The organism is Burkholderia sp. PR2 (assembly GCF_052372875.1).
GTDB classification, from domain to species: Bacteria; Pseudomonadota; Gammaproteobacteria; order Burkholderiales; family Burkholderiaceae; genus Burkholderia; species Burkholderia diffusa.
The window spans coordinates 2,436,560-2,494,040 of sequence record NZ_JBQRWH010000004.1; the positions used below are offsets into that span (position 1 = coordinate 2,436,560).

47 protein-coding genes and 1 pseudogene (2 of these 48 cut by a window edge) are annotated in these 57,481 nt (G+C 67.3%); 24 read left to right on the plus strand and 24 right to left on the minus strand.

Annotation, left to right across the window (positions count from 1 at the left end; genetic code table 11):
• Nucleotides 1–772, minus strand: the 5' portion of a protein-coding gene (locus ACT2FV_RS28475) for a glycosyltransferase family 9 protein (protein WP_444505215.1). Its footprint begins 317 nt before the window's first position; the window shows 772 of its 1,089 coding nt (coding positions 1–772); it begins with the start codon at nt 770–772; the stop codon falls past the left edge of the window.
• Nucleotides 773–1,096: 324 nt separating this feature from the next.
• Complete coding sequence (gene dnaE / locus ACT2FV_RS28480) at nt 1,097–4,630, minus strand: DNA polymerase III subunit alpha (protein ID WP_174906350.1); 3,534 nt, start codon at nt 4,628–4,630, stop codon at nt 1,097–1,099.
• 222 nt (nt 4,631–4,852) lie between these two features.
• Between dnaE and ACT2FV_RS28485 the strand changes: the two genes are divergently transcribed.
• Both ACT2FV_RS28485 and gluQRS read left to right on the plus strand, forming a co-directional pair.
• Nucleotides 4,853–5,707, plus strand: a complete 855-nt coding sequence (locus tag ACT2FV_RS28485) for a sulfurtransferase (protein WP_059527299.1) — start codon at nt 4,853–4,855, stop codon at nt 5,705–5,707.
• A gap of 22 nt (nt 5,708–5,729) precedes the next feature.
• The gene (gluQRS, locus tag ACT2FV_RS28490; RefSeq protein WP_151051619.1) at nt 5,730–6,623 is read left to right on the plus strand and encodes a tRNA glutamyl-Q(34) synthetase GluQRS; all 894 of its coding nucleotides are present in this window, start codon (nt 5,730–5,732) and stop codon (nt 6,621–6,623) included.
• A gap of 246 nt (nt 6,624–6,869) precedes the next feature.
• Here the strand turns inward: gluQRS and ACT2FV_RS28495 are convergent, their stop codons facing one another.
• The 4 genes from ACT2FV_RS28495 to purT form a co-directional block, all read right to left on the minus strand.
• Nucleotides 6,870–8,429: a DEAD/DEAH box helicase gene (locus tag ACT2FV_RS28495; protein ID WP_059600454.1), complete on the minus strand. Its 1,560-nt coding sequence runs from the start codon at nt 8,427–8,429 to the stop codon at nt 6,870–6,872.
• 431 nt (nt 8,430–8,860) lie between these two features.
• A complete protein-coding gene (locus tag ACT2FV_RS28500) occupies nt 8,861–9,244 on the minus strand; it encodes an MliC family protein (protein WP_124903341.1) in 384 nt (127 codons plus the stop codon).
• 82 nt (nt 9,245–9,326) lie between these two features.
• A complete protein-coding gene (locus ACT2FV_RS28505; protein ID WP_151051617.1) occupies nt 9,327–9,521 on the minus strand; it encodes a DUF6726 family protein in 195 nt (64 codons plus the stop codon).
• Between the two features lie 18 nt (nt 9,522–9,539).
• A complete protein-coding gene (purT, locus tag ACT2FV_RS28510) occupies nt 9,540–10,754 on the minus strand; it encodes a formate-dependent phosphoribosylglycinamide formyltransferase (protein ID WP_059600376.1) in 1,215 nt (404 codons plus the stop codon).
• Between the two features lie 216 nt (nt 10,755–10,970).
• On the opposite strand from purT, the gene ACT2FV_RS28515 reads away from it, so the two are divergent.
• Nucleotides 10,971–11,516, plus strand: coding sequence for an META domain-containing protein (locus ACT2FV_RS28515; protein ID WP_444505216.1), 546 nt, complete (start codon nt 10,971–10,973; stop codon nt 11,514–11,516).
• Between the two features lie 180 nt (nt 11,517–11,696).
• Complete coding sequence (locus ACT2FV_RS28520) at nt 11,697–16,571, plus strand: DNA translocase FtsK (RefSeq protein ID WP_444505217.1); 4,875 nt, start codon at nt 11,697–11,699, stop codon at nt 16,569–16,571.
• Between the two features lie 100 nt (nt 16,572–16,671).
• Here the strand turns inward: ACT2FV_RS28520 and ACT2FV_RS28525 are convergent, their stop codons facing one another.
• Nucleotides 16,672–17,919 carry a lactonase family protein gene (locus ACT2FV_RS28525; protein WP_108064692.1) on the minus strand — a complete coding sequence of 416 codons (1,248 nt, stop codon included), beginning with the start codon at nt 17,917–17,919 and terminating at the stop codon, nt 16,672–16,674.
• A 165-nt stretch (nt 17,920–18,084) separates the two neighbouring features.
• On the opposite strand from ACT2FV_RS28525, the gene ACT2FV_RS28530 reads away from it, so the two are divergent.
• Both ACT2FV_RS28530 and ACT2FV_RS28535 read left to right on the plus strand, forming a co-directional pair.
• The gene (locus ACT2FV_RS28530) at nt 18,085–19,914 is read left to right on the plus strand and encodes a glycoside hydrolase family 15 protein (protein ID WP_059600372.1); all 1,830 of its coding nucleotides are present in this window, start codon (nt 18,085–18,087) and stop codon (nt 19,912–19,914) included.
• Nucleotides 19,915–20,125: 211 nt separating this feature from the next.
• Complete coding sequence (locus ACT2FV_RS28535; RefSeq protein ID WP_444505218.1) at nt 20,126–21,613, plus strand: polyhydroxyalkanoate depolymerase; 1,488 nt, start codon at nt 20,126–20,128, stop codon at nt 21,611–21,613.
• A 97-nt stretch (nt 21,614–21,710) separates the two neighbouring features.
• Here the strand turns inward: ACT2FV_RS28535 and ACT2FV_RS28540 are convergent, their stop codons facing one another.
• The gene (locus ACT2FV_RS28540) at nt 21,711–22,343 is read right to left on the minus strand and encodes a TetR family transcriptional regulator (protein ID WP_041490613.1); all 633 of its coding nucleotides are present in this window, start codon (nt 22,341–22,343) and stop codon (nt 21,711–21,713) included.
• 156 nt (nt 22,344–22,499) lie between these two features.
• Between ACT2FV_RS28540 and rsxB the strand changes: the two genes are divergently transcribed.
• Together rsxB and nth are read left to right on the plus strand one after the other, a co-directional pair.
• Nucleotides 22,500–23,495 (plus strand): electron transport complex subunit RsxB, encoded by a 996-nt coding sequence (gene rsxB / locus ACT2FV_RS28545; RefSeq protein ID WP_444505219.1) that lies wholly within the window; start codon nt 22,500–22,502, stop codon nt 23,493–23,495.
• Nucleotides 23,492–24,136: an endonuclease III gene (nth, locus tag ACT2FV_RS28550; RefSeq protein ID WP_124626789.1), complete on the plus strand. Its 645-nt coding sequence runs from the start codon at nt 23,492–23,494 to the stop codon at nt 24,134–24,136. The genes rsxB and nth overlap by 4 nt, the downstream gene beginning before the upstream one ends.
• A gap of 109 nt (nt 24,137–24,245) precedes the next feature.
• On the opposite strand, the gene ACT2FV_RS28555 is transcribed toward nth, so the two are convergent.
• Entirely contained in the window at nt 24,246–25,175 is a 930-nt protein-coding gene (locus tag ACT2FV_RS28555; RefSeq protein WP_444505220.1) for a DMT family transporter, read from the minus strand.
• 235 nt (nt 25,176–25,410) lie between these two features.
• Between ACT2FV_RS28555 and ACT2FV_RS28560 the strand changes: the two genes are divergently transcribed.
• The gene (locus ACT2FV_RS28560) at nt 25,411–25,878 is read left to right on the plus strand and encodes a DUF1841 family protein (RefSeq protein WP_409360402.1); all 468 of its coding nucleotides are present in this window, start codon (nt 25,411–25,413) and stop codon (nt 25,876–25,878) included.
• Between the two features lie 72 nt (nt 25,879–25,950).
• On the opposite strand, the gene ACT2FV_RS28565 is transcribed toward ACT2FV_RS28560, so the two are convergent.
• Together ACT2FV_RS28565 and ACT2FV_RS28570 are read right to left on the minus strand one after the other, a co-directional pair.
• The gene (locus tag ACT2FV_RS28565) at nt 25,951–26,310 is read right to left on the minus strand and encodes a c-type cytochrome (RefSeq protein ID WP_011885615.1); all 360 of its coding nucleotides are present in this window, start codon (nt 26,308–26,310) and stop codon (nt 25,951–25,953) included.
• A 40-nt stretch (nt 26,311–26,350) separates the two neighbouring features.
• A complete protein-coding gene (locus ACT2FV_RS28570) occupies nt 26,351–26,710 on the minus strand; it encodes a c-type cytochrome (protein ID WP_011885616.1) in 360 nt (119 codons plus the stop codon).
• Nucleotides 26,711–26,956: 246 nt separating this feature from the next.
• On the opposite strand from ACT2FV_RS28570, the gene ACT2FV_RS28575 reads away from it, so the two are divergent.
• The 5 genes from ACT2FV_RS28575 to ACT2FV_RS28595 all read left to right on the plus strand — a co-directional run bounded on the left by ACT2FV_RS28575 (nt 26,957) and on the right by ACT2FV_RS28595 (nt 32,087).
• Nucleotides 26,957–27,799, plus strand: coding sequence for an AAA family ATPase (locus tag ACT2FV_RS28575; protein WP_151049678.1), 843 nt, complete (start codon nt 26,957–26,959; stop codon nt 27,797–27,799).
• A 21-nt stretch (nt 27,800–27,820) separates the two neighbouring features.
• On the plus strand, nt 27,821–28,996 hold the full coding sequence (locus tag ACT2FV_RS28580; RefSeq protein ID WP_124626783.1) for a vWA domain-containing protein: 1,176 nt from the start codon (nt 27,821–27,823) through the stop codon (nt 28,994–28,996).
• 57 nt (nt 28,997–29,053) lie between these two features.
• A complete protein-coding gene (locus ACT2FV_RS28585) occupies nt 29,054–30,265 on the plus strand; it encodes a benzoate/H(+) symporter BenE family transporter (RefSeq protein WP_059600364.1) in 1,212 nt (403 codons plus the stop codon).
• A 169-nt stretch (nt 30,266–30,434) separates the two neighbouring features.
• On the plus strand, nt 30,435–31,388 hold the full coding sequence (gene tal / locus ACT2FV_RS28590; protein ID WP_124903321.1) for a transaldolase: 954 nt from the start codon (nt 30,435–30,437) through the stop codon (nt 31,386–31,388).
• A gap of 246 nt (nt 31,389–31,634) precedes the next feature.
• A complete protein-coding gene (locus ACT2FV_RS28595) occupies nt 31,635–32,087 on the plus strand; it encodes a VOC family protein (RefSeq protein ID WP_059527353.1) in 453 nt (150 codons plus the stop codon).
• A 53-nt stretch (nt 32,088–32,140) separates the two neighbouring features.
• Here the strand turns inward: ACT2FV_RS28595 and ACT2FV_RS28600 are convergent, their stop codons facing one another.
• The 4 genes from ACT2FV_RS28600 to ACT2FV_RS28615 all read right to left on the minus strand — a co-directional run bounded on the left by ACT2FV_RS28600 (nt 32,141) and on the right by ACT2FV_RS28615 (nt 35,989).
• Nucleotides 32,141–32,653: a hypothetical protein gene (locus ACT2FV_RS28600; RefSeq protein ID WP_444505221.1), complete on the minus strand. Its 513-nt coding sequence runs from the start codon at nt 32,651–32,653 to the stop codon at nt 32,141–32,143.
• A 429-nt stretch (nt 32,654–33,082) separates the two neighbouring features.
• A complete protein-coding gene (gene mctP / locus ACT2FV_RS28605) occupies nt 33,083–34,633 on the minus strand; it encodes a monocarboxylate uptake permease MctP (protein ID WP_059680633.1) in 1,551 nt (516 codons plus the stop codon).
• Nucleotides 34,630–34,872 (minus strand): DUF3311 domain-containing protein, encoded by a 243-nt coding sequence (locus tag ACT2FV_RS28610; RefSeq protein WP_059600360.1) that lies wholly within the window; start codon nt 34,870–34,872, stop codon nt 34,630–34,632. The genes mctP and ACT2FV_RS28610 overlap by 4 nt, the downstream gene beginning before the upstream one ends.
• A gap of 199 nt (nt 34,873–35,071) precedes the next feature.
• Nucleotides 35,072–35,989, minus strand: coding sequence for a hypothetical protein (locus ACT2FV_RS28615; RefSeq protein WP_059600359.1), 918 nt, complete (start codon nt 35,987–35,989; stop codon nt 35,072–35,074).
• 198 nt (nt 35,990–36,187) lie between these two features.
• Between ACT2FV_RS28615 and ACT2FV_RS28620 the strand changes: the two are divergent.
• Nucleotides 36,188–36,383 (plus strand): annotated as a pseudogene (locus ACT2FV_RS28620) (hypothetical protein).
• Nucleotides 36,384–36,501: 118 nt separating this feature from the next.
• Nucleotides 36,502–37,317, plus strand: coding sequence for a hypothetical protein (locus tag ACT2FV_RS28625; protein ID WP_151049684.1), 816 nt, complete (start codon nt 36,502–36,504; stop codon nt 37,315–37,317).
• Nucleotides 37,318–37,359: 42 nt separating this feature from the next.
• Here the strand turns inward: ACT2FV_RS28625 and ACT2FV_RS28630 are convergent, their stop codons facing one another.
• The 4 genes from ACT2FV_RS28630 to ACT2FV_RS28645 all read right to left on the minus strand — a co-directional run bounded on the left by ACT2FV_RS28630 (nt 37,360) and on the right by ACT2FV_RS28645 (nt 41,958).
• Nucleotides 37,360–37,836: a DNA-deoxyinosine glycosylase gene (locus ACT2FV_RS28630; RefSeq protein WP_444505222.1), complete on the minus strand. Its 477-nt coding sequence runs from the start codon at nt 37,834–37,836 to the stop codon at nt 37,360–37,362.
• Nucleotides 37,836–38,432, minus strand: a complete 597-nt coding sequence (locus ACT2FV_RS28635; protein ID WP_444505223.1) for a chorismate--pyruvate lyase family protein — start codon at nt 38,430–38,432, stop codon at nt 37,836–37,838. The genes ACT2FV_RS28630 and ACT2FV_RS28635 overlap by 1 nt, the downstream gene beginning before the upstream one ends.
• A gap of 8 nt (nt 38,433–38,440) precedes the next feature.
• The gene (htpG, locus tag ACT2FV_RS28640; RefSeq protein WP_444505224.1) at nt 38,441–40,339 is read right to left on the minus strand and encodes a molecular chaperone HtpG; all 1,899 of its coding nucleotides are present in this window, start codon (nt 40,337–40,339) and stop codon (nt 38,441–38,443) included.
• Between the two features lie 158 nt (nt 40,340–40,497).
• On the minus strand, nt 40,498–41,958 hold the full coding sequence (locus ACT2FV_RS28645) for an aminotransferase-like domain-containing protein (protein ID WP_059600355.1): 1,461 nt from the start codon (nt 41,956–41,958) through the stop codon (nt 40,498–40,500).
• Between the two features lie 233 nt (nt 41,959–42,191).
• Here ACT2FV_RS28645 and ACT2FV_RS28650 point away from each other — a divergent pair, with 233 nt between their 5' ends.
• The 7 genes from ACT2FV_RS28650 to ACT2FV_RS28680 all read left to right on the plus strand — a co-directional run bounded on the left by ACT2FV_RS28650 (nt 42,192) and on the right by ACT2FV_RS28680 (nt 50,563).
• Nucleotides 42,192–42,884 (plus strand): VOC family protein, encoded by a 693-nt coding sequence (locus tag ACT2FV_RS28650; RefSeq protein WP_444505225.1) that lies wholly within the window; start codon nt 42,192–42,194, stop codon nt 42,882–42,884.
• Between the two features lie 58 nt (nt 42,885–42,942).
• On the plus strand, nt 42,943–43,851 hold the full coding sequence (locus tag ACT2FV_RS28655; protein WP_444505226.1) for a DMT family transporter: 909 nt from the start codon (nt 42,943–42,945) through the stop codon (nt 43,849–43,851).
• Between the two features lie 152 nt (nt 43,852–44,003).
• A complete protein-coding gene (locus ACT2FV_RS28660; protein WP_444505227.1) occupies nt 44,004–45,185 on the plus strand; it encodes an aminotransferase-like domain-containing protein in 1,182 nt (393 codons plus the stop codon).
• A gap of 42 nt (nt 45,186–45,227) precedes the next feature.
• A complete protein-coding gene (locus tag ACT2FV_RS28665; protein WP_034208050.1) occupies nt 45,228–45,686 on the plus strand; it encodes a RidA family protein in 459 nt (152 codons plus the stop codon).
• A 13-nt stretch (nt 45,687–45,699) separates the two neighbouring features.
• The gene (locus ACT2FV_RS28670) at nt 45,700–46,581 is read left to right on the plus strand and encodes a PhzF family phenazine biosynthesis protein (protein WP_444505228.1); all 882 of its coding nucleotides are present in this window, start codon (nt 45,700–45,702) and stop codon (nt 46,579–46,581) included.
• Nucleotides 46,582–46,798: 217 nt separating this feature from the next.
• The gene (locus ACT2FV_RS28675; RefSeq protein WP_444505229.1) at nt 46,799–49,138 is read left to right on the plus strand and encodes a bifunctional diguanylate cyclase/phosphodiesterase; all 2,340 of its coding nucleotides are present in this window, start codon (nt 46,799–46,801) and stop codon (nt 49,136–49,138) included.
• A 210-nt stretch (nt 49,139–49,348) separates the two neighbouring features.
• Nucleotides 49,349–50,563 (plus strand): chromate transporter, encoded by a 1,215-nt coding sequence (locus ACT2FV_RS28680; RefSeq protein WP_151049696.1) that lies wholly within the window; start codon nt 49,349–49,351, stop codon nt 50,561–50,563.
• Nucleotides 50,564–50,598: 35 nt separating this feature from the next.
• On the opposite strand, the gene ACT2FV_RS28685 is transcribed toward ACT2FV_RS28680, so the two are convergent.
• A complete protein-coding gene (locus tag ACT2FV_RS28685; protein WP_059527391.1) occupies nt 50,599–51,045 on the minus strand; it encodes a multidrug/biocide efflux PACE transporter in 447 nt (148 codons plus the stop codon).
• 112 nt (nt 51,046–51,157) lie between these two features.
• Here ACT2FV_RS28685 and ACT2FV_RS28690 point away from each other — a divergent pair, with 112 nt between their 5' ends.
• Complete coding sequence (locus ACT2FV_RS28690; protein ID WP_151049698.1) at nt 51,158–52,042, plus strand: LysR family transcriptional regulator; 885 nt, start codon at nt 51,158–51,160, stop codon at nt 52,040–52,042.
• An 83-nt stretch (nt 52,043–52,125) separates the two neighbouring features.
• On the opposite strand, the gene ACT2FV_RS28695 is transcribed toward ACT2FV_RS28690, so the two are convergent.
• The 4 genes from ACT2FV_RS28695 to ACT2FV_RS28710 all read right to left on the minus strand — a co-directional run.
• Nucleotides 52,126–52,584 carry a CopD family protein gene (locus ACT2FV_RS28695; protein ID WP_059600346.1) on the minus strand — a complete coding sequence of 153 codons (459 nt, stop codon included), beginning with the start codon at nt 52,582–52,584 and terminating at the stop codon, nt 52,126–52,128.
• A gap of 248 nt (nt 52,585–52,832) precedes the next feature.
• A complete protein-coding gene (gene parC / locus ACT2FV_RS28700; protein ID WP_444505230.1) occupies nt 52,833–55,154 on the minus strand; it encodes a DNA topoisomerase IV subunit A in 2,322 nt (773 codons plus the stop codon).
• 62 nt (nt 55,155–55,216) lie between these two features.
• Entirely contained in the window at nt 55,217–57,199 is a 1,983-nt protein-coding gene (locus tag ACT2FV_RS28705) for a DNA topoisomerase IV subunit B (protein WP_444505231.1), read from the minus strand.
• Between the two features lie 223 nt (nt 57,200–57,422).
• Nucleotides 57,423–57,481: the 3' end of an ATP-binding cassette domain-containing protein gene (locus ACT2FV_RS28710; RefSeq protein WP_059600343.1), read on the minus strand. The gene runs 1,891 nt beyond the window's last position; the window shows 59 of its 1,950 coding nt (coding positions 1,892–1,950); its start codon lies beyond the right edge, outside the window; it ends in the stop codon at nt 57,423–57,425.

Genomic DNA, 57,481 nt, shown 5'->3' on the forward strand with positions numbered 1-57,481 from the left:
CCAGTTCGGCGACCGACGACGGCGCGACATGCCGGGCGCTCACATCCCGCCACGTGTCGTGATCGGCCGCGGCCGACACGGCGGGATCGCGGAACACGATCACGTCGGCGAGCGGTGCGAGCCGCCGGCCGAGGTCGCGCCATCGATCGGCCGGCCAGCGCCGCTCGGGCGCCTTGTTCGACACGAAGAGCCCGACGCGCGGCTTCGTGCGCGGCCCGAGCAGCCGAGACCACGTTTCCTGCAGCGCGCTGTCCGGGTGGACGGACAGCGCGAGACCCTCGAGCTCGGTGCGGCCGAGCTCGGGCACGAGCCGGAATCCCGACAGCGCCTCATGGCACATCGGCCGCGACGCGACGTGTTCGGGCTTGCGATCGTCGAATTCTGAATCGGCATCGTGCCAGCGGCAATCCTTCACGCCGAGCTGCCGCGCGAACTGGATGCTGCTGCGATGCATGCCGCCGTTCGGCACGACCACGAGGTCGAACCGCAAGCGGCGCAGCCTGCGCACGAGCCGCAGCCTGTCGAAGAACGCGCGCATCCGTCCCGGGCGGTCGTTGCGCTCGCACTGACGGCTGTACACGTAGGTATGGACCGTGTGCACGTCCGGATTGCCGGCCAGCGCGGCCGCGTTGTAGCGGTTCGCGACCACGTGCAGTTCCGCATCGGGCCAGCGCTGTTTCAGCGCGCCGAGAAAAGCGGTCGTGCACAGCATGTCGCCCAGAAAATCAATCCGGATCACGAGGATCCGCCCCGTCGGTTTTCCGTTGGCCATTGTTGTGGTCGTGCTGTCGGTTTTTTTATCGTCGCGTACCGACCGGCATCCTGGCGTACTTCCCCGTGCCGGCATCGTCGCGTGGTCGCTCGCGGCATCGCGCCGCATCGCGTGCTGCGCTGACCCGCCCCCGTCTTCAAGCGCGCGATATCGCCTCCGGCCGGCGGACGTGCCGCAGCCGGCGCCGCATCTGCGTCGCGCGCGAGGGATTGTATAGCGTCCGGATGACGGCCCCAAGCACCCGCCGAAATGAAAACGGCCCGCCGCACCGCACGATGGCGATGCGACGGGCCATGCAGGCGACGGCCGTCCGGCGAGGGGCGTTCAGTACGTGATTTCGACGATGCTGCCGTCGAACGTCGCACGCAACTCCGAGAGCAACGTGTCGCTGGGTTTGACGCGCCACGCGTCGCCGAGACGCATTTCACCCTGCGCGCGCGCGTTGCTGTAGTGAATCTGGACCGCGAGCCCGTTCGGCAGCGGCGCCTGCGGGCGACGGCCGCCATCGCGTCCGCCGCCACGCGGCGCGGGCGCCTCGACCGCCTGCGCGGCCGCCGGATCGTCCTTCGACACGTGCGGCTCGAGCACGCGGCGCAGCGCCGCCGCATCCGCATTGCCGTTCATCGTGAGCCGCACCGCCTGCGCGTAGCGGCTGCGCGCGCGCTCGAGATCCATCACCGTGTCGGCCGTGAAACGGATGCCGCCGGTGAACGCGTCGTTGCGCGCCTGCCCCTGCACGATCAGCAGTTCGTCCTCCTTGAACAGCGCCTTGTTCGCCTCGAACTGCTCGTTGAAGATCGTGATCTCGCACTGGCCCGAACCGTCGTCGAGCAACGCGATCAGCATCTTGCCGCGCTGGGTCATCTGCGTGCGCAGCGATGCGATGATGCCCGCGACGAGCTTGTCGCGCCCTTCCTTCAGGTCGCCGACCTTCTGCCGCACGAACCGGCGCACTTCGTCGCGATACGCATCGAACAGGTGCCCGGACAGATAGAAGCCGAGCGCGCCCTTTTCTTCCTGCAGGCGGCGCTTGTCGTCCCACGCGGGTTCGTCGACGAGCGCATGCGCGTGCGGCGACTCGGCCCCCATGTCGAACAGGCCGGCCTGCATCGCGTTCGCCGCGGCCTGGTCGGCCGCTTCCATCGCGAGCGGCACCGACGCGAGCATCTGCGCGCGATTGGCGTTCAGCGAATCGAACGCGCCGGCACGGATCAGCGCCTCGACCGTGCGGCGGTTGACGACCCGCCGGTCGATCCGCTCGCAGAAATCGAACAGGTCGGTGAACGGCTTTTCCTCGCGCGCGCGCAGGATCTCCTCGATCGCGTTCTGGCCGCTGCCCTTCACCGCGCCGAGACCGTAGCGGATCGTGCGCGAGCGCTTGCCGTCGGCTTCCGCGACGGGCTCGAACCGGTAATGCGACTGGTTGATGTCCGGCGGCAGCACGGTGAGGTTGTTCACGACGCAGTCGTCGAACAGGATCTTCACCTTGTCGGTGTCGTCCATCGCGAGCGTCATGTTGGCCGCCATGAATTCGGCCGGATGGTGCGCCTTCAGCCACGCGGTGTAATACGCGAGCAGCGCGTAGGCCGCCGCGTGCGACTTGTTGAAGCCGTAGCCCGCGAACTTCTCCATCAGGTCGAAGATCTCGTCGGACTTCTCGCGCGTGAGGCCGTTCTTCGCCGCACCCTCGGCGAAGATCTCGCGGTGCTTGGCCATCTCCTCGGGCTTCTTCTTGCCCATCGCGCGACGCAGCAGGTCGGCGCCACCGAGCGAGTAGCCGCCGATGATCTGCGCCATCTGCATCACCTGCTCCTGATAGACCATGATGCCGTAGGTCTCTTTCAGGACGGGTTCGACGCGCGGATCCGGATAGTCGACCTTCTCGCGGCCGTGCTTCCGTGCGCAGAAGCTCGGGATCAGGTCCATCGGGCCCGGACGGTACAACGACACGAGCGCGATGATGTCCTCGAAACGGTCGGGCTGCGCGTCCTTCAGCATGCCCTGCATCCCGCGGCTTTCCAGCTGGAACACGGCGACCGTGTTGGCCTTCTTCAGGATCTGGAATGATGCCGGATCGTCGAGCGGCACCTGCGCGAGCGACCAGTCGGCCTTCGACGCATCGAGACGGCGGATGTAGCGCTCGGCCCAGTCGAGGATCGTCAGCGTCGTGAGGCCCAGAAAGTCGAACTTCACGAGGCCGACGGCTTCGACGTCGTCCTTGTCGTACTGGCTGACGACGCCGCCGTCGTCGCCCTGCGTGTACAGCGGGCAGAAGTCGGTCAGCTTGCCCGGCGCGATCAGCACGCCGCCCGCGTGCATCCCGACGTTACGCGTCAGGCCCTCGACGCGCTGCGCGAGGTCGAGCAGCTGGTGCACTTCGTCCTCGTGGTCGTAGCGCTCCTGCAGTTGCGGCTCTTCCTTCATCGCGTCGGCGATGGTCACGTGCTTGCCCGGCTTGAACGGGATCAGCTTCGCGACGCCGTCGGTGAACATGTAGCCGAGGTCAAGCACGCGGCCGATGTCGCGCACGGCAGCCTTTGCGGCCATCGTGCCGAAGGTGGCGATCTGCGACACGGCGTCCGCGCCGTATTTTTCCTTCACGTACTGGATCACGCGATCGCGGCCGTGCTGGCAGAAGTCGATGTCGAAGTCGGGCATCGACACGCGCTCCGGATTCAGGAATCGCTCGAACAGCAGGTTGTAACGCAGCGGGTCCAGATCGGTGATGCCGAGCGCGTACGCGACCAGCGAACCGGCGCCCGAGCCGCGGCCCGGGCCGACCGGCACACCGTTGTTCTTCGCCCAGTTGATGAAGTCCGCAACGATCAGGAAGTAGCCCGGGAAGCCCATCTTCGTGATGGTCCCGCACTCGAACTCGAGCCGCTTGTAGTACGTCTCGCGCTGCGCTTCGCGCTCCGCCGCATCCGGATACAGCTGTTCGAGGCGCTTCTCGAGCCCTTCCTTCGACAGCTGGACCAGGTAGTCGTCGAGCGACATGCCGTCCGGCGTCGGAAACAGCGGCAGCTTCGGCTTGCCGAGCTCGAGCTTCAGGTTGCAGCGCTTCGCGATCTCGACCGTGTTCGCGACCGCCGACGGCAAGTCAGCGAACAACGCGACCATGTCGTCCTGCGTGCGGAAATACTGATCGGTCGTGAAGCGCTTCTGGCGTCGCGGATTCGCGAGCATGTCGCCTTCCGAGATGCACACGCGCGCTTCGTGCGCGGTGAAGTCGTCATCGGTCATGAACTGCGTCGGATGCGTCGCGACGACCGGCAGCTTCAGCGACGCGGCGAGCGTCGCAGCCTGCTGGATGTACGCCTCGGCGCCCGGCTGGCCGTAACGCTGCAGTTCGATGTAGAAGCCGCCCGGGAACACCTTCGCCCAGCGCTCGGCATGCCGGCGCGCGGCTTCCTCGTTACCGGCCGCGAACGCGAGCCCGATATCGCCCTGCTGCGCACCCGACAGCGCGAGCAGCCCGTGCGAGAGCTCGCCGTCGAGCCAGCTCGCATCAAGCTCCGCGCGGCCGCGATACTGGTTCGTGAGCCACGCCTTCGAGAGCAGTTCGCACAGGTTCAGGTAGCCGACCTTGTCCTTCACCAGCAGCAACAGGCGCGACGGTTTGTCGCGATCGTCCGGATTGGTGATCCAGACGTCGCAGCCGGCGATCGGCTTGATGCCCTTGCCGCGGGCTTCCTGGTAGAAACGGACGAGGCCGAATGCGTTGCCGAGATCGGTGAGGGCGAGCGCGCCCTGACCGTCCGCGGCTGCCGCCTTGACGATGTCGTCGAGACGCACGATGCCGTCGGCAATCGAGAATTCGGAGTGAACGCGAAGATGGACGAAACGGGGATCTGACATGGGCGATATTGTAGCCGCGTCGTCGCGCCGGCTGCCCAAAAAATCCCGACGCCCGGCCGTTCGGCCGATGCGCGCGACGTCGGCCGAATGGTCAGGTGCCGGTGCATGCGCAGTTTGCGGGATAATACGGGTTTTCGAATCATCGCCCCGGCTTCGCACCCTTTTTTGCGGGGCCGCCGTGCGCCCGCCGCACGGCCGCGGCCGTTTTCCCGTCGGACCATCATGACCATCGTCAACCTTGCCGCCTACCACTTCGTGTCGCTCGACGCGACCGAGCAATGGCGCCCGCTCGTCACCGCCCGCTGCAACGAACTCGGCCTGCGCGGTACGATCCTGCTCGCGCCGGAAGGCATCAACCTGTTCATCGCCGGCCCGCGCGAAGCGACCGACGCGTTCATCGACTACATCCGCCACGATCCGCTGTTCGAAGGCAAGTTTGCGACGCTGCAGTTCAAGGAGAGCCTGTCCGACTCGCAGCCGTTCCGCCGGATGCTCGTACGCCTGAAGCGCGAGATCATCACGATGAAGAAGCCCGCGATCAAGCCGGAGCTCGGCCGCGCGCCGTCGGTCGACGCGCGCACGCTGAAGGCGTGGCTCGACCGCGGCCACGACGATGCCGGCCGCCCCGTCGTGATGCTCGACACGCGCAACGCGTTCGAAGTCGACGTCGGCACGTTCGACGACGCGCTCGACTACCGGATCGACAAGTTCAGCGAGTTCCCGGAAGTGATCGACGCGAACCGCGCCGATCTCGAGGGCAAGACGGTCGTGTCGTTCTGCACGGGCGGCATCCGCTGCGAGAAGGCAGCGATCCACATGAAGGAAATCGGCATCGAGAACGTGTACCAGCTCGAGGGCGGGATCCTGAAGTATTTCGAGGAAGTCGGCGGCGCGCACTATCACGGCGACTGCTTCGTGTTCGACTACCGCACTGCGCTGAACCCGCAACTGCAGCCGACCGAAAACGTCACGTGCTTCGCGTGCCGCGCGGTCGTCACGCCGGAAGCCCAGCAATCGCCGAGCTACGTGGCTGGCCAGTCGTGCCCGGCCTGCGCGCAGGCAGCCAGCGCCGCGTAAGCGCGCGTCGCTCCGCGCCCCGATGAACGGCTACCGTGGCCGCTTCGCGCCGTCGCCCACCGGCCCGCTGCATTTCGGCTCGCTGGTCGGTGCGCTCGCGAGCTGGCTCGACGCGCGCGCGCACGGCGGCGCGTGGCTCGTGCGCATCGAGGACATCGACGGCCCGCGCACGGTGCCCGGCGCTGCGGACGACATCCTTGCAACGCTCGCGCATTTCGGCATGACCCCCGACGAGCCGCCCGTGTGGCAAAGCACGCGCGATGCCGATTATGCGGCCGCGCTCGAACGGCTCGTCGCCGCGGGTCTCGTCTATCCGTGCGGCTGCACACGCAAGGAAATCGCCGATTCGCTGCGTGCCGCGCACGAGCGCCACACCACCCTCGCGTACCCAGGCACCTGCCGCACCGGCCTGCACGGCAAGCCCGCGCGTGCATGGCGGCTGCGCGTGCCGGACGGCGACGATGCGATCGTCACGTTCGACGACCGCTGGCAGCACACGCAAGCGCAGAACCTCGCGACCGAAGTCGGCGATTTCGTGCTGAAGCGCGCGGACGGCCAATGGGCGTATCAGCTCGCGGTCGTGGTCGACGATGCCGACGCGGGCATCACCCACGTCGTGCGCGGCGCCGACCTGCTCGATTCGACCGCGCGCCAGATCTACCTGCAGCGCTGTCTCGGCGTGCCGACGCCCGCCTACCTGCACGTCCCCGTCGTCGTCGATGCGAACGGCGAAAAGCTCAGCAAGCAGACGGGCGCGATCGCGCTCGAGCGTGACGATCCGCTGCCGGCGCTGCGGGCCGCCGCCGCGCATCTCGGCCTTGCCGCCGACGGCGATCCGTCGGGCGGCACGATGGATGCGTTCTACGCGGCCGCGACCGATGCGTGGGCGCGTCGCTTCGGGCCACGCGCCGGCTGAGTCGCGCGCGGGATCCCGGTTCGTATCGACCAGGTTCCGGAATTCGTCGGCGCTGAATCGACCGGAGACCGGACGCACGCTGACGATACTGCACCGAAGCCCCGCTGCCCGCGCGACAAGTCACCCCTCCTCTCGACGGCCTCGTCACGAATCGTCTCGCCCAATGAAAAACGGGCACATGCTCATCGCATGCACCCGTTTCCGCGGCAGCGCTCGCGCGCCGCACCGACCGCCTGAACCGCCCGCTTACGCAGACGGCTTGCGCGGCATTCCGAAGCCGCCGAGCAGCGCGGCGACCTGACGCTTCGGCCCCTTCTTCTCGGGCTGCTGCCCGGACTTCGTCTCTTCCGGCTGTGTCGCCGGCGCCGACGGTTCGTACGGCTTCAGGAAGAAATCGTCGATCGGCGCCTCGTGACGACGATGATGGCCGCCACGCTCGGAACCGCCCGAACGACGCCCCGACGCACCGCGATGCTCGTCGCGCTCGCGGCGGCCGCCGCGTTCGCCGCCGCGTTCGCCACTGCGCTCCCCCCCGCGATCGCCGCCACGCTCGTCGTGACGATGGCGCGCCGGCTTGTCGATCGCGAGCGTCTGCACGTCGAGCGGACGCTTGATCAGCTTCTCGATATCGGCGAGCTGCTTGCGCTCGTTCGGGCTGCACAGCGACAGCGCATCGCCCGTCGCGCCCGCGCGGCCAGTGCGGCCGATCCGGTGCACGTAGTCTTCCGCGTTGAACGGCAGGTCGAAGTTGATCACGGCCGGCAGTTCGGCGATGTCGAGACCGCGCGCGGCCACGTCGGTCGCGACCAGCGCCTCGATTTCGCCGCGCTTGAACGCGTCGAGGGCCTGCATCCGCTCGATCTGTGTCTTGTCGCCGTGGATCGCCGACGCAACCACGCCGTCGCGCTCGAGGTTGCGGGCCAGCCGGCTTGCGCCAATCTTGCTGTTGCAGAACACGATCACCTGCTTGAGCCCGCGATCGCGCAGCAGCTGCACGACGGCGGCCTGCTTGTCGCCTTCGGCGACGTCGTAGACGATCTGCGTGACGTTCGCGTTGGTCGAGTTGCTGCGCGCGACCTCGATCGTCTGCGGGTTGCGCAGGTAGGTCGACGCGAGCTTCTTGATTTCCGGCGAGAAAGTGGCCGAGAACAGCAGCGTCTGACGCTCCTTCGGCAGCAGGTTCAGGATGCGCTGCAGATCCGGCAGGAAGCCCATGTCGAGCATCCGGTCGGCCTCGTCGAGCACGAGCATCTGCACCTGCCCGAGGTTTGCCGTCTTCTGCTGCACGTGGTCGAGCAGGCGGCCGGGCGTCGCGATCAGGATCTCGACGCCGCGGCGCAGCTCGGCCATCTGCGGGTTCATGTCGACGCCGCCGAACACGACCGCGCTGCGCAGCGGCGTGTGCTTCCCGTACGCATGCACGTTCGCGGCGACCTGGTCGGCGAGCTCGCGGGTCGGCGTGAGAATCAGCGCGCGCACCGGGTGGCGCGCGGGCGATGCGCTCGTGTTGGCCTGCGGCAGCAGCCGCTGGAGGATCGGCAGCGAGAAACTCGCGGTCTTGCCGGTACCCGTTTGCGCGGCGCCCATGACGTCGCGGCCGGCGAGCACGACCGGGATGGCCTGCGCCTGGATCGGCGTCGGCGTCGTATAACCCTGCTCCGCAATGGCTTTCAGGATATCGGCGGCAAGGCCGAATTGATCGAAGGTTGCGTCGGCTGGCTTAGCGACAGAATCGGACATGGTGGCGTTTCGCTCAAAAGGCGCGGCGGGGACATCGTGCGTCAGGCCGGCCGGGCCTGCGCTCATCACATTTCGGAAGTAGACGGAGCCGCGGCGCGCCGCGCGGCGCCGCTCTGGCGCTTGGGACCGGTTCATTTCGAACATCGGGCGCCACAGGCCGTGCGGACTCCGTTCGGCGCGAATGCCGGCGGAAAGGGCCGTATTGTAGCACTGCGCGGCAATCTGTCCGTGACAACGCCGCGAACGTCCACGGTGGTGGCTCGCGGCGAGTTCCGGCAGGCCGGGCGCGGGCGGATGCGTCAAGCGACCGGGCTATCCTGATCGGCCGATGGGGAAAATAGGGGTCGAATTGCGGGCGTGTGGTTCGGGAAGTCGGCAAGCGGTCGACGAACCCGAGCGCCGCCTGCCCCGCGGTCCGGCTCGCGGTCGAACCCGACTGCCAGCATCGATCGCGGCAATCGGCACGCCCGCACGGCGTATTCGATCGCGTGCGGCGCTCAGCCCTTCTTCTTTTTCTTCTTCTCGACCTGCACGCAGTCGCCCAGCAGCGGTGCCGCATTCTGGTCTGCGATCTCGTCGCGCAGCGTCCCTTCCTTGCCCTTCGTCCACCACGTATAGCGTCCGGCCTGGTAGCGCACGCCAGACGCCGAAACGGTATCGACGAACAGCAGCTGCTGCCCGTTGACCGGCACCAGCGCGAAGCTCTGGCCGTTGCCCGCACGCCAGTACGACACCCGCACCGGCTGCTTCTGGTTCGCGCACTGATAGAACGCCTGCTGGCGCGAATCGGCGTCGATCTCCTCGACGGTCAGTTGCGCGGCATGCGCGACGGAAACGGCGGTGCCGGCGAGCGCGAGCGCGGCGAAGGCTTGGCGAATCATGCAGGTCCTCTCACGAGACGGGTGTAAGCGCGCCCTCACGGGGCGTGCGGCTATCGTTGGTTATGGGTTGAGCGTTCGTCGCTCAGGGATCGATGACGTCGGCGCATGCGTCGGTCGGCGCGGCCGCGACATGGCCGACGACTGGCACGATCTTCAGCCCGGCCGATACGACCCGGCACGGCGCGGCCGCGAGGCCGCACCCCGCGAGGCTCGCGACCAGCGCCAGCGCGACGCCCACCTTGCCGATACGTCCGATCCGCCGCCATGTCGACGCCATCGCGCGCTCCTCGTCTGGTCAGCGCGCCGACACGGGCCGCACGGCCGCCGCGGCGCGCTTCGCGCGTTCACGGGCTTCGTCGACGGTCGCGCCGGTCGCGAGGGCGACGCCCATGCGCCGCTTCGCGAAGCTCTCCGGTTTGCCGAACAGGCGCAGGTCGGCGCCCGGCACGGCCAGCGCGTCGCGCACGCCCTCGAACGCGATGCCGCGCTCGTCGAGCCCGCCGTAGATCACCGCCGACGCGGCCGGCGAGCCGAGCGTCGGATCGACCGGCAGCCCGAGAATCGCGCGCGCGTGCAGTTCGAATTCCGACTGGCGCTGCGACGCGAGCGTCACGAGGCCGGTGTCATGCGGCCGCGGGCTCACCTCGGAAAACCAGACTTGGTCGCCGCGCACGAACAGCTCGACGCCGAACAGCCCTCGCCCGCCGAGCGCCTCGGTCACCTTGTGCGCGATCTCGCGCGACTTTTCCAGTGCGACGGCGCTCATCGGCTGCGGCTGCCACGATTCGACGTAATCGCCCGCCACCTGCACGTGCCCGACCGGCTCGCAAAAGTAGGTGCGCGTCTCGAGCGTCGCCGGATCGATCGCGCGCACGGTCAGCTGCGTGATCTCGTACTCGAAATCGATGAAGCCCTCGACGATCACGCGGCCGTGGTTCACGCGGCCGCCCGCCATCGCGTAATCCCAGGCCGGCTTCACGTCGGCCTCGGTCCGCACGACCGACTGTCCCTTGCCCGACGACGACATCACCGGCTTCACGACGCACGGCATGCCGATCTTCGCGACAGCCGCGCTGAACGCGTCGAACGACTCGGCGAACGCATACGGCGAAGTCGCCAGCCCGAGCTCCTCGGCCGCGAGGCGGCGGATGCCTTCGCGGTTCATCGTGAGCTGCGTCGCGCGCGCGGTCGGGATCACCTCGGCCAGGCCGGCCGCCTCGATCGCCGCGAGCGCATCGGTCGCGATCGCCTCGATCTCCGGCACGATCAGGTGCGGGCGCTCGGCCTCGACGACCGCGCGCAGCGCGGCGGCGTCGGTCATGTCGATCACGTGCGCGCGATGCGCGACCTGGTGGCCAGGCGCGTCCGGATAACGGTCGACCGCGACGACTTCGACGCCGAGACGCTGCAACGCGATGATGACTTCCTTGCCGAGTTCGCCCGCGCCGAGCAGCATGACGCGCGTGGCCGAGGGTGAAAGCGGCGTACCGAGCCGCTGACCGATCTGCATGTGATTTCCCGCTGGTTCTGTTGGAGGACGAAAACGGCTTCGATGTTAACACGCGCACCCGCGCCGGTCCGGCCGGTTTCGTCGTTTCGCCGCCCCGCCGCGCGAGGCCCGCGGGCGGGGTGCGAACGTTTTCGCGCGCGAAGTGTCGGCTCGCCTCGCGCGGGGCGGGTGCGTTACTCTTACGGCTTGATCAGAATCCGATGAGGAACGAGGCTCATGTCCCACCTGTCCGCCGCCGCACGCGCACGCACCGGCCTGCTTCGCCCGTTGCGCGCGCCGCTCTGCGCGTTGACGCTTGCCACGCTTCTCGCCGCCTGCGCGATGCCGACCCACCCCGATTCCGCCGCCCCCGCACCCGACCCGTACAACCCCGCCGCCGTCCAGCTGCTCGACAACACGAGCTGGGAGCTCACGAGCTGGGTGAACGCCGACGGCACGCCGCGCACGATTCCGCACGGCGACAACGGCGAGCCGATCAAGCTCGCGCTGTCCACCGAATCGGGCGTCCGGCGTGCCAGCGGCTTTTCCGGCTGCAACCGCTACATGGGCACCTATGCGCTGAAGAACGGTCTGCTCAGCTTCGGGCCGCTGGCCGGCACGCGCATGGCATGCACGAACACACTCGGCGGCCAGCTCGAACACGCGTACCTCGATGCGCTCGCGCACATCGAGAAGACCGGCGTGCAGATGCGCGAGCCGCAGCAGCTGCAGATCGTGACCGAAGCCGGCGCAACGCTGACCTTCACGCGCCGGAGCCCCTGATGCCGCGCGCGGGCGAAGGCCGACCGGCCGCCTTCGCCGCGCGCGAATCCCGGACGCACGCGTCCCGCGGCCTGGAAGCGCTTCGACGCCTTCATGCTGCCTTAGAGTCCTGTTCGCCGGCCGGTTAAACTCGGCGGGTCGCGCACCGCGCTCCCCACCCTCTTCCTGTTTCATCAAAGCATGCACACGGTTGTCTTCGGCTGGTTCGGCATCTCCGCCGTCTGGTTCCTCCTTCTCATCTGGCGTCTCGTTCAGGCGATGCTGCCCGGCGGCGGACTCGCCGGCCGCGGCTCGATTCGCCTGTGGCTCGGCTTCGCGGCCGTGTTCATCGCGAGCTGCGCGCTGACGAGCCCGCTGTCGGGCCCCGACACGAACGCGCTCGGCCACGCGCTCTCGAACGGCTTCGCGCATGTGCTCGGCCCGATCGGCACGCCGGTCGCGATGGTCGTGCTGTTCTTCGCGGGCCTGCCGTGGCTGACCGGCATCGGCTGGCGGCAGTTCGCCGCGTGGGTCGACACGTCGTTCGGCGTCAAGCTCGCGCGCGACGCCGACGACGACGTGCGCGGCGTCGCCGACCTGCCGCGCAGCGCGCTGCATCGCGACGACGACATCGTGCAGCCGACCACCGCACACACCGTCAACTCGATGGCGCCGCGCCAGAATGGCCGCTATTCGCGCCCAACGTTGTGGAAACCCGATCCGCAAGCCCGGCCGAAGCCGCGCGGCAACGCAGCGCCGCGTCCGCTCACCGAGCCGGTCGCGCCGTCGGGCTGGCTGAAGCCGACATCGGCCCATCGCATGCCCCCGCCGCCCGCACCGGGCACGACGAACGCCATGCCGCCGCCGACGACCGGCAGCACCGCCAGCCTCGCGCGGGCCGCCGCGAACGCACAGGTGCCGCGCCCGAATCCGGCGCCGCTTCCGGCCGGGTTCGAGCCCGTTCGGCCGCAACCGACCACCGCGCGACCAGCCGCGGCCGCATCGAAGCAGCCGGGCGCGCCGCGCACCGTGGTCACGCCGCGCCCGGCCGCCGCGACGCCACCGCGCACGCCCGCACGCCCAGTGGCGGGCGCAGGCGCCGCCGGCCCGTCGCCCGACGCGACACGGCGCCGCCCCGCGGCACCGGTCCCCGCGCGCGCGCCGCTCTACGCATGGGTGCAGCAGCCCGCGGAGCCGATCACGCCGGCGCCGAGCGTTCACGACACGCTGCGCTCGATCGAGGCCAGCACCGCGCAATGGGCGACGCTGGACGATGTGCGGACGCCCGATGCGGCGCCGGCGACGGCCGCCGCGACGACCTTGGCCGGCGCGGTTGCGGCGGCAGGGAGCGTCACGGCGTCGGCATCGACGGTCGTACCCGCCGGGATCGTTGCGGGCGCGCATCAGGCCGCGCCCCGCGACGCAGGCCTTTCGCGCGAAGCCGCGCCGGCATACGACGACGCACCGATCGTGCTGGATGCGTTCATGCCGGCCGAGCCGAGCGTGCACATGCCCGCTGTCGATGTTGGTACGAGCATTCCGGCCTTCGGTGAAACTGCGCGGCATGCCGCACCGGATACCGGCGTCGAGACCGATGCACCGACGCGTCAGGCGGACGCCGATGCGCCCGCCGCGCCGGCACTCGATTCCCCGATCGACTTTGCAACGTGGGAAGACATCGTCAGCGCGCCGGTTTCCGGACTCGGCGCATCGCATGAAAACCTCACTGCCGCGCCGCTGTCCGGCACGGACGAGTCGGCGGCGACGAGCGAATCTGTCAATACGCATCCGGCCGCCGTCACGTCGACGGCAAACGACATGGGCCGCACCGCCGATGCGAACGATGCGGCAACGGCCGCAGGGAGGGTCGGTCAGATCCAGTCGCAATCCACGCCGCCGGCCGCTACCGCCGTATCGGTCGATACGAAACAGGACACGCAAGCAGCTCGGGACGTCGTGAAATCTGCCCAGCAGGTCGCGCCGACCGCTCCCCTCCCCGCTTCGTCGATCGCGGCAACGCCCACGTGGCCGCTTGCCGATGCAATGCCCGTCGCGGCAGCGACGCCGGCAGCCTCGGACACGTCGAACGCCGCATCCGCAGGCGGCGTGACGGGAACGGCCTGGCATGCAGCAGCAAAGCACGCTGGAGAAACCGCACCATCGCCTGCCGACACGCAACGCGCCATGCGACCCGCACCGGCGGCGTCGACATCCGCGATCGCGGAACCTGCGTCCGCATCGTGGTCGACGCCGTTGTCCGCTGAATCCCCCTCTCCTGCGCAGACGATTTCGTCAACTGCCGCGTCGTCGCGCGTCGGCACCGCGCCGGGCTCTGCTGCACCGGCACTCGCGAACACGTCGAACAGCACACCTGCCGCCGCTACGCCTTCGTTGTCCGGCATGACGAGCACGGCCTCCTGGTCGCCGTCGCAACCGCCCGCATCGGCAGCGCCCGTTGCATCGGCTGAGCCGTCCGCGCCGGCGGGTGCCACGGGGATCGCATACGGTTCCATCGGTCACGTACCGGCAGCGGCAGCATCGGCGCTCGGTACCACGGGCGCGGCATCGGCCACGGTCACGCCGGCACCCGCACCGACGACACCCGCCCACACGCCTTCGACCGGTGCCGCCGCCCTTCCCACCGCGCAGCCGCCCGCACCCGCGGCGACGTCTGCTCCGACGGCTGCGACCGGAGCCCACGGTGTGACCGTGACACAACCTTCTGCGGCCGTTCCAGGCATGGCGGCGGCGTCTGCCCTGACGCCCGCGATGAATGCTTCCGGTCCGGCCATGTCGCAGCCGTCCGCGACCGCGCAGATCGTGGCAGCCGCGACGGCACCCGCATCGACCGGCATGTCCTTCAGCGCAACCGGAATGCAGCCGGCGCAAAGCACGCAGGTGTCGCCTGCGATCGCGTCTACTGCCCCGTCCGGCAGCGCATCAACCGCAACGTCGACCGCATCGGCGACGCCTTCGGCAGCACCGACGAGCCGCACGCCTGACGCTTGGTCGACCGGTACGCAGGCCGCGCCGGCCGGAGCAGCGCACTCAGCACCCGGCATCGCGCCTTCCCCGTCGGTCGTCCCGGCGCCGTCTTCCGGCGCGCTCGCCCAAACGAGCACGATCGGTGCCGCTGCGCCCGCCGCGTTCGGCGGCGTGCCTGCGGCGTCGGGTAGCGCGCCGGCCTCCTTCGCCACGACCACCGCCGCGACGGCATCGGCCGCGTCCCCGATTTCCGCGACGGCGCCTGTGTCGGCCACGCCAACCTTCTCCGCACCGGGCGAATCCATCGACACGGCGACACCGGCGCACGCCATCGCGTCCGCTCCGGCGCCGCAGGCCCAGTCGTTCACCACCCCGCTGGCTCCCGCAACTGCATCGGCGAGCTGGTCCATGCCCGGCACCGGCGCGACGCCTGCGGCAACCGGCACCGCCATCCCGGCCGTCACGACCGCACCGCCTCCGGACGCAACGCTTTCCGGGACCACCGTGCCGCCGGCTCCGGCGGAATCGAGCGTCCCGGCCCCGGACGCATCGGCCGCACCCGCGCGCCAGCCGCGCCCGAACGCGTTCGAATTCCACGCACCCGCATCGTTCAACGTCGAACTGCCGACGCTCGACCTGCTTGAGCCTGCCTCCGACGACGTCGAAACGATCACCGAGGAACACCTCGCGCAGACCGCCCAGGTCATCGAGCAACGCCTGCAGGAGTTCAAGGTGCCGGTGACCGTGGTCGGCGCATCGGCGGGCCCGGTGATCACGCGCTTCGAGATCGAACCCGCACTCGGTGTGCGCGGCAGCCAGATCGTCGGCCTGATGAAGGACCTGTCGCGCGGCCTCGGCCTCACGTCGATCCGCGTCGTCGAGACGATTCCCGGCAAGACCTGCATGGGCCTTGAGCTGCCGAACGCGAAACGCCAGATGATCCGCCTGTCGGAAATCCTCGAATCGCGCCAGTACCAGCATTCGGCATCGCAGTTGACGATCGCGATGGGCAAGGACATCACCGGTCACCCGGTCGTCACCGATCTCGCGAAGGCGCCGCACATGCTGGTCGCCGGCACGACGGGTTCGGGCAAGTCGGTTGCGATCAACGCGATGATCCTGTCGCTGCTGTACAAGGCGACGCCCGAGGACGTGCGGCTCATCATGATCGACCCGAAGATGCTCGAGCTGTCGGTCTACGAAGGCATCCCGCACCTGCTGGCGCCGGTCGTCACCGACATGAAGCTCGCGGCGAACGCGCTGAACTGGTGTGTCGGTGAAATGGAGAAGCGCTACCGCCTGATGTCGGCCGTCGGCGTGCGCAACCTCGCAGGCTTCAACCAGAAGATCCGCGACGCGGAGGCGAAGGAAAAGAAGATCGGCAACCCGTTCTCGCTGACGCCCGAGGATCCCGAGCCGCTGTCGAAGCTGCCGCTGATCGTCGTCGTGATCGACGAGCTGGCCGACCTGATGATGGTCGCCGGCAAGAAGATCGAGGAGTTGATCGCCCGCCTCGCGCAGAAGGCGCGCGCGGCCGGCATCCACCTGATCCTCGCGACCCAGCGCCCGTCCGTCGACGTGATCACCGGCCTCATCAAGGCGAACATCCCGACGCGCGTCGCGTTCCAGGTGTCGTCGAAGATCGACTCGCGCACGATCCTCGACCAGATGGGCGCCGAATCGCTGCTCGGCCAGGGCGACATGCTGTTCCTGCCGCCGGGCACGGGCTACCCGCAGCGCGTGCACGGCGCGTTCGTTGCAGACGAGGAAGTGCACCGGGTCGTCGAATACCTGAAGCAGTTCGGCGAGCCGCAGTACGAGGAAGGGATTCTCGACGGCCCGGCGGCCGACGGCGCGACGCAGGACCTGTTCGGCGACGCGCCGGATGCGGAAGCCGATCCGCTGTACGACGAAGCGGTCGCGTTCGTCGTGCGCACGCGGCGCGCGTCGATCTCGTCGGTGCAGCGCCAGTTGCGCATCGGCTACAACCGCGCCGCGCGACTCGTCGAGCAGATGGAAGCGGCCGGACTCGTGTCACCGATGGGCATCAACGGCAGCCGCGAGGTGCTCGTGCCAGCCGCGGCCGACTGAGCACGGCGGCCGCGCGGCCGACGACGACCGATACGGGCACCCCGCGCAAGCGGCCGCCCGAACGAAAAAGGGCGCTGCCGAGGCAGCGCCCTTTCTGCATTTATTGCGCCACCGGCACCAGCTTGAAGTCGACCGGGCTGCCGACCGCCACCTTCTGCGGATTCGGGCCGAGCTGCCCCGTTTCGACGTCGCGACTGAATACGTAGAACGTGTCGCTGTCCTGGTTGCCGACGATCAGCCACTTGCCGGTCGGATCGATCAGGAATTCGCGCGGCGTCTTGCCGAGGCTCGACTGGCGGCCGACGGTCTTCAACCGGCCGTCGGCCTTGTTCACCGCGTAGATCACGATGTCGTTCACGTCGCCCCGGTTGCTCGCGTACAGGAAGCGGCCGTCCGGCGACAGATGGATCGCACCGCCGCCGACCTTGCCCTTGAAGCCCGGCACCGTCATCGGCAGCGTCTCGACCGGCGTCAGCTTGCCGTCGTGGTAGCCGAACACCTCGACCGCTGCGTTGAGCTCGCTCGTCACGTACGCGAACCGGCCGTCGTCACTGAACACCATGTGACGCGGGCCCGAGCCGGCCTTCACCGGCGTGTAGCGCGTGTCGGTCGGGCTGATCAGCCCGCGGCTGCCGTCCACCGTGTAGCGGTAGCCGTAGATCTTGTCCGCGCCGAGATCCTGCACGAACAGGTAACGGCCGTCGGGCGAGAACACCGTCGAGTGCACGTGCGCGCCGTCCTGGCGCCCCTTCACGGGCCCCGTGCCTTCATGATGCACCGTCAGCACGGCCGGGCCGACCGCACCGCCGTCGCGGACCGGGAATACGGCGAAACTGCCGCCCGGATCGGCCGCGACCGAGTAGTTGGCCGTGACGAGGTACTTGCCGTCCGGTGACAGCGCGAGATAGCAGGGATCGTTCCCTTCCGACGACACGCGGTCGACGAACGTGAGGGCGCCTGTCTTCGGATCGAAGCTGAACGCGCTGATGCCGCCGCGCTGCGTGGCCGGCCCGTTGTCGCCGGGCAGTTCATTGACCGCGTAGACGGTGCGACCGTCGCGGCTAGGCAACAGGTACGACGGGTTCACGGTCTTCGCCGACGACACGGGCGCGACGCTGCCCGTTTTCGTATCGAAGCGGTATACGTAGATCCCGTCGCTGCCGTGCCCCGTATAGGTGCCCACCAGCAGGTTGTAGACGCCGTCGGCCGGCGCCGGCGATTGTTGAGCGAATGCCTGGGTTGCGGACAACGACAGCACGATCGCGAAACCTTTCATCCAGTGAGCGAGCCTAAGCGGGAACCCTCGTGTCGAAGCGCGTGCGTCACGCTCGCGTAAACGGCTGGGCATTGAATCCTCCTTGCATCGAGTCGCTTCAAGTGTTGAGATAGGACGAAACGCCGGCCGTTCATGCGCTCCGCCGCCCGGCCGAGTATACGGGGCGCGACGCCGGCACGTGAAGCCCGGGCGCCGCAGCCTGCATAGTGAACTCGAATACCCAAGGACCGCTTGCCCATGCCCGCCCTGATCGAAGACTACGCCCTCGTCGGCGACGGCCACACCGCCGCGCTGATCTCGAAAGACGGCTCCGTCGACTGGCTGTGCTGGCCCCGCTTCGATTCGGGCGCCTGTTTCGCGGCGCTGGTCGGCACGCCCGAGCACGGCCGCTGGCTGCTCGCGCCGGCCGCCGACGCCGCGATCACGCACACGACGCGCCGCTATCGCGGCGATACGCTGATCCTCGAAACCGACTACGAAAGCGCCGACGGCGCCGTCACCGTGATCGACTTCATGCCGCCCGGCAACGGCTGGTCCGAACTGGTGCGGATCGTCGTCGGCCGCCACGGCACGATGAAGATGCGCATGGAACTGGTGTTGCGCTTCGACTACGGTTTCTCCGTCCCGTGGGTCACGCAGCTGACGCGCGAGGACGGCATGAAGGCGATCGCCGGCCCCGATACCGTCGTGCTGCGCACGCCCGTGCCGCTCACGGGCAAGAACCTCCATACGCTCGCGGAATTCACGGTGAGCGCCGACGAACGCGTGCCGTTTTCGCTCAGCTACGCGGCGTCGCACCTGCGGTTGCCGCCCGCGCGCGATCCGCTGTCGATGCTCGCCCGCACCGAGAACTACTGGCTCGAATGGTCGGGCCGCTGCCAGGTGCAGGGTCGCTACGCGGCCGCCGTGCGCCGCTCGCTGATCACGCTGAAGGCACTCGCGTACGAGCCGACCGGCGGGATCGTCGCGGCGCCCACCACGTCGCTGCCGGAGAAGATCGGCGGCAACCGCAACTGGGACTACCGCTACTGCTGGCTGCGCGACGCGACGATCACGCTGCTCGCGCTGATGCGCGGCGGCTACTACGACGAGGCGCGCGCCTGGCGCACATGGCTCGGCCGCGTGATGGCCGGCTCGCCCGAACAAATCCAGATCATGTACGGGATCGCGGGTGAGCGCCGGCTGCCGGAAATCGAGCTCGACTGGCTGCCCGGCTACCAGGACTCGAAACCGGTGCGCGTCGGCAACGGCGCGGCGAACCAGCTCCAGCTCGACGTGTTCGGCGAAGTGATGGCCGCGCTGCACCTCGCGCGCGTGGGCGGCCTGCAGGCCGACGACACGGTGTGGTCCGTCCAGTGTTCGCTGCTCGATCATCTCGAGAAGATCTGGCAGGAGCCCGACGAGGGCATCTGGGAAACGCGCGGCGGCCGCCGCCATTTCACGTTCTCGAAGGTGATGGCGTGGGTCGCGTTCGACCGCGCGATCAAGTCGGCGGAGATGTTCCGGCTGCCCGCGTCGCTCGACCGCTGGCGCGCGCTGCGCGACCGGATCCACGCCGACGTCTGCGACAACGCATGGCACGAAGGCAAACGGGCGTTTACGCAGAGCTATGGCAGCGACGAGCTCGACGCGAGCGTGCTGCTGATGCCGCTGCTCGGCTTCCTGCCGCCGGAGGACCCGCGCATCGTCGGCACGGTCGACGCGATCGAGCGGGAATTGCTGCACGACGGCCTCGTGATGCGCTACCGAACGACGGAGTACGACGACGGCCTGCCGCCCGGCGAAGGCACGTTTCTCGCTTGCAGTTTCTGGCTGGTCGACAACTACGCGCTGCTCGGCCGGATCGACGACGCGCACCGGCTCTTCAGCCGGCTGCTCGCGCTGTCCAACGACCTCGGGCTGCTCGCCGAGGAATACGACCCGGTCGAGGGCCGGCTCGTCGGCAACTTCCCGCAGGCGTTCTCGCACGTTGCGCTGGTGCACACCGCGATGAACCTGATGCACCACGAGGACGCCATGGCGCGCGCGGCCGGCCAGCCCGCGCCGGCCGTGGCGACCGGGCGCTGACCGGGGGCGGAACGGCTTCTTCAGAGATCGTCAATTCGCAACAGTTTGATGAAAAATCGGGGAAATGTTGCATTGCACCACCCATCGTTGTCCGATATGATCGATTCGATTGTCCGGCCGCACTGCAACATGGCCGGTCGCCGACCCACACGGCACGCCGCGACGCCCCACGCCGCCCTTGCGCACCGTCCCCCACGCGGGAGTAGTCTGCATGCTTTACCAACTGCACGAATTCCAGCGGGCGATGTTGAGCCCGCTCACGGCCTGGGCCCAGGCCGCATCCAAATCGTTCGCCAATCCGTCCAGCCCGTTCTCGCTGATGCCCGGCGCGACGCGGATGGCCGCCGCGTACGAGCTCATGTACCGGCTCGGCAAGGATTACGAGAAGCCCGAATTCAACATTCATCAGATCGTCAAGGACGGCCACAACATCCCGATCGTTGAGCAGACGATCGTCGAGAAGCCGTTCTGCCGGCTGCTGCGCTTCAAACGCTATTCGGACGACGCCGATGCCGTCACGCAGTTGAAGGACGAGCCGGTCGTGCTGGTCTGCGCGCCGTTGTCGGGCCACCACTCGACGCTGCTGCGCGACACCGTGCGCACGCTGCTGCAGGATCACAAGGTGTACATCACCGACTGGATCGACGCGCGGATGGTGCCGGTCGAGGTCGGCCCGTTCCACCTGCACGACTACATCGCGTACATCCAGGAATTCATCCGCCACATCGGCGCGCGCAACCTGCACGTGATTTCCGTGTGCCAGCCGACCGTGCCGGTACTCGCGGCAATCTCGCTGATGGCGAGCCGCGGCGAGGACACGCCGCTCACGATGACGATGATGGGCGGCCCGATCGACGCGCGCCGCAGCCCGACGTCGGTCAATTCGCTCGCGACGCAGCACTCGACCGCGTGGTTCGAGAACAACGTGATCCACACGGTGCCCGCGAACTATCCGGGCGAAGGCCGCCAGGTGTACCCGGGCTTCCTGCAGCACACGGGCTTCGTCGCCATGAATCCGGAACGTCACGCGCAGTCGCACTGGGACTTCTACCAGAGCCTGCTGCGCGGCGACGAGGATGACGCCGAGGCACACCGCCGCTTCTACGACGAGTACAACGCGGTGCTCGACATGGCGGCCGAGTATTACCTCGAGACGATCCGCGTCGTGTTCCAGGAATTCCGGCTCGCGGAAGGCACGTGGGATGTCGAAGGCGAGCGCGTGCGTCCGCAGGACATCAAGCACACCGCGCTGATGACGATCGAGGGCGAACTCGACGACATCTCGGGCAGCGGCCAGACGCACGTCGCGCACGAGCTGTGCACGGGCATCCCGCAGGACGATCGCCGCAGCCTGACCGCCGAGAAGTGCGGTCACTACGGGATCTTCTCGGGCCGCCGCTGGCGCACGATCATTTACCCGCAGCTGCGCGATTTCATCCGCGAGCATGCGCCGGAACCGAAGAACGGCGCGACCAAGGTGCCCGTCGAAGCACCGGCAGCGACGACGCTCACCGCCGTGCCGGCCGGCAAGCCGCAACCCGAGGTGACGGTGCGCGCGGCCGCCCCGAAGCGCGCGCGCGCGAAGGCGCCGGCCGTGACGGTTGCGCCCGCCAAGACGGCAACCGCGAAGGCCGCACCGGCCGCGAAACGCGCGGGCGGCACACGCGCCAAAACCGTTCGCGCGCGCAAGGCCGCCTGACGCGCCGCGTTCCGACGCAAAAACGCCGCCGTTGCTTGCGCACGGCGGCGTTTTTTTATCCGGCGGCCAACGGTGAGCCGCTCATCGGCGCGCGGGCTCAGCGTCGCAACAGGTACGCGAGCAGCACCTCGGTGTTCATCCTGACCATCTCCGCGCGCTCGTCGGCTTCGCTGAAGTCGCGGCCGAGTGTCGCGGCCAGCGTGAAACGGTTCGACACGATGTAGTAGCCGAGCCCCGACAGCGTCACGTAGAAGCGCAGCGGATCGACGTCGCTGCGGAACAGCCCGGCCTTCTGGCCGCGCATCAGCACGTTGCCGAGCTTCGCGACGATCGGCGACATCATCTCGCGGATTCGCGTCGACTTGTGCAGGTAGCGCGCTTCGTGCAGGTTCTCATTGTTGATGAGCCGCAGCAGCTCCGGATGATCGCGGTAGTAATCCCACACGAAGTGCGCGAGCCTTGTGACGGCCTCGACGGGCGCGACGCCGTCGAGATCGAGCACGCGCTCGGCCTCGGTCAGCGCGGAGAACGCGTGTTCGAGCACGGCCGTAAACAACTGCTCCTTGCTGCCGAAATAGTAATAGAGCATGCGCTCGTTGGTTTCGGCCCGGCGCGCGATCTGGTCGACGCGCGCGCCGAACAGCCCTCCACTCGCGAACTCTTCGGCTGCCGCCATCAGGATGCGGCGGCGGGTACCTTCAGGATCTCTTTTGATTTTTGGCTGATTCATGGTGGCGTTTTGCTATGTGAGCCGCGTGATCCGGACCGGCACCCCCACCGCCTCGGCGCCGGCTGCCCTGGAACGAGCGCACCGCGTGCGGCCGCCCTCCTGCTGAGCCCCTGCAAAAAAGCGGTTCGATTATGCGCACAGACAGCGTCCAGCGCAATGCGGGAAATCGGCGATAATCGAGGTTTGGCAAACCTTTCCGGCCGCGCCAGACGCGGCCGAGAGCCATTCGGCGCTGCTGCGCCCGTTGTCACCGTGACCGATTCCAAGACCCTCGCAGATCGCATCGAAGATCTGCTTCCCCAGACGCAATGCACGAAGTGCGGCTATGACGGCTGCCGTCCGTACGCGGACGCGATCGCCGCCGGCAACGCGAACTACAACCAGTGCCCGCCCGGCGGCGCCGAAGGCATCGCACGCCTCGCGAACCTGCTCGGCAAGCCCGTGATCCCGCTGAACCCCGTCAGCGGCACCGAGCATCCGCGCGCCGTCGCGTTCATCGACGAAAGCCTGTGCATCGGCTGCACGCTGTGCATGCAGGCATGCCCGGTCGACGCGATCGTCGGCGCACCGAAACAGATGCACACGATCGTCGAATCGCTGTGCACCGGCTGCGACCTGTGCGTGCCGCCCTGCCCGGTCGACTGCATCGCGATGGTCCCCGTGACCGACGAGCGCACCGGCTGGGACGCGTGGTCGCAGGAACAGGCGGACGCCGCGCGCGAACGCCACGACCGCCGGCTCGCCCGCCAGCGTCGCGAACGGGAGGCCGCCGAAGCGCGTGCCGCCGCCCGCCGCACGGCCAGTGCCGGCGCGGCCAAGGCTGCGCCGGCGGCGGCACCGTCTGGCGCACCGGGCGCCGCCCCGGCCGACGATGCCGACGCCAGGAAACGCGCGATCATCGCCGCCGCGCTCGAACGCGCACGAAAGAAGAAGGAAGAACTGTCCGAACGAGGTGCCGGGCCGAAGAACACCGAAGGCGTGAGCGCGGCCGTGCAGGCGCAGATCGACGCGGCCGAAGCCCGCCGCAAGCGGCTCGCCGAACAGCAGGCGCAGCGCGACACCGAGGCTGCGGACACCCGCGACGACCACGACGATCCGAACAACGACGACCGGAACGGTCCGACCGCGCCGCCCGACAAGAACCGTCCATGAACGCCTCCAAACGACGCGCGATCTACGAAACGCTGCAGAGCCTCAATCCGCATCCGACGACCGAGCTCGAATACACGACGCCGTTCGAGTTGCTGATCGCGGTGATGCTGTCCGCGCAGGCAACCGACGTGTCGGTCAACAAGGCGATGCGCAAGATGTTCCCGGTCGCGAACACCCCGCGACAAATCGTCGCGCTCGGTGAAGAAGGCGTCGCCGACTACATCAAGACGATCGGCCTCTACCGCACCAAGGCGAAGAACGTGATCGCGGCGTGCAACATCCTGCTCGAGCGCTACGACGGCGAAGTGCCGGCCGATCGCGAAGCGCTCGAGAGCCTGCCGGGCGTCGGCCGCAAGACCGCGAACGTCGTGCTGAACACCGCGTTCGGCCAGCCGACGATCGCGGTCGACACGCATATCTTCCGCGTCGCGAACCGCACGGGGCTCGCGCCGGGCAAGGACGTGCGAGCCGTCGAGGCCGCGCTCGAGAAGTTCACGCCGAAGGAATTCCTGCAGGACGCACATCACTGGCTGATTCTGCACGGTCGCTACGTGTGCAAGGCCCGCAAGCCCGAATGCTGGCACTGCGCGATCGAGCCGCTGTGCGAATTCCGGCCGAAGACACCACCGCCGAACGAGTGACCGCCGGCCGCGGCTGACGCGCCGCAAGCGGCCGCCCGAGCCGTGCGCGGCGCGCGGGCACGACCCGGGAGCGCCGTTGCGGCCCCCACGACTTTCCCCGTTTCCCTGCTTATGCGTTGGACGTCGCCGTCGCGTCGTCGGCCGCCGCGCCGCCCGCACGCACGAGCGCCAGCACGGCCGCGAGGATCGCGACGCCGCCGACCCACTGCAACGGCGACAGCGCCTCGCCGAACAGCAGCGCCGCGAGCGCGACCGTCACGACCGGTTCGAGCGTCGACAGCATCGACGTGCGCGCGGCCCCCAGCCGCTCGAGCCCGGCGAAGAACGCGAGCATCGCTGCGACCGTCGACACCAGCGCGATCGCGAGCATCGACGCCCAGCCGGCGCCCGTCTCCGGCCAGCGCGGCGGCGCGCCGAACGCCGTGGTCCGCACGATCGCGATCACGACGAGCGTCGCGGTCGCCGACAGGCAGATGATCGCGGTGGTCGCGAGCGGATCGACGCCGCGCGTCGCCTTCGTGCCGCCGACGATGTACAGCGAATAGATCACCGCGGCGGCCAGTGCGAGCGCGATGCCGAGCGGCTCGCCGTGGCCGCCGCCGACCATCAGCGCGGAGCCCGCGACACAGAGCACGAGCGCGACAGCCTTCGCGCGCGTGAGTCGCTCGCCGAGCCACCACGCGGCCAACAGCGTGACGAAGGCCGGATACAGGTACAGCAGCAGCGCGACGAGGCTCGCCTGCGCATGCTGGAGCGCGCTGAAATAGCAAAACGACTGCCCGACGTAGCCGAGCGCACCCATCGCCACGAGCGGCGTGAGCGCGCGGCCGCGCGGCCATGCGACGCGGCGGTGCCGGGCGATCGCGGCAAGGACCGCGCCGCCGATCGCGAAGCGCACGATGAGCAGCCCGAGCACGTCGACGCCGGCCGCATACGCATAACGACCGAAGATCGCCATCGCGCCGAATGCGGCGGCGGACAGCGCGACATAGAGCGCGCCCTGCAGCGCGGCGGACGATGAGCGGACGGTGGCGGACATGACGGAACGGTGTGAGCGCGACGACGGGAATCGTCGGAGTTTAACGGCCCGGTGGCCGGCAGCCTAGCCCGCGCTTACCCGTTGCGCCGCGCCGCGGCCCGCGCCGGCCGACTCCAGTTGACGTCGCCCGCGCTATGCCACGGCGGGCGCCCCGCCCGCGCGCCGCCCGCCGCCCGCCGCCCGCCGCCCGCCGCCAGCGCCGTACGCCGACCCGGCGTACAATGCGCGACGCGGCATGACGCCGCCCGAATCACGACGCATCCCCACCATGTTCAATCCGAGTCGCGACGAAGTCCGTCGCTTTTTCACCGAGACCTGGCGCAAGCAGCGCGCCGGCGAGATCCTGACGCCACTGGAAGCGATGGCAGCCGACTGGATCGTCGAGCATCCCGAATACCACGACGACCTCGCGGACGCCGACGGCGCCGCCGCGCGCAACTACACGCCCGAGGAAGGCCGCACGAACCCGTTCCTGCACCTGTCGATGCACCTCGCGATCAGCGAGCAGTTGTCGATCGACCAGCCGCCCGGCATCCGCGCCGCGCACGACAAGCTGGCCGCGAAGCTCGATTCGACCCACGAGGCGCAGCACATGATCATGGAATGCCTCGGCGAGACGATCTGGGAAGCGCAGCGCACCGGCACGCCGCCCGATACGGACGCGTACCTGCAGCGCATCCTGCGCCGCGCGTCGCGCGACTGAGCGCCGCGGACAAAAAAATACCCCGCCGCGGCGGGGTACTCTGGCTGCACGGACCGGGAAGGTCCGATGCGCTTACTTCTTGAAGACGAGATCGGTCTCTTTCAGCGACTCGATGTAGGCCGCGATGTCCTTCATGTCGCTGACCGACAGGTTCTGCACCTGCGCCTGCATGATCGCGTTATTGCGACCGAGCAGCGGGTTCGTCAGCCCCATCTGGTACTGGCGCATCGCCCACACGAGGTAGTCGGCGTGCTGGCCGGCGAGGCGCGGATACTCTGCGTTGATCGGCTTGTTCAGCTGCGCGCCGTGGCAGGCCGCGCAATTGTGCGACTCGACCAGCTCCTTGCCCTTCGTGGTGTCCGCCGCATGCGCGGTACCGATCGCGAGGCCGGCCGCCAGTGCAACCGCCGCCGTCTTGAATGCGTTATTCATGAATGCTCCTGTCCCGCCGGTCAGATCGGCGGCGCGCGCTTTACTTGTAGGGATTGTCCTTCGTGTCGGCCTTCTGGGCGGCGTAGTAAGCCGCCAGATCCGCGATGTCCTGGTCCGTCAGCGAACCGGCGATCGCATTCATCGACGGGAAGTGGCGATCCTTCTTGCGGTAGGCCTTCAGCGCGTTCTCGAGGTATTGCTGGTTCTGGCCGCCGAGGACCGGCACCCGGTAGACCTCCGGGTACGCCGCGCGGTAATCCTGGATGCCGTGGCAACCGATGCACATGGCGGCCTTGCTCGCCCCGTCCTTCGGGTTGCCGACCACACCGGCCGCCTGCGCGCTGCCCGCGAGCGCCACGAGCGCTGCGACAACGACGTGTTTGCCGACGAATTTGTTCATAGCTCTTGTAACCTAGCTTGAGGGGAAACTGGCGCCGAAGCGGCAACGGCCCGCGCCGTTTTGCTTATCGGATCGCCACGCAGGCCAAAAAAAACGGCCAGATTGTACCGCGTCGGCGGGGAACGCGTCCATATGGCGCCCCAGTCCGGCCCCGCCGCAACCCCGCAACGATACGCGGCCCCGGGCCAACCGGACAGCCCTTCTGACTTATACTGGGTTTTTTTGCGACCAGGAAAGAGCGCCGCCATGCGTTTCGAAGGATCCTCGCACTACGTCGCCACCGACGACCTGAAGCTCGCGGTCAACGCCGCGCTGACGCTGCAACGCCCGCTGCTGATCAAGGGCGAGCCCGGCACCGGCAAGACCATGCTCGCCGAGGAAGTGGCGGCCGCGCTCGACATGCCGCTGTTGCAGTGGCACATCAAGTCGACGACGAAGGCGCAGCAGGGCCTGTACGAATACGACGCGGTATCGCGGCTGCGCGACTCGCAGCTCGGCGACGAACGCGTGAAGGACATCTCGAACTACATCGTCAAGGGCGTGCTGTGGCAGGCGTTCGACGCCGAGCACCCGAGCGTGCTGCTGATCGACGAGATCGACAAGGCCGACATCGAATTCCCGAACGACCTGCTGCGCGAGCTCGACCGGATGGAATTCCACGTGTACGAGACGCGCGAGACGGTACGCGCGAAGCACCGCCCGCTCGTGATCATCACGTCGAACAACGAGAAGGAACTGCCCGACGCGTTCCTGCGCCGCTGCTTCTTCCACTACATCCAGTTTCCCGATCCGTCGACGATGCAGAAGATCGTCGCGGTCCACTTTCCGAACATCCGCGAAGAATTGCTGCAGGCGGCGCTGCAAAGTTTCTTCGAATTGCGCGGCGTGTCGGGGCTGAAGAAGAAGCCGTCGACGTCCGAACTCCTCGACTGGCTCAAGCTGCTGCTCGCCGAGAACATCCCGGCCGACGCGCTGCGCGGCGCCGACGCGAAGCAGATCGTGCCGCCGCTCGCGGGCGCGCTGCTGAAGAACGAGCAGGATCTGAGCCTGCTCGAGCGGCTCGTCTACATGAACCGGCACAACCGGTAACCCACCCGCGAAGGCCCGGCCATGCTGCTCAATTTCTTCTACGCGCTGCGCGCAGCCAAGCTGCCCGTCTCGGTGAAGGAATACCTGACGCTGCTCGAATCGCTGAAGGCTGGCCTGATCTCGCCGTCGATCGACGCGTTCTACTTCCTCGCACGGATGACGCTCGTCAAGGACGAGCAGTACTTCGACAAGTTCGACCAGGCGTTCGGCGCGTATTTCCACGGCGTGTCCGTGCTGCCGTCCGAAGCGTTCGACATCCCGCTCGACTGGCTCGAGAAGCGCCTCGAGCGCGAGCTGTCGCCGGAGGAAAAGGCGCAGATCGAAGCGATGGGCGGGCTCGACAAGCTGATGGAGCGCCTGAAGGAACTGCTCGACGAGCAGAAGGAACGCCACGAAGGCGGCAACAAGTGGATCGGCACCGGCGGCACGTCGCCGTTCGGGCACGGCGGCTACAACCCGGAAGGCGTGCGCATCGGCGGCCCGTCGAACGGCAACCGTACCGCCGTCAAGGTGTGGGAGGCGCGCGCGTACCGCGACTACGACGATTCGGTCGAAATCGGCACGCGCAACATCAAGGTCGCGTTGCGGCGCCTGCGCCGCTTCGCGCGCGAAGGCGCGGCCGAGGAGCTCGACCTGCCCGGCACGATCCGCAGCACGGCCGCGAACGCCGGCTGGCTCGACTTGCGGATGGTGCCCGAGCGTCACAACAACGTGAAGGTGCTGATGCTGCTCGACGTCGGCGGCTCGATGGACGACCATATCAAGCGCACCGAAGAGCTGTTCTCGGCCGCGAAGGCCGAATTCAAGCACCTGGAGTTCTACTACTTCCACAACTGCGTGTACGACCACCTGTGGAAGAACAACCGCCGTCGTCACTCGGAGCGCACCGCGACGTGGGACGTGCTGCACAAGTTCACGCCCGACTACAAGCTGATCTTCGTCGGCGACGCGACGATGAGCCCGTACGAGGTGCTGCAGCCCGGCGGCTCGGTCGAATACAACAACCCGGAAGCCGGCGCCGTCTGGCTGCGCCGCCTCGCGGACCAGTTCCCCCACCATGCCTGGCTGAACCCCGAGCCCGAGCGGCTATGGGAGTACCGGCAATCGGTCGCGGTGATCCGCGACCTGCTCGGCCAGCGCATGTATCCGCTCACGCTCGCGGGCCTCGAAACCGCGATGCGCGCACTCAGCAAATAACGAACCCGCCCTGCAGACACGAAGGCCGCGTCAGAGCGGCCTCCCCCCGGAGATAGCATGAACCCTTCGCCCACCGCGAGCGCTGGCCGCGCCGGCGGCCGCCGCTTTTTCACCGACACGTCCGTTTCCGCGCTCGTCGCCGGCTTCGTCGCGATGATGACGGGCTACACGAGCTCGCTCGTGCTGATGTTTCAGGCCGGCCGCGCCGCGCACCTGACCGACGCGCAAATCTCGTCGTGGATCTGGGCGCTGTCGATCGGCATGGCGCTGACGACGATCGGCCTGTCGCTGCGCTTTCGCGCGCCTGTCGTGGTCGCATGGTCGACGCCCGGCGCCGCGCTGCTGATCGCGTCGCTGCCCGGCGTGCCGTACCCCGAGGCCATCGGCGCGTTCGTCGTGTGCGCGCTGCTGCTGACCGCGGTCGGCGTGAGCGGGCTGTTCGACACGCTGATGCGGCGCATTCCGGCCGGCATCGCGGCCGCCTTGCTCGCGGGCATCCTGTTCGAGATCGGCATCGAGATCTTCCGCGCCGCGCAGTTCCAGACCGCGCTCGTGCTCGCGATGTTCTTCACCTACCTGATCGTCAAGCGACTCGCGCCGCGTTACGCGATCGTCACGACGCTGATCGTCGGCACTGCGGTGGCCGGCGGTCTCGGCTTGCTCGACTTCAGCCGCTTCCACATCGCGCTCGCGCAGCCCGTGTTCACGATGCCCGCGTTCTCGATCGCATCGATCGTCAGCATCGGCATTCCGCTGTTCGTCGTCGCGATGGCATCGCAGAACGTGCCCGGCATCGCCGTGCTGCGCGCGGACGGTTATTCGACGCCGTCGTCGCCGCTCATCGCGACCACGGGTCTCGCATCGCTGCTGCTCGCGCCGTTCGGCTCGCACGGCGTGAACCTCGCGGCGATCACAGCCGCGATCTGCACCGGCCCCGAAGCGCACGAGGATCACGCGAAGCGCTACACGGCCGCCGTGTGGTGCGGCACGTTCTACCTGGTCGCCGGGATCTTCGGCGCGACGATCGCCGCGCTGTTCGCGGCGCTGCCGAAGGCGCTCGTCGTGTCGGTCGCCGCGCTCGCGCTGTTCGGCTCGATCATGAGCGGGCTCGCGAATGCGATGCAGGACGTGAAGCAGCGCGAAGCCGCGCTCGTCACGTTCATGGTCACCGCGTCGGGCCTCACGCTGCTGTCGATCGGCTCGGCGTTCTGGGGGCTCGTCGCGGGGATCGTCACGCAGGTGATCCTGAACGCGCGGCGCCCCGCGTAGCGCCGCATGGCGCGGCCCCGCACCGCAAACGGCACGCCGAAACGTGCACGACGCGATTCGGGCCTAAAATAGCGGATCGGAGGTGGCGCCCGGGCGCCGCCTCGCTTCGCTGCCGCGCTCGCGCGGCCCGTGAGAACCCCGGCGCCTTGCGCCCTCCTCCCGAATCGCCATGACTACCGCACTCGACCAGCTGAAGCAATATACGACCGTCGTCGCCGACACGGGCGATTTCCAGCAGCTTGCGCAATACAAGCCGCAGGACGCGACCACGAACCCGTCGCTGATCCTGAAGGCCGTCCAGAAGGACGCGTACAAGCCGATCCTCGAGAAAACCGTCCGCGATCATCGCAACGAAAGCACCGATTTCATCATCGACCGCCTGCTGATCGCATTCGGCACCGAGATCCTGAAGCTGATCCCGGGCCGCGTGTCGACCGAGGTCGATGCGCGCCTGTCGTTCGACACGCAGCGCTCGATCGACAAGGGTCGCGAGCTCATCAAGCTTTACGAAGCCGCCGGCATCGGCCGCGAGCGCATCCTGATCAAGCTCGCGTCGACGTGGGAAGGCATTCGCGCGGCCGAGGTGCTGCAGAAGGAAGGGATCAAGTGCAACATGACCCTGCTTTTCTCGCTCGTCCAGGCCGCCGCATGCGCGGAAGCCGGCGCGCAACTGATCTCGCCGTTCGTCGGCCGCATCTACGACTGGTACAAGAAGCAGGCCGGGGCCGACTGGGATGAAGCGAAGAACGGCGGTGCGAACGATCCGGGCGTGCAGTCGGTGCGAGGCATCTACACGTACTACAAGACGTTCGGCTACAACACCGAAGTGATGGGCGCGAGCTTCCGCACGACGAGCCAGATCACCGAGCTCGCGGGCTGCGACCTGCTGACGATCAGCCCCGATTTGCTGCAGAAGCTGCAGGAAAGCAACGATACGGTGGCACGCAAGCTGTCGCCGGACGCGCTGCAGGACAAGCCGACCGAGCGCGTCGCCATCGACGAGGCATCGTTCCGCTTCCAGTTGAACGACGAAGCGATGGCAACGGAAAAACTGGCCGAGGGCATCCGCGTGTTCGCCGCCGACGCGGTGAAGCTCGAGAAGCTGATCGATGCACTGCGCTGAACCGTGCTGCACGTGACGGTTGTCAGTTGAACTGTCAGCAAGCCTGACAACAGCCGTCAGCAAGCGTGACGAACGGCCGCGAACTCCGTGTTCGCGGCCGTTTTTATTTTTCATTCCATCGTCAAGCGCGCGCACTACAATCCACGTCACGAGTGCGCCGGCCGCATCCCGGCGTGCTCTTCCCGGTCAATCTTGGAAGTACCCGGGCCGGCACCGACATGCCGGCCCGGCCAACAGGAGACAACGATGCAGGTCCAACCGTATCTGACGTTCTACGGCCGCGCGGAAGAGGCCCTTCAGTTCTACGAAAAGGCGCTCGGCGCGAAGACGATGTTCAAGATGCACTTCAAGGACGCGCCGCCGAATCCCGACTACCCGATGTCGCCGGAGATGAGCGACAAGGTGATGCATGCGAGCTTCACGATCGGCGACTCGATGATCATGTGCTCGGACGGCGACTGCAGCCAGCCGGGCGGCACGCATTCGGGTTATTCGCTGTCGCTGAACCCGGCGACGGTCGAAGAAGGCCAGAAGCTGTTCAATGCGCTCGCCGACGGTGGCGAAGTGACGATGCCGTTCGGCAAGACGTTCTGGGCGCTCGGCTTCGGCATGGCGAAGGATCGTTTCGGCGTGCACTGGATGGTCAACGTCGAAGATCTCTCGCAACGCGAGGATCTCGCGAAACGCGCGGGGCAGTAACGCACGCGCGCCGCCCGGACCGCCGCGCAAGCGCCGTGATCCGGGCGGCCTCGCTACTTGCGCAGCGCCTCCGCCAGCGCCCGCTCCAGCGTGCCGTTCGAGCGGCACGCGACGCGCGCGCTCTTCTGCTTGCCGGCCGCGACCACGCTGGCCGTGCCCGCGACGTCGATCGACACGGTCACGCCTTGCGTGGCGTCGTCGATGCGCGTCACCACCTTCAGCGTGTGTGTCACGTTGGACGTCTGCTTCAGCTCGGTGCAATCCAGGAAATTCCCTGCGTTCGGATAATCGGCATAGGCGGCGGCCAGGAGCCCCGCATCGCGATCGCTGACGCGCACGGCAAGCTTGTGGTCCGCGTAGAACTGCGCGACGGCCGTCCATACTTCGTCATACTTACGATTGCCGATTACGATGCCCGACGCATCGTCGGCGCCGTGCGCGCCGTCGGACGTATCCTGCCGCTGCGGCGGCGCATCGCGCGCCGCGTACCGCTGTCCTGGACCGTAGACTGAAATGCAGCCGGCGAGCATCGCGCACAGCAGCGCGGCCGGCAAGATCGTTTTCATCGGGCCCACCATCACCGGTAATACATGTTCGCGCAGCCGGCGAGCAGGATCGGGGCGACGAGCACCCACATCAACAGGACTCTCATCGTTCGCCTCACCGGTAGTACGCGTTCACGCAACCGGCAAGCGCGGCGCACCACAGGCCAAGCACCAGCAACCCAATCTTCATCATTGCATCCCTCATGTAGTCGAATCGTGTCGAGATCGAATCACCCGGCGTGGCCGGGCGGGACGCAATACTGGCAAACGGGAAGCGCAGCTTCCAATCGGTCTTCCACCGATTTTCGCCGCGGCGCGACTATCCTAGAATCGCTTGGAGATCAACGGAAACGGAAGCACGGCCGCACGGGGCGTTCACGGCGGACCATGCAAAACGCCCGCGATTTGCGTCGCGGGCGCCGTGTCGAAACTGCAACAGCCGGAAGGCGTTCAGCCCTCGACGACGTCGAGGTAATCCTCCGGCCGCGTGCGGTCCTCCGCGTGCGCCATGCCCATCATGCGCACCAGCACGCTCACCGCCACCGATACCACCAGGTTCACGACCAGCGACCACACGGCCGCGTAGCCGGGAATCGCGAGACCGAACAGGTGGATCGTGAAGATCGAGCTGGCTAGCTTCAGCGAAATCGCCATCCACGTGCCGCACACGATGCCTGCCGCCCAGCCGGCCAGCAGGCCGCGATGGTCGAGCACGCGCGTGTACAGGCCGAGCACGATCGCCGGCAGCGTCTGGATGATCCAGATCCCACCGAGCAGCTGCAACTGGATCGCGTACGTCAACGGCAGCCCGAGGATGAACGCGACCGCGCCGACCTTCACGATCAGCGACACGAGTTTCGCGACGTGCGTCTCCTGGTCGTGCGTCATGTTGCGGTTCACGAACTCGCGGTGGATGTTGCGCGTGTACAGGTTCGCGGCCGCGATCGACATGATTGCCGCCGGCACCAGCGCGCCGATGCCGATCGCCGCGAACGCGACGCCGACGAACCACGACGGGAAATACTCGAGGAACAGCGCGGGCACAGCGAAGTTCGGGCCGAACGCCTTGAAGTACGGCGCGTACTGCGGCATGTCCTTCACGCCCGCCGCGAGCGCCATGTAGCCGAGCAGCGCGAGCAGGCCGAGCACGAACGAATACGCGGGCAGCATCGCCATGTTGCGGCGGATCGAGTTGCCCGACGCCGACGACAGGATCGCCGTGACCGAGTGCGGATACAGGAACAGCGCGAGCGCGGAGCCGATCGCGAGCGTCGCATACGCGCTGTAGCCGTTCAGGCTCGTCGCATCGGGCGCTTTCAGCAGCAGCTTCGCCGGCGGCACCGACGCGAAGATGTGGCTGAAGCCGCCGAGCTTCGCGGGGATGACGATGACCGCCGCCGCGATCGTGATGTAGATCAGGATGTCCTTCACGATCGCGATCATCGCGGGCGCGCGCAGCCCCGACGTGTAGGTGTATGCGGCGAGAATCGCGAACGCGATGATGAGCGGCAGGTCGCCGACGAAGCCGGTCGTGTCGAATCCCAGCGCGCCGATCACGACTTCGATGCCGACGAGCTGCAGCGCGATGTACGGCATCGTCGCGAGGATGCCCGTCACCGCGATCGCGAGCGCGAGCATCCGGCTGCCGTAACGCGCGTTGACGAAGTCGGCGGCCGTCACGTAGCCGTGCCGCTTCGCGATGCTCCACAGCTTCGGAAACACGACGAACGCGAACGGGTAGATCAGGATCGTGTACGGCAACGCGAAGAAGCCCATCGCGCCGGCGCCGAACACGAGCGCGGGCACCGCGACGAACGTGTAGGCCGTGTAGAGGTCGCCGCCGAGCAGGAACCACGTGACGATCGTCCCGAAGCGACGGCCGCCGAGCCCCCATTCGTCGAGGTGGGCGAGATCGCCGCGCCGCCAGTTCGCGGCGAGAAAACCGAGTATGGTGACACCGATGAACAGGAGTACGAAGACGAAGGTCGCGCCGAGATTCATCGCGCACCTCCCTGCGTGCCGCCTGCCTTCCATGCGTGCTTGGTCTTGAAATACACGAACGCGGTGATCACCGCGCTAATGAACACCCACAGCAACTGGTACCAGTAGAAAAACGGAAAACCCAACCATTGCGGTTCGATCTTGCTGTACGAAGGCACCCAGACCATCGCGATCAGCGGCAGCACCAGCAGCCAGAGCCAGCGCTTGGCGGCCCGATTGGCGTCGGCATCGTGAGCCATGACGTCTCCTCATCTTTCCCGGTTATCGATCTTGTCAAGCGGGTACGGCGGCGAGAGGAGGGGCAAAACGGGTAAGCTGCGGCTCCCCTGGCTTCGCGCCAGTATAGGAGCCGCGAGCGAGCGGTCAAGCAGGGGCGAACCCGAGGTGATCCGCCCCCCAGTCAAGCGGTTGCACCGGCATGCGACCGGTGCATGAGCGTCAGATCGCGAACGAGGATTCGCGTGCGCCGGTCGTTTCTTTCAAAGCTTTCACCCACTTGCGCGCGGGGAGCTTCAGCGTGTCCTCGATCAGCTTCGCGCGCGCTTCCAGCTGCGCGAACGACACGTCGAGCGCGGGGCCCGAGAACGCGATCGCGATCCGGTTGCCGTCGTGCACTTCCGGCAGCGCGATCACGCGATGGTCGAAGGCCGCGTTCAGGTGCTTCATGTTGCGCACGAAGCTCGGATGGTCGCCGAACAGGTTGATCGTCGCGACGCCCGCGTCGGCGAGGCAGCCGCGCACCGCGCGGTAGAACGCGACGCTGTCGAGCACCGGGCCGCGGGCGGTCGCGTCGTACAGGTCGATCTGCAATGCGCCCGTCGTGCCGCGGTTGGCTGGATCGTTGACGAAATCCCATGCATCGGCTTCATGCACGACGAGGCGTGCGTCATCGGGCGGCAGCGCGAACATCGTGCGCGCCGCGACGATCACGGCCGGGTTCAGTTCGACGGCCTCGACCTTCGCGTGCGGCAGGAAGCGGTGCGAGAACTTGGTGAGCGCGCCGGTGCCGAGCCCGAGCTGGACGATCCGCTCGGGCGTTTCGAGGAACAGCAGCCACGCCATCATCTGCTGCGCGTATTCGAGCTCGATGTGCAGCGGCTTCGAGATCCGCATCGCACCCTGCACCCATTCGGTACCGAAGTGCAGGAAGCGCACGCCGCGCTCTTCGGAGAACGTGACGGGTGCGAAGCGCGGCTTGCGCGGCGCCTCGAGGACGGGCACGTCGTCGTGTTCGTCGATCTCCGGACGGCGCTTCACGCGCGGCGGCTGGAGCTTTTCGGAGCCGTTGTAGGCGGCCGGCTTGCGTTGCTTGAACGCGCGCGCCTCGGCGGACGCGCGCTTGATCAGTCGGGTCATGTGTGAATCTCGCTGGGTGAAGCTGGTTTTAGCGGACGAGAGGATAGCATTGGCGGGGGATCGTGGCCGTGCCGCATGCCCTGCATGACTTCGAATCCGGTTGGCGCTACGCTGCATTCGGTGATCGATGAAGGACACATGACCTCGAGCTGCAGGAAGATCTGGTTTCCGGCGAAACGCTATCGCTGAGAATGGGGGTTGCCTGTGGCTTGGCTGGGCTGGGTCGTGCCGCCCCGGTTCGCGATCGGAGTCATTGCGAGCGTGTCGCTACTGCCGCTCCACAAGTCACCCTCTCACGTACGGCATGTGCACTGCGACGTTGTCCGCACTACCGATCGTCGTGTACTGGATCAAGCGCGAGAAGCCCGAATGGAGATCAGATAAAGAAAATTGAGCGGGCGGGGGCGCTGGCCGCGTCCTCGCCGGAGACTCAAAACACACGCTTCACGATTGACTTGCGCACATTGTGCGCGCACAATGTGCGCAAGTCAATTTCGATTACCGGTGGTGTAATGACCTGGTCATATGTCTATTTATCGAGCCGCGCTACTCACATCGAATCTCAAACAGTTTTCGAGATCGAATTTGCGCGAAATATTCAATCCTCGGCCGACCTCACGATCCGCCCACTGGCTGGTTCGAAGAAAAAATTCAGCACAGCGGAACTGAAAATTCTCAGGGATGAGCTTTGGGAGAATCACCTCGGTGAGCGCCGCAGAAACGAGATGCGTTGCCTCGTCGAAAACGACTTCTCCGGTGACAGACAACAGGTAGCTACAATTATTTCGGAATTGACGGCCAAGAACGTGTCTGTCCGAAGCATTCAAGCATGGTTAATCGAACCGGGAAAACCTAGTAGCCGGCAATGTCCGGAGTGGGCATTGAAAGCACTTCACGACTACACTTGCCGACCTGAGAATGAGCAACGCCTTCGCGCACGACGCGAGTACAAAGCAGGTCAACCACTCGCCATTAAGCGTACGTCGCTCGACGTCTACGACAAATACGCAGTAGATATGGCGACCAATCAGATCGAAGCTGATCAGCATAAGCGAGACTCGTGGAGAAACTTGCCCTATGGAGAAATTCCAGACAAATTATTCGAGCTTGAAAATCGCTTGACCGGTCATCTTCACTATCTGCAGACACAACTTGTTGCCATATCAATCGCCCTGAGGACCTGTGAATCTTTCGACGAGTTCAAACAAAAGGTGCTCGAAGATATCGATAATCAAACCTCGGAAGACTATTTCGTCAGAGAGGCTCGTCGCGCCATCGAGTCAAGAACTGACGAGTTTTCGAACGTGGAAGGCCTGTTGAACAAATAAGCAACCGTTACTCGGCCCCCATTCCGACAATGTGTGTGGGCATCACGCGCAAAGCGCTAGCCAAGCCGCCAACTTCTGCTCGAACGACAGCATCGCGTTCGCCGGGCTCGACGAAGGCAGCACGAGCGTGTCGTATCCGGCCTCGCCGATCACCTCCGCAAACCGCCCTGCCGTCTTGCCGTTGAAGCACACACGCTTGAGCAACGGCGCATGCTCGCGCAACGACGCAAAGTCGTTCGGCTTCGCATTCCGGATAGCAGAATCGAGGCTGCCTTGTCGATGGCACGCATCGAGGACGTCCCAGATACCGATGCCGTGCGAAAGCACGCGCTCGAGCCGCGCGTCGTACACAAGCTCGTGCAGCCCCGGCTCGCCGAGCACGGCACCGAGCAACCGCCAGAACTGGTTACGCGGATGTGCGTAGTACTGCGCGGCATCGAGCGACGCCTCGCCCGGAAAGCTGCCGAGGATCATCGTGTGCGTATGCGGCCCGACGACCGGCCCAAAGCCCTGCAGCATCACGCCGCCCCGCGCGGCCCGACGGATCGCGGCCCGTCGCCGTGCGCATCGAGATGGCGCCACAGCGCAGGCAGCATGCACTCGGTGACCATCAACGGCTTGCCGTGCCGCTGGAACACCGAGCGCCGCGCGGCGAACGCATGCGGCGCCCGCGCACCCTGCAACGCATGGCTCGCGAGCGCATACAGTGGATGACCGGCGATCACGCGCCGGCTGACGAGCGTGGAGCGCTCGACTTGCGGATCGCTGTACAGCAGCTCCGCGAGCGGTCGCGTGCGCAACCGCCGCATCGCCTGCCACACGCCCTTGCTGGCCGCGAGCGGCGCGATGCTGTGCGCGGCGACGTACGGCATGCCGTCGACCGACAGGATCACCTCGCGCACCCACATCGGCGCGCGCGGCGCACTGTCGAGCGCGTCCGGTTCGTCGAACCACGCGCAGTCGACGGCCTCGCGCGTCACGCGTACGCTCACAGCGCCGAGCTGCGCCAGATGCGCGGTCAACGAACCACCGCGCGTCAGCCAGTCGCGCTGGTCGAGCGTGCAGCCGGGCCGGGGCGTTTCGCGCCAGCCCGCCCGTGCGCCGTCGAATCGCATCCGCGCGTTCACGCGGAGCGCGACAGCAGCAGCGCGTTGGTACGCTTCACGAAGCTCGCCGGATCGTCGAGCATCCCGCCTTCGGCCAGCAACGCCTGGTCGAACAGCAGGTGGCACCAGTCGCCGAAGTTGGCGCTGTCGGTGTTCAGCTGCTTCACGAGCGCGTGCTCAGGATTGATCTCGAGAATCGGCTGCATCGCCGGCGCATTCTGGCCGGCCGCCTTCAGCATCCGCTGCAGGTAACCGCTCATGTCGTTATCGTCCGCGACGAGGCACGACGGCGAATCGGTCAGGCGGAACGTGACGCGCACTTCCTTCACCTTGTCACCGAGCGCTTCCTTCATCTTCTCGACGACCGGCTTGATCGCCTCGCCCGCCTGCTCCTGCGCCTTCTTTTCCTCGTCGTTCAGCTCGCCGAGGTCGAGATCGCCGCGGGCCACGCTCGCGAGCGGCTTGCCGTCGAATTCATGCAGGAACGACAGCATCCATTCGTCGACGCGATCGGTCAGCAGCAGCACCTCGACACCCTTCTTGCGGAACACTTCCAGGTGCGGGCTGTTCTTCGCGGCCTGCCACGTATCGGCAGTCACGTAGTAGATCTTGCTCTGCTCGGGCTTCATGCGCGACACGTAGTCGGCGAGCGACACGTCCTGCGCGTCGGTGTCGCCGTGCGTCGAGGCGAAGCGCAGCAGCTTCGCGATCCGCTCGCGGTTCGCGTGATCCTCGCCCAGACCTTCCTTCAGCACCTGGCCGAACGCGCTCCAGAACGTCTTGTACTTCTCCTTGCCGGCGTCCTCTTCCGCGTTCGCGAGTTCCTCGAGCATCGACAGCGCGCGCTTGGTCACGCCTTCGCGGATCGCCTTCACGTCGCGGCTTTCCTGCAGGATTTCACGCGACACGTTCAGCGGCAGGTCGGCCGAATCGACGACGCCCTTCACGAAGCGCAGGTATTGCGGCAGCAACTGCTCGGCGTCGTCCATGATGAACACGCGCTTCACGTACAGCTTCAGGCCGCCGCGGTAATCGCGGTTCCACAGGTCGAACGGCGCATGCGCCGGCACGAACAGCAGCTGCGTGTATTCGCTGCGGCCCTCGACGCGGTTGTGCGTCCACGTGAGCGGATCCTGGTGGTCGTGCGCGATATGCTGGTAGAACTGCGTGTACTGCTCGTCCGTGACGTCGCTCTTCGAACGCGTCCAGAGCGCGCTCGCCTGGTTGACGGTCTCGTCCTCGTCCTTCAGGGCCATCTCGCCCTTTTCCTGATCCCACTCTTCCTTCTGCATCAGGATCGGCAGCGCGATGTGATCGGAATACTTCTGGATGATCGACTTCAAGCGGTGCGACGACAGCAGTTCGTCCTCGCCTTCGCGCAGGTGCAGCGTGATCGTCGTGCCGCGTTGCGCGCGCTCGATCGCGTCGATCGTGAAATCGCCCTCGCCCGCGCTTTCCCAGCGCACGGCTTCGTTCGCCGGCAGGCCCGCGCGGCGCGTCTCGACGGTGATCTTGTCCGCGACGATGAAGCCCGAGTAGAAGCCGACGCCGAACTGGCCGATCAGCGCCGCGTCCTTCTGCTGGTCACCGGACAGCTTCGTGAAGAATTCCTTGGTGCCCGAACGCGCGATCGTGCCGAGGTTCGCGATCGCCTCGTCGCGGCTCATGCCGATGCCGTTGTCGTCGATCGTGATCGTGCGGGCGGCCTTGTCGTAGCCGATGCGGATGCGCAGGTTCGGATCGTTCTCGTACAGCGCGTTGTCCGCGAGCCCTTCGAAACGCAGCTTGTCGGCGGCGTCGGACGCGTTCGACACCAGTTCGCGCAGGAAGATTTCCTTGTTGCTGTAGAGCGAATGAATCATCAGGTGGAGGAGTTGCTTGACCTCTGCCTGAAAGCTCATCGTTTCGTGTGCCATGGATGCTGTTTCCTCTTACATGAACTTGAATGGTGTGGCGCGGGCGGCCGGCGCGCGATGCCGGCGGGCCCGTCAAGGACGACCGCCTGGCGCAAGCGGTTCGCGCGGGTATCTGGGGACGGGCGAGCGGATTTCAAGGGGCGGCGTGCCGCCCGCCGTCACGACGCGCGCCGCGCCGCCGCTTCGATATAGCGCGCGAGAAACCCCGGCAGCGCCGGATCGCCGCAGTTCGCGACGTTGAAGCGCGTCCAGGTCGACGACGACTGCTGCGGCGAGAACAGGCTCCCCGGCGTCAGCAGGAACCCTTCCTCGTGCGCGGCGGCCGCGAGCGCGTCCGAATCGACGCCCGTGTCGGCCCACAGGAACATCCCCGCCGCCGGCATCGTGAAGAGCCGCAACCCGGTACGCTCGAGCATCCGCGCGGTCTTGTCGCGCACGCCGTCGAGCCGCGCGCGCAGCCGCTCGACGTGGCGCCGGTAATGCCCTTCGGTCAGGATCTTGTACAAGACGCGCTCGTTGAGCTCCGGCGTCGTCATGCCGACCAGCATTTTCTGGTCGGTGACCGCCTTCGCGATCTCCGGTGCGCAGGCGACATAGCCGACCCGCAAATTCGCCGCGAGCGTCTTCGAATAGCTGCCCAGGTAGATCACGCGCTTCAGCTGGTCGAGACTCGCGAGCCGCGTGGCCGGATAGCTCGGCGGGCACAGGTCGCCGTACACGTCGTCCTCGACGACGAGGAAGTCGTACGCCTCCGCGAGCTTCAGGATCCGGAACGCCTGCGCGGCCGACAGCGACGTGCCGGTCGGGTTCTGCAGCACCGAATTGATCACGAGCATCTTCGGCCGCCACATCTGCACGAGCGTTTCCAGCGCGTCGAGATCGGGGCCGTCGGGCGTATAGGGCATGCCGACCAGTTGCGCGCCCTGCGACGCGAAGCGGCCGAACATCTGGAACCACGCGGGATCGCCAACGATCACCGCATCGCCGGGCCGCACGTAGATCCGCGAGATCAGGTCGATCGCCTGCGTGATGCCCGACACCAGCACGAGCTGCTCGGGCTTCGCGCCGATCTCGACTTCCGCGAGCCGCGTCTGCAATTGCTGGCGCAGCGGCAGGAAACCCTGCGCGGTGCCGAAACCGAGCATCTGCGCGCCGGACTGGCGCCCGAGCGCGCGCAGCGCGCCGGTGATCAGCTCGCCGTCGAGCCAGCGGCCCGGCAAGTAGCCGAGACCCGGCCCTTTTTCCGGACTGACGGTGTGCAGCATGTTGCGCAGCAGCCAGACGACGTCGATCGTGTTGTGCACGGGCGCGGCCTCGGCCACGCGCACCACGTTGTCGGCCGGCTGCGGGCCGGTGGCCGTGCGCTCGCGCACGTAGAAACCCGAGCCGCGCCGCGAGTCGAGGTAGCCCTGCGCGACGAGCCGTTCGTACGCTTCCACCACGGTAAAGCGCGACACGCTCTTGTCGAGCGCGAGCTTGCGGATCGACGGCATCCGCATGCCGGGCCGGAACACGCGTTCGTCGATTCGGCGCCGCGCCCATTGGACGAGCTGGTCGACGAGCGTGAGCGTGGCCGTATCGTGCGGCGCGGGAATCTGGGCGAGTGGGACGGTGGACATGGGTGGTGGCGGCTCCAACTGTACCGAAGGCTATCGCGCCGATTGTACCGTTACTGTGCCGGTGCCGACGATTACAGTTGACCGGAATGGCGATCGTGCGGCTGCCGTCGCGGCCTTGCCGCACGCGGTGCCGCACCGCCGGGCCTGCATCGCGGCCCGGGCACCGGCCGGTTCCGCAACCGTCCGGCGCATCGCCCGCCCACCATGACACTTTCGCTTCCCGACCGACGTTCATGCCAGCCCGCTCCCTGACCCTCGACCATCTCGTGATCGCCGCGCGCACGCTCGACGAAGGCGTGCGCCATGTCGCCGCTTCGCTCGGCATCGAGCCGGCCGGCGGCGGCCGCCACCCGCTGATGCGGACCCACAATGCGCTGTTCGGCGTCTGGGGCGGGCTCTATCTCGAAGTGATCGCGATCGACCCCGACGCACCCGCCCCGGACGACGGCGCCACGCCACCGCGCGCGCGGCTGTTCGCGCTCGACGATCCGGCGATGCACGCACGGCTCGCGCAGGGCCCGTTTCTCGCTCACTGGGTCGCGCGCGTCGACCGCCCGCGCCAGCTCGCGATGTGGCAAAGCCAGTACCCGGCGCGCATCGCGCCGGTCGTCGCGATGCGGCGCGGCGACCTGAGCTGGGGTCTCACGGTGCCCGACGACGGCGCGTTTCCCGCGTGGCAAGGCGTCGGCGACGGCCTCGTGCCATCGCTGATCCAGTGGGACAGCCCGCGCCATCCGGCCGAATCGCTGCCGAACGACGGCGTCGCACTGAAAGCGCTCAAGGGCATCCACCCGCATGCGGACGTCATCCGCGAGCAGCTCGACTGGCTCGGCGCCGGCCATCTGCTCGACGTCGACACCGGCGACGGCCCGCCGGCGCTCGTCGCCGAATTCGACACGCCGCAGGGCGCACGCACGCTGCGCTGAACGCCCCTGCCGCCCCCCCCCGATTACACGAACCCCGCATTACGGAGACACCCATTTCATGAATTCGCGCGAAACCCGGGGCATGCTGCTCGGCCTCATCGGCGTGATGATCTTCAGCCTGACGCTGCCGATGACGCGGATCGTCGTCTCCGAACTCAACCCGCTACTGAACGGGCTCGGCCGCGCGCTCGCCGCGTCGGTGCCGGCCGGCCTGCTGCTGTGGTGGCGCCGCGAACGGCTGCCGACCCGCGCGCAGCTGAAAAGCCTCGCGGTCGTGTCGGCCGGCGTGATCATCGCGTATCCGGTGTTCTCCGCCTGGGCGATGAAAACCGTGCCGGCCTCGCACGGCGCGGTCGTCAACGGGCTGCAGCCGCTGTTCGTCGCGCTGTACGCGGCGTGGCTGTCGCACGAGCGGCCGTCGAAGGCGTTCTGGGCCAGCGCGCTGGCGGGCAGCGCGCTCGTGATCGCGTTCGCGCTGCGTGACGGCGGCGGCACGGTGCAGGCCGGCGACGCACTGATGCTCGTCGCGGTCGGCATCGGCGCGCTCGGCTACGCGGAAGGCGCGCGCCTCGCGCGCCAGATCGGCGGCTGGCAGGTGATCTGCTGGGCGCTCGTCGTGTCCGCGCCGTTCCTGGTGCTGCCGGTCGGCTGGCTCGCATGGACGCAGCACGTCGCGCACCCTGCCCCGCTCGCGTTGCGCACGTGGCTTGCATTCGGCTACGTGACCCTTTTTTCGCAATTCATCGGCTTTTTCGCGTGGTACGCCGGGCTCGCCATGGGCGGCATCGCGCGCGTCGGCCAGGTGCAGCTGCTGCAGATCTTCTTCACGATCGCCTTTTCCGCGCTGCTGTTCGGCGAGACGGTGATGCCGTCGACCTGGCTGTTCGCGGCCGCCGTGATCGCGACCGTGATGCTGGGCCGGCGCTCGGCGGTGGCCACGGCCCCGCGCGCCGCTCGCGCCGGTTGATGAGGTGCGCCATAATGTTCGTTTTGCCTGAACGGTTTTGCCCACCCGGCCGCGACGGCCCGATCGCGCTCCCGCGCGCCCACCCGGCCGCGTCGACGCGATCAGCCCGATCGACCTTTCTTGACTGACCACGATATCCGAACGAGGAGACTATGAATCCGAGCGACCTGCATCCGCCGCACTGGCAGCTTTCCGAACGCGCCCGCAAGCTGACGAGCTCTGCGATCCGCGAGATCCTGAAGGTCACGGAACGCCCCGAGGTCATCTCGTTCGCAGGCGGCCTGCCCGCTCCCGCGACGTTCCCGGCCGAACGCATGCGCGCCGCGGCCGACCGCGTGCTGCGCGATGCGCCCGCCGCCGCACTCCAGTACAGCGCGACCGAAGGCTACCTGCCGCTGCGCGAATGGATCGCCGAGCGCTACAGCGTGCGCGTGTCGCAGGTGCTGATCACGACCGGCTCGCAGCAGGCGCTCGACCTGCTCGGCAAGGCGCTGATCGATCCGGACAGCCCGATCCTCGTCGAAACCCCGACCTACCTCGGCGCGCTGCAGTCGTTCTCGCTGTACGAGCCGCGCTACGTGCAGGTGCCGACCGACGAGCTGGGCCTGCTGCCCGAAGGCCTCACGTCCGACCTGACGCAAGGTGCGCGCCTGCTGTACGCGCAGCCGAACTTCCAGAACCCGACCGGCCGCCGCCTGCCCGTCGAGCGCCGTCGAGCGCTCGCCGCGTTCGCGCAGTCGAGCCCGTTCCCGGTGCTGGAAGACGACCCGTACGGCGCACTGAACTACCAGGGCGAACCGCTGCCGACGATGCTGTCGATGGCGCCCGACCATATCGTGCACCTCGGCACGTTCTCGAAGGTGCTCGCGCCGGGCCTGCGGATCGGCTACATCATTGCCCCCGAGGAGCTCCACTTCAAGCTCGTGCAGGCCAAGCAGGCCACCGACCTGCACACGCCGACGCTCACGCAGCGCATCGCGCACGAAGTGATCAAGGACGGCTTCCTCGACGAGCACATCCCGACGATCCGCCAGCTGTACGGCGCGCAATGCGAGGCGATGCTCGCGTCGCTCGCGCGCCACATGCCGGAAGGCGTCACGTGGAACCGCCCGGACGGCGGCATGTTCATCTGGGTCAATCTGCCCGCGCAGATCGACAGCATGAAGCTGCTCGAGGCCGCGGTCGCCAACCACGTCGCCTTCGTGCCGGGCGCGCCGTTCTTCGCGAACGACCCGCAGCAGAACACGCTGCGCCTGTCGTTCGTGACGGTGCCGCCGGAGAAGATCGAGGAAGGCGTCGCGCGCCTCGGCAAGCTGCTGCGCGAGCGTCTCTGATCCCCTTTTTCCTGTCACGACTCTCAACGAGGAATCGAACACATGGCTAACGTCTACGACAAACTGAAGTCGCTCGGCATCGAACTCCCGACCGCCGGCGCACCCGCCGCCGCCTACGTGATGAGCGCGCAAAGCGGCAACACGGTCTACCTGTCGGGCCACATCGCGAAGAAGGACGGCAAGGTCTGGGCCGGCAAGCTCGGCGCGGATCTGCAGACGGAAGACGGCAAGGCGGCCGCACGCTCGATCGCGATCGACCTGCTCGCGACGCTGCACGCGCACACGGGCGACCTGAACAAGGTCACGCGCATCGTGAAGCTGATGAGCCTCGTCAACTCGACGCTCGACTTCACCGAACAGCACATCGTGACGAACGGTGCGTCGGAACTGATCGCCGAAGTGTTCGGCGACGCAGGCAAGCACGCGCGTTCGGCGTTCGGCGTCGCGCAGATTCCGCTCGGCGCGTGCGTCGAGATCGAACTGATCGCCGAAGTCGCGTAACGGGCGCATCGAGATGACCGGTCGTCTCGTCCGCTTCAAGCAGGTCGACGTCTTCACGTCGGTGCCGTTCAAGGGCAACCCGCTCGCCGTCGTGTTCGACGCCGATTCGCTCGGCGACGACGCCATGCTCGAGATCGCCCGCTGGACGAACCTGTCGGAAACGACGTTCGTCTGCACGCCGACCGATCCGGACGCCGACTACCGCGTGCGGATCTTCACGACGGCCGGTGAACTGCCGTTCGCCGGCCATCCGACGCTCGGCACCGCGCATGCGTTCCTGGAAAGCGGCGCGCGGCCACGCACGCCGGGCCGGCTGATCCAGCAGTGCGGGGTCGGCCGGGTCGCGCTGCGCGAGCAGGCCGGCGGCTGGGCGTTCGCCGCGCCACCGGCCCGCGTCACGCCGCTCGACCGTTCGGACTACGCGGCGCTGGCTGCCGCGTTGCGCAGTGACGCGATCGACCTGGAAGCCGAGCCGTGTGCGGTGGACAACGGCGCGCCGTGGCTGGTCGTGCGACTGAAGTCGGCCGACGCGTGCATCGGCCTTTCGCCCGATCCGGTCGCGCTGGAGGCACTCACGCGCCGCTATGGCGTGGACGGCCTCGCCGTCTACGCGCCGCATGCCGAAGGCGGCCCCGCGACATTCGAAATCCGCTGCCTGATGACGGGCGGCAACTTCGGCTTCGGCGAGGACCCGGTCACCGGCAGCGCCAACGCGGCGCTGGCCGGGCTGCTGACGCGGCAGGAGCGCCGCCCCGGCCAGTCGTATACGGCCCGCCAGGGTACGGCCATCGGCCGCGACGGCCGCATCTCCGTCAGTTATGACGAAGACGGCACCACGTGGATCGGCGGCCACGTCGTCACGGTCGTTGACGGCACCTTCCGGTCTCCTGTTTAACATTTCGCGATGTGCGATGGCGCCGGCCCGTCCGGCGCCCCTACGATTCGCCCAACTATCGCAAAAGCGTTCCAGCCAGTAATATCGGGCCTAATCCGTTGTTTCGGAGGTCTGTCCATGGTTGCGTGTCCCGCGAACGAACAGACGTCGGGACAACCCGAACCATAGCCAGCCATCCAGACGGATGACGCATGCGAGCAGGACGCCGCCCTCTCAGATGAGCTCCGCCCGGTCAAACCACACGCCGCCGACCCGACCGCTGCGCGCGCCGCGCAAGTCGCGCCGGCGCGCGCTGTTCGCGATCCCGCTGCTCGGGATGCTGGCGCTTGCGCTGCTGTGGGCGGTGATCGTCGCGCGGCTGTCGGTCGAAAAGGACAGCGCGTACAAGGAAGCGGCGGCCTCGGCGGCGATCCTGTCGTCGGCGCTCGAACAGCACACGGTCAAGGCGATCCACCAGGTCGACCAGATCACCCGCTTCGTCAAGTTCGAATTCGAGAAATCGCCCGCGCGCTTCAACCTCGCGAGCGCGGTCGAAAAAGGCGTCGTGCCGAGCGACACGCTGATCCAGGTTTCGCTCGTCAACGCGAAGGGCATCCTGTTCGCGAACACGGCCGAACTCCATCCGAAGCCGATCAACCTGGCCGACCGCGAGCACTTCAAGGTCCACCTCGCGCACAACGACGACCGCCTGTACATCAGCAAGCCCGTGCTCGGCCGCGTGTCGAGCCACTGGACGCTGCAGATGACGCGGCGCCTGAACAATCCGGACGGCAGCTTCGCGGGCATCGTCGTGGTGTCGGAAGACCCGAGCTACTTCACGAACGATTTCTACAACAACGCGGCGATCGGCAAGGAAGGCGTGATCGCCGTGGTGTCCGACACGGGTGCCGTGCTCGCGCGGCGCACCGGCTCGCTCAACAACGCACCCGGCGCGTTCTCCGCATCGGGCGTCTACCCGATCTCCGAGCGCGTGACAGGCACGATCATCGACCCGATCGACGGCGTGACGCGCATCGTGTCGTACCGCCACCTCGACGGCTACCCGCTCGCGGTGATGGTCGGGCTGTCGCAGTCCGAAGAATTCGCGGACTACTACCACACGCGTAACGTCTATCTGCTGATGACGAGCTTCATCACGCTCGCGATGCTCGCGTTCTTCGGCGTCGCGACGGGGCTGATCGGCAAGCTGCTCGGCCGCGAGCGCGAGATGACCCAGCTCGCCGAATACGACCTCCTCACCGGCCTCGCGAACCGCTACGCGACGCTGCGCGGGCTGCGCAACGACGTGTCGATGCCGGCCAGCCTGTCGCGGCTGGGCCTGCTGTTCATCGACCTCGACAACTTCAAGACCGTCAATGACACCCTCGGCCACAACGCCGGCGACATCGTGCTGCAGATGACCGCGTCGCGCCTGTCGGATGCCGTCGGCGACGAGGGGTCGCTTGCACGGATCGGCGGCGACGAGTTCGTCGTCGTGATGAAGGGCGACGACGTCGAACGGCGCGCGGTGCGGCTCGCGGAAGCGATCATCCGGATGTTCGCCGAGTCGTTCGACGTGCGCGGCAGTTCGTTCGTGCTGCACGCGAGCATCGGCATCGCGCTGCACACCGTCGCGAACGAAAGCGAGATCGACCTGCTAAAGAAGGCCGATCTCGCGATGTACAGCGCGAAGGACGCGGGCAAGAACTGCTACCAGTTCTACGCGCCGCACCTGTCGCATCGCGCGGACCACCTGATGCGCTGGGAACAGCAATTGCGCGTCGCGCTCGCCGAGGGGCAACTGTTCCTCGCTTACCAGCCGAAGATCGACCTGACGCACCGCACGATCACCGGCTTCGAGGCGCTCGCGCGCTGGGATCACCCCGAGCACGGGATCATCTCCGCGAACGAATTCATTTCGATTGCCGAATCGACGGGCCTGATCGTGCCCATCGGCGACTTCGTGATCCGCACCGCGTGCGAACAGATCGCGCGCTGGCGCGACGATGGCCACGACACGCTGACGCTCGCGGTCAACATCTCGCCGGTGCAGTTCTGGCGCGGCGACCTGATCGAGACGATTTCGCAGGCGCTGCAGGACACCGGCATCGACGCGAACCGGCTCGAAATCGAGATCACCGAGACCGCGATGATGGAATATCCGGAGCTCGTCTCCGAGAAGATCGTCGCGTTGAAGAAGCTCGGCATCCGGGTCGCGCTCGACGATTTCGGTACCGGCTATTCGTCGCTGTCGTACCTGCACCGCTTCTCCGTCGATACGCTGAAGGTCGACCGCTCGTTCGTGCAGGCGATCCCGAACGATCGCAGCGTGTGCGTGATGGTGTCGTCGATCGTGCATCTCGCGCGCTCGCTCGGCCTGACGGTCGTCGTCGAGGGCACCGAAACCGAGGAGCAGATCGCATGGCTGTCCGCGCTCGGCGAGATCGAGGCGCAGGGCTTCCTGTTCTCGCGCCCCGTGCCGGCCGACGCGATCCCTGCGCTGATCGCACGCTTCGGCGTGCGCGGCGACCTGCCGAACGTCCTCACGCACCGCGCGACCGGCAGCACGGGCGCCTGAGTCCGCAGCCCGCAGCCCGCAGCCCGCGCGGCAATGTTGCGCAGCACACCGATTATTTCGGTTTCCGATCCGGTTGTTTAGTTCATTAACTAGCGTTTTCGCGCATGGCAGTGTCACGATGCGCGGCGGACAATCGGGAGGGCCATCGTGTCGGCGGGCTGCCGGCACGTTTCCACGCGCAAGACCAGGCCCAGCGCCAACAGCACAGTCATGACAACCGTCGAAGTCGAAGCGGCCGAACGTGTCGAACAGGCACAGGCATCCCTTTGGGCCTTGTTCAAGGTCGTGGCCAGCATTTCCGCCGTGTCCTGGGGCGGGCTTTCGATGATGGCGCAGCTCGAACGCCACTACGTCGACCGGTTGCAGCGCATCGAGCCGCACGTGTTCGCCGATCTCGTCGCCCTGGCATGGCTCGTGCCAGGCCCCGTCGGCTGCAATGTCGCGGTGCAGGTCGGCCAGACGCTGCACGGCCGCACCGGCGCATGGATCGCCGGCATCGCGAGCGTGCTGCCGTTCTCCTTGCTGATGACGCTGTTCGCGATCTTCTACCGCACGCCGATCGTGCGCTCGCTTGCCGCGCCGATGCTGATCAATCACTTCGGGATGGTGCTCGCCGCACTGATCGGCGTCACGTGGGTCAAGCAGTTGCGCACGCTCGCGAGCACACGGCTCGAACAGGCAATCGCCGCGCTATCGACGATTCTGCTCGCTTTCGCGCATAGTCCGGCCGCCTTCGTCGGGATTCTCTTCGCTGCGTTTGCAGCCGGCTGGCTGACCGGGCCGTCGCAACACGACTCGGTCGACTTCACGCTGTCGAAACGCGACCGCAACCTGCTCGTGCTGCTCGCCGTGCTCGTCGCGCTGTTCGCGCTGCCGCTGCCCGGCGACTACCAGGAGACGCTGCTGTGGCCGCGGCTCGCCGGCGCCGGCATGACGCTGTTCGGCGGCGGCTTCTCCGCGCTGCCCGTGCTCAAGACGCTGTTCGTGTCGCCGGCCACCGGCATCTCCGATCACGACTTCACGCTCGCGTTCGCGCTGTCGCCGGTGTCGCCCGGCCCGCTGCTGAACGTCGTGCCGTTCCTCGGCTACCTGACCGACGGCTGGACCGGCGCGCTGCTCGCGACCGCCGCGCTGTTCATTCCGTCGGGGTGTCTCGTCGCATTCGCGCAGAACCATCTGCTCCGGCTCAAGCGCCATTCGCGCTTCGAGCACGGGATGCGCCTGCTGCGCGCGGCAACGACGGGTTTTCTCGTCGTCGCCGTCGTGAGGATCCTCCACCGCGAACCGGCCGATCCCGTCTACTGGCTCACGGGCGCGTTTGCGACGCTGTGCTTCACGCGCTTCAAGGTGCCCGTGTACGCCGTCTATGGTGCGGTCGCAATCGTGTGCGGCGCGTGGCTGTTATGGGCCGCCATCGCGCACTGACGGCACGCCCTCCACCACCGCCGACGGCTGGCCGTTCAACTCGCCTGCACGGCGACGCGGCGTGCGACCCAGCGTGCACGCAACGCGTCGTACGCGAGGTTGAAGCAGAACGTGTACGGCAGGAAGAACAGCACGATGCCGAGGTCGAGCAGCAGCGCCTCGACCAGGCTCACGTTCAGCCACCACGCGGCAACCGGCACCACCATTGCGACCAGGCCGAGTTCGAATACGACCGCGTGCGCGATCCGCATCCCGAGCGTGCGCGTGAGGCCGGCGCGGCGCTCGAAACGGTCGAACAGCGTGTTGAACGTCATGTTCCAGGCCATCGCGATCAACGACACCATCACCGTCAGCACGCCGACGTGCGACACCGGCATGTCGAGCAACCACGCGCCGATCGGCGCGCACAGCGCGATCGCCACCAGTTCGAACGTCAGCGCGTGAACGAGGCGCTCCGTCACCGTCTTGTTCATCTGTTTCATGGGTCCCTCCAGTTCGTTTGTGAAGCGTATGCCGGCCATTTTGATCGGCGTAACTGCATGAATCCAGTTTGATATCATCGGTTATACCGATATAACGCCGTGAGACCCGCGCATGCGCCACGCCCCCGAAGCCCTGCTCGCCTTCGCCGAAGCCGCGCTGCTCGGCTCGTTCACGGCCGCCGCGCGCAAGCTCGGCAAGCGCCAGTCGACGGTGTCCGAAGCGATCGCGAACCTCGAGATCGATCTCGGCGTGCAGTTGTTCGACCGCTCGACGCGCGCACCGACGCTGACCGACGCCGGACGCGCGCTGCTGCCGCAGGTGCAACGCGCACTGGAGGCCGGCGCGGCGATCGACCGCACCGCCGCGCGGCTCGCGCAGGGCGAGGAAGCACGGCTGACGCTCGTCGTGTCCGATACGTATCAATCGAAGCGTTACGAGGAAACCTTGATGGCGCTCGAGCGGCGCTTTCCGACGCTGGAACTCGAATGCCAGATTGCCGAACACGAGGACGTGCTCGACCTGATCCAGCAGGGCCGCGCCCAGCTCGGGCTGATGGCCGCGCGCGCCGCCTACCCGCCCGATATCGGCGCGGCGACGGTGGCGGAGGAATCGGAGATCGGCCTGTTCGTCGGGCACACGCACGCGCTGGCGGCCTACGGCGACGCTGACGTGCCGCATGCTGCGCTGCGCGACGCGCGCGAGCTGCGCCTCAACACGTACGTGAAACCGGAGGATCGCGGCGCCGACGACCGGATCGTCATCGGCACGCAGCGCTGGCTCGCGCCGAGCTACCTGATGCTGCTGGAGATGGCGGTGCTGGGGTTCGGCTGGGCCGAGCTGCCGCGCTGGATGGTCGAGCACTTCGCGGGCGAGCGCCTCTGCGAGCTGCGCTCGCGGGGCTGGCCGCGCCGCGTGCGGGTCGATGCGGTGTGGTCGCGCAACCGGCCGCTCGGCCCGGCCGGCGCGTGGCTGCTCGACGCGATGCTGGCCGCATAGCGGCGCGCGGCATCGCGCCGGCGGCGGGCGGCATCGCGCCGGCGGCGGGCGGCGAACGGCGCCGCAAGGTCAGGCGTTCGCGCTCAGAGGCCGCGCGACAGCACGGCTGCGCCAATCGTCACGACGCCGAGCACGAGGTTGACGACGACAAGCAGGCGCACCGTGTTCACCGCGCGCGCGCCGTCCGGCCAGTTCTGCGCCTGCACCGCGCGGCGGATGCGCGGGAACAGCGCGAAGCGGATGTGGCCGAAGATCAGCATCATCACGACACCGAGCCCCGCCATCGCATGCAGCGTCCACGTCGCGTGCGCGCCGCCGAATGCCGTGAGCAGGAAACCGCCGGACAGCAGGATCACGATCACCGACCCCGACACCCAGTTGAAGAATCGGCCGAACACGCCCTCGATCAGCGGCAGTCGCAACTGCGGCGTCAGGTCGGACAGCGCCGGGCGCAGGCAGAAGTGCGCGAAGACCATCCCGCCCACCCACACGGCGACGGCCAGCAGATGAAGAAACAGCGCGACGGCAACAGCGTGGGACATGGCGGCAATCCTGGAATGAGTTAAGTGCAACGAACAGCCGCGTCACGCGCGGTCTCGAGCGACGTTCGACCCGCGCGCAGCCGCTCGGTTCAGACCCCTGGCGGAATTTCACAATATTTTGCAAGTTCCGCGTGACGGCGCCACTCGCGCTTGCCTGGATGCGTCGCGCAAAAAAAGAATCGGCCGCACGCCCGCCGAAGCGGAGGTGCGGCCTTCGATACCGGTCGAGCCGGCCAACGGATGCGGCGTCAGCCGAGCAGCGGACGCAGTTCGTTGACGACCTTGAGCTTCGTTTCCGGCGCGCGGCCCTTCCGCGCACGCTTGCCGACGTGCGGCGCGAGCCCCGCGTACGACAGCGTTTCGTCCTGCGCCTTGCCGCCGCGGCCGGTGCCGATCAGCACGACGCCGGCCGGGTCGATCGCGAGCGCCTGCACGAGCGTTTCCTTGTCGTCGAGCGCCATCAGGATCACGCCGCGGCCGCCACCCGACAGCGTCTTCATCTCGTCCATCCCGAACACCAGCAGTCGACCGCCGCTCGACAGACACGCGACCTGCGTTGCGTTCGGCAGCACGGGCATCGGCGCGAGCGGCACCGCGCCCGCATCGATGGTCATGAACGACTTGCCGGCCTTCACGCGGCTCACCATGTCGCCGACCTTCGCGAGGAAGCCGAAGCCGTTGCTCGACGCGAGCAGCAGTTGCTGGTCGGCCGGCGCTGCGTAGTAGTGCATCAGGTGCGAGCCCGATTCGAGCTCGATCAACGACGTCACCGGCACGCCGTCGCCGCGCCCGCCCGGCAGCACCGACACGTCGACCGAGTACACGCGGCCGCTGCTGCCCCACGCGATCAGTCGATCGGGCGTGCGGCACTGGAATGCCGCATACAGGTGATCGCCTGCCTTGAACGAGAAGCCGGCCGGGTCGAGCCCGTGACCCTTCAGCGCACGCACCCAGCCCTTCTGCGACACGACGACCGTCACCGGCTCGTCGACGACCTTCGCCTCGAACGTCGCGCGCTTTTCCTGCTGGATCAGTGTGCGGCGATCGTCGCCGTACTGCTTCGCGTCGGCCTCGATCTCCTTGATCATCAGCCGCTTCATCGCGCTTTCGTTCGCGAGCAGTTCCTCGAGCTTCGCCTTCTCGTCACGCAGCGCCTCGAGTTCCTTCTCGATCTTGATCTTCTCGAGCCGCGCGAGCTGACGCAGGCGGATTTCGAGGATGTCTTCGGCCTGGCGGTCGCTCAGGCCGAACGCGCTCATCAGCGCAGCCTTCGGCTCATCCGACTCGCGGATGATGCGGATCACCTCGTCGATGTTCAGGAAGACGATCATCCGCCCTTCGAGGATGTGGATGCGGTCGTCGACCTTCGCGAGACGATGGCGGCAGCGGCGCGTCATCGTGAGCTGGCGGAACTTCACCCATTCGTCGAGGATCGTCAGCAGCCCCTTCTGGCCTGGCCGGCCGTCGGCGCCGATCATCACGAGGTTCAATGTCGCGTTCGACTCGAGGCTCGTATACGCGAGCAGCGTGTTCACGAATTCGGTCTGGTCGATCGTGCGCGACTTCGGCTCGAACACGAGGCGCACCGCCGCTTCCTTGCCCGACTCGTCGCGCACCGCGTCGAGCAGGTCGAGCATCGCCTTCTTGGTGTTGAGCTGCTCGGGCGTGAGCGTCTTCTTGCCGAGCTTGAGCTTCGGGTTGGTGAGCTCCTCGATTTCCTCGAGCACCTTCTGGCCCGACGTGTTCGGCGGCAGCTCGGTGACGACGAGCTGCCACTGGCCGCGCGCGAGATCCTCGATCTTCCAGCGCGCGCGTACCTTCAGGCTGCCGCGGCCGGTTTCATAGGCCGCCGCGATCTCGGTGTCGCTCGAGATGATCTGGCCGCCGCCCGGGAAGTCCGGGCCGGGGATCAAGTTCATCAGCTCCGCGTGCGTGAGCTTCGGATTGCGGATCAACGCGACCGCCGCCGCCGCGACCTCGCGCAGGTTGTGGGACGGAATCTCGGTCGCGAGACCCACCGCGATGCCCGATGCGCCGTTCAGCAGCACGAACGGCATGCGGCTCGGCAGCGTCTTCGGTTCCTCGAACGAGCCGTCGTAGTTCGGCATGAAGTCGACCGTGCCCTGGTCGATCTCGTCGAGCAGCAGCTTCGAGATCGGCGTGAGCCTCGCCTCGGTGTATCGCATCGCTGCCGCGCCGTCGCCGTCGCGCGAGCCGAAGTTGCCCTGCCCGTCGATCAGCGGATAGCGCAGCGAGAAATCCTGCGCGAGACGCACGAGCGCATCGTATGCCGACTGGTCGCCGTGCGGGTGGTATTTACCGAGCACGTCGCCCACCACGCGCGCCGACTTCACCGGCTTCGCGTCCGGGCCGAGGCCCATTTCGTTCATCGCGAACAGGATCCGGCGCTGCACCGGCTTCTGGCCGTCGCACACGTCGGGCAGCGCGCGGCTCTTCACGACGCTGACCGCGTAGCTGAGATACGCCTGCTCCGCGTAGTTGCCGAGCGTCAGCGCTTCGGCGTCCGGTGCGTCGGACCCGGCGAAGAGATCGGAAGTATTGTCGTCCATCTGAATTCCGTATTCGTAAGTGGCGTGAGGCCGGGCCGGGCGTCATGCCCGGCCGCGCGGGTTTAGATGTCCGCTTCGACGTCGTTGCCCTTTTCCTCGAGCCAGCCGCGTCGCGCGGCTGCCTCGCCCTTGCCCATCAGCATGGTCATCCGCGCGACGGTCGCCTCGTAGTCGAGTTCGCCGAGCTTCACCGGCATCAGGCGGCGCGTGTCGGGGTTCATCGTCGTGTCCCACAACTGCTCCGCGCTCATTTCGCCGAGACCCTTGAAGCGGCTGATGCTCCACTGCGTTTCGCGCACGCCGTCCTTGCGCAGCTTGTCGAGGGTCGCCTCGAGTTCGCCTTCGTCGAGCGCATAGAGCTTCTGCGCGGGCTTCTTGCCGCGCGCGGGCGCATCGACGCGGAACAGCGGCGGCCGCGCGACATGCACGTGACCGCGCTCGATCAGTTGCGGGAAATGCTTGAAGAACAGCGTGAGCAGCAGCACCTGGATGTGCGAGCCGTCGACGTCCGCGTCCGACAGGATGCAGATCTTGCCGTAGCGCAGATTCGACAGGTCGACGGTGTCGTCGGGGCTGTGCGGATCGACGCCGATCGCGACCGAGATGTCGTGAACCTCGTTGTTCGCGAACAGGCGATCACGCTCGGTTTCCCACGTGTTCAGCACTTTGCCGCGCAGCGGCAGGATCGCCTGGTATTCCTTGTCGCGGCCCATCTTTGCGGAACCGCCCGCCGAGTCGCCCTCGACGAGAAACAACTCGTTGCGCGCGATATCTTCCGTCTCGCAATCAGTCAGCTTGCCCGGCAGCACCGCGACGCCCGAACTCTTGCGCTTCTCGACCTTCTGGCCCGCACGTGTGCGCGCCTGCGCCTGCTTGATCACCAGTTCGGCGAGCTTCTTGCCGTGCTCGACGTGCTGGTTCAGCCACAGTTCGAGCGCCGGACGTGAGAACGACGACACGAGCTTCACCGCGTCGCGGCTGTTCAGGCGTTCCTTGATCTGCCCCTGGAACTGCGGATCGAGCACCTTCGCGGACAGCACGAACGACACGCGCGCGAACACGTCTTCCGCGAGCAGCTTCACGCCCTTCGGCTGCAGGTTGTGCAGTTCGACGAAGCTCTTGACCGCCTGGTAGAGACCGTCACGCAAGCCCGACTCGTGCGTGCCGCCGGCCGGCGTCGGGATCAGGTTCACGTACGACTCGCGCACGAGCGATCCTTCCTCGCTCCATGCGACGACCCACGACGCGCCTTCCCCTTCGGCGAAGGTCTCGTCGGTCGCACGCGCATCGGCGAAGCGCTCGCCCTCGAACAGCGGGATCAGCAGCTCGCTGCCGTTCATCTCGTCGAGCAGGTAGCCGCGCAGGCCGTCCTCGTACTTCCACGCCTGGCGTTCGCCGGTCTTCTCGTTGACGAGCACCACCTCGACGCCCGGCAGCAGCACGGCCTTCGAGCGCAGCAGACGCTGCAGCTCGCCAAGCGGCAGGTTCGGCGAATCGAAGTACTTCGGATTCGGCCAGACCCGCACGCGCGTGCCGGACTTCTTCTCACCGCGGCCCGCGCCTTGCGTCGCGAGCGGCTTCACGACGTCGCCTTCCGCGAAGCCGAGCTCGGCGATCTTGCCGTCGCGCCAGACCGTCACGTCGAGACGCGTCGCGAGTGCGTTCGTCACCGACACGCCGACGCCGTGCAGGCCACCCGAGAACGTGTACGCGCCGCCTGCAGCCTTGTCGAACTTGCCGCCCGCGTGCAGGCGCGTAAATACGATCTCGACGACCGGCACACCCTCTTCGGGGTGCATCCCGAACGGGATGCCGCGGCCGTCGTCCTCGACCGACACCGACTGGTCGGCATGCAGCGTGACCGTGATCTGCTTGCCGTAGCCGCCGAGCGCCTCGTCGGAGGCATTGTCGATGACTTCCTGAATGATGTGCAGCGGATTTTCGGTACGGGTGTACATGCCGGGCCGCTGCTTGACCGGCTCAAGGCCCTTGAGCACCTTGATCGATGCTTCGCTATAGGCCGCGCTGGGCTTCTTCGTTGACATAGGCGCTGAATTTCGTCATTCATCGGGACGTTGTCCACACTTCGTGTGGACAACGTCGTGGACAAAACGTTGAGTTCCGTAAAAAAGCGAATCGAAACAACGGTGTGCTTGGACTGCTCCGAAAGCGGGCGCGCGGCATTCGCTGCGCTGCCCGGGACGCGCGGTATTTTACTGGTTCCGCGTGGCGCGCCGTAGCAAGATCACTCACACGGCGCACGGGGCGTCAGACCGGCTTGCGCTTTGCCTCGAGCGTCTCCCACCGCTCGAGCGCGGCGAGGAGCT

Bases quoted from the DNA above. Each gene is read 5' to 3' on its own strand.
- dnaE (WP_174906350.1), bottom strand. From the start codon at position 4,630: ATGTCAGATCCCCGTTTCGTCCATCTTCGCGTTCACTCCGAATTCTCG.
- ACT2FV_RS28485 (WP_059527299.1), top strand. From the start codon at position 4,853: ATGACCATCGTCAACCTTGCCGCCTACCACTTCGTGTCGCTCGACGCG.
- gluQRS (WP_151051619.1), top strand. From the start codon at position 5,730: ATGAACGGCTACCGTGGCCGCTTCGCGCCGTCGCCCACCGGCCCGCTG.
- ACT2FV_RS28495 (WP_059600454.1), bottom strand. From the start codon at position 8,429: ATGAGCGCAGGCCCGGCCGGCCTGACGCACGATGTCCCCGCCGCGCCT.
- ACT2FV_RS28500 (WP_124903341.1), bottom strand. From the start codon at position 9,244: ATGATTCGCCAAGCCTTCGCCGCGCTCGCGCTCGCCGGCACCGCCGTT.
- ACT2FV_RS28505 (WP_151051617.1), bottom strand. From the start codon at position 9,521: ATGGCGTCGACATGGCGGCGGATCGGACGTATCGGCAAGGTGGGCGTC.
- purT (WP_059600376.1), bottom strand. From the start codon at position 10,754: ATGCAGATCGGTCAGCGGCTCGGTACGCCGCTTTCACCCTCGGCCACG.
- ACT2FV_RS28515 (WP_444505216.1), top strand. From the start codon at position 10,971: ATGTCCCACCTGTCCGCCGCCGCACGCGCACGCACCGGCCTGCTTCGC.
- ACT2FV_RS28520 (WP_444505217.1), top strand. From the start codon at position 11,697: ATGCACACGGTTGTCTTCGGCTGGTTCGGCATCTCCGCCGTCTGGTTC.
- ACT2FV_RS28525 (WP_108064692.1), bottom strand. From the start codon at position 17,919: ATGCCCAGCCGTTTACGCGAGCGTGACGCACGCGCTTCGACACGAGGG.
- ACT2FV_RS28530 (WP_059600372.1), top strand. From the start codon at position 18,085: ATGCCCGCCCTGATCGAAGACTACGCCCTCGTCGGCGACGGCCACACC.
- ACT2FV_RS28535 (WP_444505218.1), top strand. From the start codon at position 20,126: ATGCTTTACCAACTGCACGAATTCCAGCGGGCGATGTTGAGCCCGCTC.
- ACT2FV_RS28540 (WP_041490613.1), bottom strand. From the start codon at position 22,343: ATGAATCAGCCAAAAATCAAAAGAGATCCTGAAGGTACCCGCCGCCGC.
- rsxB (WP_444505219.1), top strand. From the start codon at position 22,500: ATGCGGGAAATCGGCGATAATCGAGGTTTGGCAAACCTTTCCGGCCGC.
- nth (WP_124626789.1), top strand. From the start codon at position 23,492: ATGAACGCCTCCAAACGACGCGCGATCTACGAAACGCTGCAGAGCCTC.
- ACT2FV_RS28555 (WP_444505220.1), bottom strand. From the start codon at position 25,175: ATGTCCGCCACCGTCCGCTCATCGTCCGCCGCGCTGCAGGGCGCGCTC.
- ACT2FV_RS28560 (WP_409360402.1), top strand. From the start codon at position 25,411: ATGACGCCGCCCGAATCACGACGCATCCCCACCATGTTCAATCCGAGT.
- ACT2FV_RS28565 (WP_011885615.1), bottom strand. From the start codon at position 26,310: ATGAATAACGCATTCAAGACGGCGGCGGTTGCACTGGCGGCCGGCCTC.
- ACT2FV_RS28570 (WP_011885616.1), bottom strand. From the start codon at position 26,710: ATGAACAAATTCGTCGGCAAACACGTCGTTGTCGCAGCGCTCGTGGCG.
- ACT2FV_RS28575 (WP_151049678.1), top strand. From the start codon at position 26,957: ATGCGTTTCGAAGGATCCTCGCACTACGTCGCCACCGACGACCTGAAG.
- ACT2FV_RS28580 (WP_124626783.1), top strand. From the start codon at position 27,821: ATGCTGCTCAATTTCTTCTACGCGCTGCGCGCAGCCAAGCTGCCCGTC.
- ACT2FV_RS28585 (WP_059600364.1), top strand. From the start codon at position 29,054: ATGAACCCTTCGCCCACCGCGAGCGCTGGCCGCGCCGGCGGCCGCCGC.
- tal (WP_124903321.1), top strand. From the start codon at position 30,435: ATGACTACCGCACTCGACCAGCTGAAGCAATATACGACCGTCGTCGCC.
- ACT2FV_RS28595 (WP_059527353.1), top strand. From the start codon at position 31,635: ATGCAGGTCCAACCGTATCTGACGTTCTACGGCCGCGCGGAAGAGGCC.
- ACT2FV_RS28600 (WP_444505221.1), bottom strand. From the start codon at position 32,653: ATGAAAACGATCTTGCCGGCCGCGCTGCTGTGCGCGATGCTCGCCGGC.
- mctP (WP_059680633.1), bottom strand. From the start codon at position 34,633: ATGAATCTCGGCGCGACCTTCGTCTTCGTACTCCTGTTCATCGGTGTC.
- ACT2FV_RS28610 (WP_059600360.1), bottom strand. From the start codon at position 34,872: ATGGCTCACGATGCCGACGCCAATCGGGCCGCCAAGCGCTGGCTCTGG.
- ACT2FV_RS28615 (WP_059600359.1), bottom strand. From the start codon at position 35,989: ATGACCCGACTGATCAAGCGCGCGTCCGCCGAGGCGCGCGCGTTCAAG.
- ACT2FV_RS28625 (WP_151049684.1), top strand. From the start codon at position 36,502: ATGACCTGGTCATATGTCTATTTATCGAGCCGCGCTACTCACATCGAA.
- ACT2FV_RS28630 (WP_444505222.1), bottom strand. From the start codon at position 37,836: ATGCTGCAGGGCTTTGGGCCGGTCGTCGGGCCGCATACGCACACGATG.
- ACT2FV_RS28635 (WP_444505223.1), bottom strand. From the start codon at position 38,432: ATGCGATTCGACGGCGCACGGGCGGGCTGGCGCGAAACGCCCCGGCCC.
- htpG (WP_444505224.1), bottom strand. From the start codon at position 40,339: ATGGCACACGAAACGATGAGCTTTCAGGCAGAGGTCAAGCAACTCCTC.
- ACT2FV_RS28645 (WP_059600355.1), bottom strand. From the start codon at position 41,958: ATGTCCACCGTCCCACTCGCCCAGATTCCCGCGCCGCACGATACGGCC.
- ACT2FV_RS28650 (WP_444505225.1), top strand. From the start codon at position 42,192: ATGCCAGCCCGCTCCCTGACCCTCGACCATCTCGTGATCGCCGCGCGC.
- ACT2FV_RS28655 (WP_444505226.1), top strand. From the start codon at position 42,943: ATGAATTCGCGCGAAACCCGGGGCATGCTGCTCGGCCTCATCGGCGTG.
- ACT2FV_RS28660 (WP_444505227.1), top strand. From the start codon at position 44,004: ATGAATCCGAGCGACCTGCATCCGCCGCACTGGCAGCTTTCCGAACGC.
- ACT2FV_RS28665 (WP_034208050.1), top strand. From the start codon at position 45,228: ATGGCTAACGTCTACGACAAACTGAAGTCGCTCGGCATCGAACTCCCG.
- ACT2FV_RS28670 (WP_444505228.1), top strand. From the start codon at position 45,700: ATGACCGGTCGTCTCGTCCGCTTCAAGCAGGTCGACGTCTTCACGTCG.
- ACT2FV_RS28675 (WP_444505229.1), top strand. From the start codon at position 46,799: ATGAGCTCCGCCCGGTCAAACCACACGCCGCCGACCCGACCGCTGCGC.
- ACT2FV_RS28680 (WP_151049696.1), top strand. From the start codon at position 49,349: ATGACAACCGTCGAAGTCGAAGCGGCCGAACGTGTCGAACAGGCACAG.
- ACT2FV_RS28685 (WP_059527391.1), bottom strand. From the start codon at position 51,045: ATGAAACAGATGAACAAGACGGTGACGGAGCGCCTCGTTCACGCGCTG.
- ACT2FV_RS28690 (WP_151049698.1), top strand. From the start codon at position 51,158: ATGCGCCACGCCCCCGAAGCCCTGCTCGCCTTCGCCGAAGCCGCGCTG.
- ACT2FV_RS28695 (WP_059600346.1), bottom strand. From the start codon at position 52,584: ATGTCCCACGCTGTTGCCGTCGCGCTGTTTCTTCATCTGCTGGCCGTC.
- parC (WP_444505230.1), bottom strand. From the start codon at position 55,154: ATGGACGACAATACTTCCGATCTCTTCGCCGGGTCCGACGCACCGGAC.
- ACT2FV_RS28705 (WP_444505231.1), bottom strand. From the start codon at position 57,199: ATGTCAACGAAGAAGCCCAGCGCGGCCTATAGCGAAGCATCGATCAAG.